Source organism: Clostridia bacterium (genome assembly GCA_016887505.1).
Taxonomy (GTDB): Bacteria; Bacillota; TC1; order TC1; family UBA5767; genus UBA5767.
This window is the reverse complement of sequence record CP069393.1, coordinates 980413-1035000: the sequence shown is the minus strand read 5'-3', so window position 1 is coordinate 1035000 and position 54588 is coordinate 980413. Positions and strand designations below refer to the sequence as shown.

57 protein-coding genes, 6 tRNA genes, 2 rRNA genes, 1 other RNA gene and 1 pseudogene (2 of these 67 cut by a window edge) are annotated in these 54588 nt (G+C 41.2%); 61 read left to right on the top strand and 6 right to left on the bottom strand.

Annotated features, from left to right (window positions below; all coding sequences use genetic code 11):
- The 18 genes from JR334_05220 to JR334_05135 form a co-directional block, all read left to right on the top strand.
- Positions 1–920, top strand: a 23S ribosomal RNA gene (locus JR334_05220) (it extends 2009 nt beyond the left edge of the window).
- 106 nt (positions 921–1026) lie between these two features.
- A 5S ribosomal RNA gene (rrf, locus tag JR334_05215) occupies positions 1027–1141 on the top strand.
- A gap of 180 nt (positions 1142–1321) precedes the next feature.
- On the top strand, positions 1322–1726 hold the full coding sequence (locus JR334_05210; GenBank protein QRN86613.1) for a RidA family protein: 405 nt from the start codon (positions 1322–1324) through the stop codon (positions 1724–1726).
- Between the two features lie 270 nt (positions 1727–1996).
- Entirely contained in the window at positions 1997–2671 is a 675-nt protein-coding gene (gene sdaAB / locus JR334_05205) for an L-serine ammonia-lyase, iron-sulfur-dependent subunit beta (protein QRN86612.1), read from the top strand.
- 8 nt (positions 2672–2679) lie between these two features.
- Complete coding sequence (gene sdaAA, locus JR334_05200) at positions 2680–3573, top strand: L-serine ammonia-lyase, iron-sulfur-dependent, subunit alpha (GenBank protein QRN86611.1); 894 nt, start codon at positions 2680–2682, stop codon at positions 3571–3573.
- Between the two features lie 90 nt (positions 3574–3663).
- Entirely contained in the window at positions 3664–4494 is an 831-nt protein-coding gene (locus JR334_05195; GenBank protein ID QRN86610.1) for a PHP domain-containing protein, read from the top strand.
- A gap of 103 nt (positions 4495–4597) precedes the next feature.
- Positions 4598–5500, top strand: coding sequence for a cysteine synthase family protein (locus JR334_05190; protein ID QRN86609.1), 903 nt, complete (start codon positions 4598–4600; stop codon positions 5498–5500).
- Between the two features lies 1 nt (position 5501).
- The gene (gene nadE, locus JR334_05185) at positions 5502–6248 is read left to right on the top strand and encodes an NAD(+) synthase (protein ID QRN86608.1); all 747 of its coding nucleotides are present in this window, start codon (positions 5502–5504) and stop codon (positions 6246–6248) included.
- 13 nt (positions 6249–6261) lie between these two features.
- Entirely contained in the window at positions 6262–7008 is a 747-nt protein-coding gene (locus JR334_05180; protein QRN86607.1) for a YebC/PmpR family DNA-binding transcriptional regulator, read from the top strand.
- A gap of 18 nt (positions 7009–7026) precedes the next feature.
- Entirely contained in the window at positions 7027–7527 is a 501-nt protein-coding gene (gene ruvC, locus JR334_05175) for a crossover junction endodeoxyribonuclease RuvC (protein QRN86606.1), read from the top strand.
- Positions 7524–8141, top strand: a complete 618-nt coding sequence (gene ruvA / locus JR334_05170) for a Holliday junction branch migration protein RuvA (GenBank protein QRN86605.1) — start codon at positions 7524–7526, stop codon at positions 8139–8141. The genes ruvC and ruvA overlap by 4 nt, the downstream gene beginning before the upstream one ends.
- A 9-nt stretch (positions 8142–8150) precedes the next feature.
- Positions 8151–9155: a Holliday junction branch migration DNA helicase RuvB gene (gene ruvB, locus JR334_05165; GenBank protein QRN86604.1), complete on the top strand. Its 1005-nt coding sequence runs from the start codon at positions 8151–8153 to the stop codon at positions 9153–9155.
- Positions 9155–9745: a molybdenum cofactor guanylyltransferase gene (locus JR334_05160; protein ID QRN86603.1), complete on the top strand. Its 591-nt coding sequence runs from the start codon at positions 9155–9157 to the stop codon at positions 9743–9745. Before ruvB ends, JR334_05160 begins: the two co-directional genes overlap by 1 nt.
- Complete coding sequence (gene mobB, locus JR334_05155) at positions 9738–10226, top strand: molybdopterin-guanine dinucleotide biosynthesis protein B (protein QRN86602.1); 489 nt, start codon at positions 9738–9740, stop codon at positions 10224–10226. The genes JR334_05160 and mobB overlap by 8 nt, the downstream gene beginning before the upstream one ends.
- Position 10227: 1 nt before the next feature.
- On the top strand, positions 10228–11145 hold the full coding sequence (locus JR334_05150; protein ID QRN86601.1) for an AEC family transporter: 918 nt from the start codon (positions 10228–10230) through the stop codon (positions 11143–11145).
- Positions 11146–11191: 46 nt separating this feature from the next.
- A complete protein-coding gene (locus JR334_05145; protein ID QRN86600.1) occupies positions 11192–11650 on the top strand; it encodes a MarR family transcriptional regulator in 459 nt (152 codons plus the stop codon).
- On the top strand, positions 11650–12252 hold the full coding sequence (locus tag JR334_05140; GenBank protein ID QRN86599.1) for a hypothetical protein: 603 nt from the start codon (positions 11650–11652) through the stop codon (positions 12250–12252). Before JR334_05145 ends, JR334_05140 begins: the two co-directional genes overlap by 1 nt.
- Positions 12253–12271: 19 nt before the next feature.
- A complete protein-coding gene (locus JR334_05135; protein ID QRN86598.1) occupies positions 12272–12766 on the top strand; it encodes a hypothetical protein in 495 nt (164 codons plus the stop codon).
- A 62-nt stretch (positions 12767–12828) separates the two neighbouring features.
- On the opposite strand, the gene JR334_05130 is transcribed toward JR334_05135, so the two are convergent.
- Complete coding sequence (locus tag JR334_05130) at positions 12829–13407, bottom strand: NUDIX hydrolase (GenBank protein QRN86597.1); 579 nt, start codon at positions 13405–13407, stop codon at positions 12829–12831.
- A 399-nt stretch (positions 13408–13806) separates the two neighbouring features.
- Here JR334_05130 and trpE point away from each other — a divergent pair.
- From trpE to JR334_05025, 21 genes and pseudogenes are all read left to right on the top strand, one after another.
- Positions 13807–15207, top strand: a pseudogene (trpE, locus tag JR334_05125) (anthranilate synthase component I).
- Positions 15208–15216: 9 nt separating this feature from the next.
- A complete protein-coding gene (locus tag JR334_05120) occupies positions 15217–15795 on the top strand; it encodes an aminodeoxychorismate/anthranilate synthase component II (protein QRN86596.1) in 579 nt (192 codons plus the stop codon).
- A complete protein-coding gene (trpD, locus tag JR334_05115) occupies positions 15785–16822 on the top strand; it encodes an anthranilate phosphoribosyltransferase (GenBank protein QRN86861.1) in 1038 nt (345 codons plus the stop codon). Before JR334_05120 ends, trpD begins: the two co-directional genes overlap by 11 nt.
- Positions 16809–17600 (top strand): indole-3-glycerol phosphate synthase TrpC, encoded by a 792-nt coding sequence (gene trpC, locus JR334_05110; protein QRN86595.1) that lies wholly within the window; start codon positions 16809–16811, stop codon positions 17598–17600. The genes trpD and trpC overlap by 14 nt, the downstream gene beginning before the upstream one ends.
- Complete coding sequence (locus tag JR334_05105; protein QRN86594.1) at positions 17584–18198, top strand: phosphoribosylanthranilate isomerase; 615 nt, start codon at positions 17584–17586, stop codon at positions 18196–18198. The genes trpC and JR334_05105 overlap by 17 nt, the downstream gene beginning before the upstream one ends.
- Entirely contained in the window at positions 18188–19348 is a 1161-nt protein-coding gene (gene trpB / locus JR334_05100; GenBank protein ID QRN86593.1) for a tryptophan synthase subunit beta, read from the top strand. Before JR334_05105 ends, trpB begins: the two co-directional genes overlap by 11 nt.
- A 9-nt stretch (positions 19349–19357) precedes the next feature.
- Positions 19358–20140, top strand: coding sequence for a tryptophan synthase subunit alpha (locus tag JR334_05095; GenBank protein QRN86592.1), 783 nt, complete (start codon positions 19358–19360; stop codon positions 20138–20140).
- Positions 20141–20384: 244 nt separating this feature from the next.
- Positions 20385–21041: a phosphate signaling complex protein PhoU gene (phoU, locus tag JR334_05090; protein ID QRN86591.1), complete on the top strand. Its 657-nt coding sequence runs from the start codon at positions 20385–20387 to the stop codon at positions 21039–21041.
- Entirely contained in the window at positions 21041–21415 is a 375-nt protein-coding gene (locus JR334_05085; protein ID QRN86590.1) for a hypothetical protein, read from the top strand. Before phoU ends, JR334_05085 begins: the two co-directional genes overlap by 1 nt.
- Before the next feature lie 45 nt (positions 21416–21460).
- Positions 21461–21808: RNase P RNA component class B (rnpB, locus tag JR334_05080), an RNA gene on the top strand.
- A gap of 119 nt (positions 21809–21927) precedes the next feature.
- The gene (locus JR334_05075; protein QRN86589.1) at positions 21928–22662 is read left to right on the top strand and encodes a GntR family transcriptional regulator; all 735 of its coding nucleotides are present in this window, start codon (positions 21928–21930) and stop codon (positions 22660–22662) included.
- An 11-nt stretch (positions 22663–22673) separates the two neighbouring features.
- Positions 22674–23276, top strand: a complete 603-nt coding sequence (locus JR334_05070; protein ID QRN86588.1) for a flavodoxin family protein — start codon at positions 22674–22676, stop codon at positions 23274–23276.
- Between the two features lie 22 nt (positions 23277–23298).
- On the top strand, positions 23299–24075 hold the full coding sequence (locus tag JR334_05065) for a deoxyribose-phosphate aldolase (GenBank protein ID QRN86587.1): 777 nt from the start codon (positions 23299–23301) through the stop codon (positions 24073–24075).
- 9 nt (positions 24076–24084) lie between these two features.
- Positions 24085–25122, top strand: a complete 1038-nt coding sequence (locus tag JR334_05060) for an alcohol dehydrogenase catalytic domain-containing protein (GenBank protein QRN86586.1) — start codon at positions 24085–24087, stop codon at positions 25120–25122.
- 102 nt (positions 25123–25224) lie between these two features.
- Positions 25225–26679: a hypothetical protein gene (locus tag JR334_05055; protein QRN86585.1), complete on the top strand. Its 1455-nt coding sequence runs from the start codon at positions 25225–25227 to the stop codon at positions 26677–26679.
- Between the two features lie 97 nt (positions 26680–26776).
- Positions 26777–26852 (top strand) — tRNA-Val (locus JR334_05050).
- A 5-nt stretch (positions 26853–26857) separates the two neighbouring features.
- Positions 26858–26933 (top strand) — tRNA-Asp (locus JR334_05045).
- A 14-nt stretch (positions 26934–26947) separates the two neighbouring features.
- Positions 26948–27023 (top strand) — tRNA-Phe (locus JR334_05040).
- 12 nt (positions 27024–27035) lie between these two features.
- Positions 27036–27110, top strand: a tRNA-Gly gene (locus JR334_05035).
- 3 nt (positions 27111–27113) lie between these two features.
- Positions 27114–27188, top strand: a tRNA-Cys gene (locus tag JR334_05030).
- Positions 27189–27201: 13 nt separating this feature from the next.
- Positions 27202–27290, top strand: a tRNA-Leu gene (locus JR334_05025).
- Between the two features lie 152 nt (positions 27291–27442).
- Here the strand turns inward: JR334_05025 and JR334_05020 are convergent.
- The 3 genes from JR334_05020 to JR334_05010 all read right to left on the bottom strand — a co-directional run bounded on the left by JR334_05020 (position 27443) and on the right by JR334_05010 (position 30643).
- Positions 27443–28291, bottom strand: a complete 849-nt coding sequence (locus JR334_05020) for a 2-oxoacid ferredoxin oxidoreductase (protein QRN86584.1) — start codon at positions 28289–28291, stop codon at positions 27443–27445.
- On the bottom strand, positions 28284–29990 hold the full coding sequence (locus tag JR334_05015) for a 2-oxoacid:acceptor oxidoreductase subunit alpha (protein ID QRN86583.1): 1707 nt from the start codon (positions 29988–29990) through the stop codon (positions 28284–28286). Before JR334_05015 ends, JR334_05020 begins: the two co-directional genes overlap by 8 nt.
- A 248-nt stretch (positions 29991–30238) precedes the next feature.
- Positions 30239–30643: a DUF4332 domain-containing protein gene (locus tag JR334_05010; GenBank protein QRN86582.1), complete on the bottom strand. Its 405-nt coding sequence runs from the start codon at positions 30641–30643 to the stop codon at positions 30239–30241.
- Positions 30644–31250: 607 nt separating this feature from the next.
- Between JR334_05010 and JR334_05005 the strand changes: the two genes are divergently transcribed.
- From JR334_05005 to JR334_04980, 6 genes are all read left to right on the top strand, one after another.
- A complete protein-coding gene (locus JR334_05005; protein QRN86581.1) occupies positions 31251–32387 on the top strand; it encodes a BMP family ABC transporter substrate-binding protein in 1137 nt (378 codons plus the stop codon).
- A gap of 60 nt (positions 32388–32447) precedes the next feature.
- A complete protein-coding gene (locus tag JR334_05000; GenBank protein ID QRN86580.1) occupies positions 32448–33962 on the top strand; it encodes an ABC transporter ATP-binding protein in 1515 nt (504 codons plus the stop codon).
- Positions 33963–35039, top strand: coding sequence for an ABC transporter permease (locus JR334_04995; protein ID QRN86579.1), 1077 nt, complete (start codon positions 33963–33965; stop codon positions 35037–35039).
- An 11-nt stretch (positions 35040–35050) separates the two neighbouring features.
- Positions 35051–35983 (top strand): ABC transporter permease, encoded by a 933-nt coding sequence (locus JR334_04990; GenBank protein QRN86578.1) that lies wholly within the window; start codon positions 35051–35053, stop codon positions 35981–35983.
- 300 nt (positions 35984–36283) lie between these two features.
- Positions 36284–36997 (top strand): purine-nucleoside phosphorylase, encoded by a 714-nt coding sequence (gene deoD / locus JR334_04985; GenBank protein ID QRN86860.1) that lies wholly within the window; start codon positions 36284–36286, stop codon positions 36995–36997.
- Between the two features lie 15 nt (positions 36998–37012).
- Positions 37013–37750, top strand: a complete 738-nt coding sequence (locus JR334_04980) for a hypothetical protein (protein ID QRN86577.1) — start codon at positions 37013–37015, stop codon at positions 37748–37750.
- A gap of 47 nt (positions 37751–37797) precedes the next feature.
- On the opposite strand, the gene metA is transcribed toward JR334_04980, so the two are convergent.
- Both metA and JR334_04970 read right to left on the bottom strand, forming a co-directional pair.
- Entirely contained in the window at positions 37798–38718 is a 921-nt protein-coding gene (gene metA / locus JR334_04975; GenBank protein QRN86576.1) for a homoserine O-succinyltransferase, read from the bottom strand.
- A complete protein-coding gene (locus JR334_04970; GenBank protein QRN86575.1) occupies positions 38706–40004 on the bottom strand; it encodes an O-acetylhomoserine aminocarboxypropyltransferase/cysteine synthase in 1299 nt (432 codons plus the stop codon). The genes metA and JR334_04970 overlap by 13 nt, the downstream gene beginning before the upstream one ends.
- Positions 40005–40248: 244 nt before the next feature.
- On the opposite strand from JR334_04970, the gene JR334_04965 reads away from it, so the two are divergent.
- From JR334_04965 to rny, 16 genes are all read left to right on the top strand, one after another.
- Positions 40249–40824 (top strand): xanthine phosphoribosyltransferase, encoded by a 576-nt coding sequence (locus tag JR334_04965; protein ID QRN86574.1) that lies wholly within the window; start codon positions 40249–40251, stop codon positions 40822–40824.
- A gap of 2 nt (positions 40825–40826) precedes the next feature.
- On the top strand, positions 40827–41252 hold the full coding sequence (locus JR334_04960) for a universal stress protein (GenBank protein ID QRN86573.1): 426 nt from the start codon (positions 40827–40829) through the stop codon (positions 41250–41252).
- Positions 41253–41481: 229 nt separating this feature from the next.
- Positions 41482–42927 carry an FGGY-family carbohydrate kinase gene (locus JR334_04955; protein ID QRN86572.1) on the top strand — a complete coding sequence of 482 codons (1446 nt, stop codon included), beginning with the start codon at positions 41482–41484 and terminating at the stop codon, positions 42925–42927.
- On the top strand, positions 42920–43702 hold the full coding sequence (locus JR334_04950; GenBank protein ID QRN86571.1) for a deoxyribose-phosphate aldolase: 783 nt from the start codon (positions 42920–42922) through the stop codon (positions 43700–43702). The genes JR334_04955 and JR334_04950 overlap by 8 nt, the downstream gene beginning before the upstream one ends.
- Positions 43668–44498, top strand: coding sequence for an HAD-IIA family hydrolase (locus tag JR334_04945; protein ID QRN86570.1), 831 nt, complete (start codon positions 43668–43670; stop codon positions 44496–44498). Before JR334_04950 ends, JR334_04945 begins: the two co-directional genes overlap by 35 nt.
- Positions 44499–44575: 77 nt before the next feature.
- Positions 44576–45616, top strand: a complete 1041-nt coding sequence (locus JR334_04940; GenBank protein ID QRN86569.1) for a LacI family DNA-binding transcriptional regulator — start codon at positions 44576–44578, stop codon at positions 45614–45616.
- Positions 45613–46758, top strand: coding sequence for an iron-containing alcohol dehydrogenase (locus JR334_04935; GenBank protein ID QRN86568.1), 1146 nt, complete (start codon positions 45613–45615; stop codon positions 46756–46758). Before JR334_04940 ends, JR334_04935 begins: the two co-directional genes overlap by 4 nt.
- 3 nt (positions 46759–46761) lie before the next feature.
- Complete coding sequence (locus tag JR334_04930) at positions 46762–48099, top strand: UbiD family decarboxylase (GenBank protein QRN86567.1); 1338 nt, start codon at positions 46762–46764, stop codon at positions 48097–48099.
- Positions 48100–48175: 76 nt separating this feature from the next.
- A complete protein-coding gene (locus JR334_04925; GenBank protein QRN86566.1) occupies positions 48176–48748 on the top strand; it encodes a polysaccharide deacetylase family protein in 573 nt (190 codons plus the stop codon).
- An 11-nt stretch (positions 48749–48759) separates the two neighbouring features.
- Positions 48760–49845: a DNA-processing protein DprA gene (locus JR334_04920; GenBank protein QRN86565.1), complete on the top strand. Its 1086-nt coding sequence runs from the start codon at positions 48760–48762 to the stop codon at positions 49843–49845.
- A gap of 10 nt (positions 49846–49855) precedes the next feature.
- Entirely contained in the window at positions 49856–50383 is a 528-nt protein-coding gene (locus JR334_04915) for a DUF308 domain-containing protein (protein ID QRN86564.1), read from the top strand.
- Positions 50384–50392: 9 nt separating this feature from the next.
- Entirely contained in the window at positions 50393–51634 is a 1242-nt protein-coding gene (locus JR334_04910; GenBank protein QRN86563.1) for an amidohydrolase family protein, read from the top strand.
- A 1-nt stretch (position 51635) separates the two neighbouring features.
- Positions 51636–52238 carry a sulfurtransferase-like selenium metabolism protein YedF gene (gene yedF, locus JR334_04905; protein ID QRN86562.1) on the top strand — a complete coding sequence of 201 codons (603 nt, stop codon included), beginning with the start codon at positions 51636–51638 and terminating at the stop codon, positions 52236–52238.
- Between the two features lie 140 nt (positions 52239–52378).
- Positions 52379–53428 carry a recombinase RecA gene (gene recA, locus JR334_04900; GenBank protein QRN86561.1) on the top strand — a complete coding sequence of 350 codons (1050 nt, stop codon included), beginning with the start codon at positions 52379–52381 and terminating at the stop codon, positions 53426–53428.
- On the top strand, positions 53370–53891 hold the full coding sequence (locus JR334_04895) for a RecX family transcriptional regulator (GenBank protein ID QRN86560.1): 522 nt from the start codon (positions 53370–53372) through the stop codon (positions 53889–53891). The genes recA and JR334_04895 overlap by 59 nt, the downstream gene beginning before the upstream one ends.
- A 198-nt stretch (positions 53892–54089) precedes the next feature.
- A protein-coding gene (rny, locus tag JR334_04890; protein QRN86559.1) for a ribonuclease Y crosses the window boundary here: on the top strand, positions 54090–54588 show its start. Its footprint extends 1040 nt past the window's final position; the window shows 499 of its 1539 coding nt (coding positions 1–499); the start codon lies at positions 54090–54092; its stop codon lies off the right edge, out of view.

Genomic DNA, 54588 nt, shown 5'->3' with positions numbered 1-54588 from the left:
ATCTGGGCACTGTCTCAACGAAGGACTCGGCGAAATTGTAGTACCAGTGAAGATGCTGGTTACCTGCGGCAGGACAGAAAGACCCCGTGGAGCTTTACTGTAGCCTGACATTGAATTTCGATACACTATGTACAGCATAGGTGGGAGACTTGGAAGCATGTACGCTAGTATGTGTGGAGTCACCGGTGGGATACCACTCTTAGTGTATTGGACTTCTAACCAGTGGCCGTGATCCGGTCATGGGACAGTGTCAGGTGGGCAGTTTGACTGGGGCGGTCGCCTCCCAAAGAGTAACGGAGGCGCCCAAAGGCTGGTTCAGGATGGTTGGAAATCATCCGCAGAGTGTAAAGGCATAAACCAGCTTGACTGCGAGACTGACGGGTCGAGCAGGGATGAAAGTCGGGCTTAGTGATCCGGTGGTTCCGAGTGGAAGGGCCATCGCTCAACGGATAAAAGCTACCCCGGGGATAACAGGCTTATCTCCCCCAAGAGTTCACATCGACGGGGAGGTTTGGCACCTCGATGTCGGCTCATCGCATCCTGGGGCTGTAGTAGGTCCCAAGGGTTGGGCTGTTCGCCCATTAAAGCGGTACGCGAGCTGGGTTCAGAACGTCGTGAGACAGTTCGGTCCCTATCCGCCGCAGGCGTAGGAAACTTGAGGAGAGCTGCTCCTAGTACGAGAGGACCGGAGTGGACGAACCGCTGGTGTACCAGTTGTCCTGCCAAGGGCATAGCTGGGTAGCTACGTTCGGAAAGGATAAGCGCTGAAAGCATCTAAGCGCGAAGCCTACTTCAAGACAAGGTTTCCCATGGAGTTAATCCAGTAAGACCCCAGAGAGAAGATCTGGTTGATAGGTTGGGAGTGGAAGTGCAGTAATGCATGCAGCTGACCAATACTAATCGGTCGAGGGCTTCACCAGAAGCCACTTAAAGGAAAGATAACTTTTAGTACTGCTTTACGAAAGCTGTGTAGTTTTCAAAGAACAAGAAAACCCAATTGCAAGGTATGTAAATAGGATAACAATTTCTGGTGATGATTGCGAAAAGGAACCACCCGTAACCATTCCGAACACGGAAGTTAAGCTTTTCAGCGCTGATGGTACTTGGGCATTGGCCCCGGGAGAGTAGGACGTTGCCAGAATTAATTTTAAAGGACGAGCTTTGGCTCGTTCCTTTTTTTTATGCGGTATGGAGCATTTCGTCAAAGGTTGATTATATATTGTAAAATCTGATTATTTATTCTATTATTGCTATATAAGATATTTCTTAAACGAGTACTGATAGTATGTAAATGAAAAGAAAATTGAAAGGATATAATATTATGAATAAACAATCATTTCATCCAGAAGGTCTATTTCCTACGAAGGATTATGGCTTTTCACATGTCGTATCTGTAAAAGCAAATAAACTAATTTTTTGCTCAGGACAGGCGGCACAAGATGCAAACGGACAAGTAATAGGAAAAGGCGATTTTGGAGTACAACTAAGAAAGAGCATGGAAAACATTAAGCTAGCGCTTGAAGAGGCTGGAAGTTGCATGGAAGATATTTGCCGTCTTAAATTGTATATTGTCAATCTTGACTCTGAAAAGATGAGTATTATTTCAGAGGAAATGACAGCAGCGTTCGAAAGAGATGCCCTACCAGCAAATACCTTGATTGGTGTTCAAGCCTTGGCTGATCCTGATCTCTTGATAGAAATAGAAGTAACTGCTGCCGTGATGTAATATTACTACTAGAGTAGGAAAAATTAGTTTTAAATACAGTAAGCATATGAAAGACAAAATGACAACAGAGAAGTGAGCCTTGGCTTGCTTCTTTTTTTTCGTGACTTATAAGGAAAAGCAGGAAGATTAGGGGTGGGGAAAGAAGCTTATGAGTAGGACTATAGTATAAATATTTTGTGAATCGACAGAAACTTGGGGAAAAATGCTAGTAAATGCTGAAATCTTTGTTAGTATAAGTGGAAAAGAATTTGAAATGGAAGGACTGAGAAAATGAAAGACTATTCTCTTTACGATATTTTGGGACCAATTATGATTGGCCCATCTAGCTCACATACGGCAGGAGCCTGTCGAATTGGATATATGACGAGGAATATGATCAAACGACCTATCGTAAGAGTACAATTTGATCTTTATGGGTCTTTTGCTAAAACGTATAGGGGCCACGGTACGGATATTGCCTTACTAGGAGGCATCTTGGGTTTTGCTCAAGATGATGAAAGAATTGTTTCCGCTTACGAGATAGCGAAGGAACAGGGCCTTGAAAACTCATTTGTTCTTATGGAGGATGATGACGAGCACCCCAATACCGTAGTAATCAAGGCGGATACGGATGTGGGCAAGCACTGGGTTGTAAAAGGTATATCTATTGGCGGTGGAAAGGTGGTCATTAAATCTATTAACGGAATAGATGTAGATTATACCGGTGAATACAATACTATCTTGACCCATCATACAGATAGTCCTGGTATGCTGGCATTAATTACGGCACTACTTGCTGAACAAAAAATAAATATTGCAAACATGCGCTTATATCGTGAAGAAAAAGGGAAAAAGGCCATTTGTATTATTGAAAATGATGAAGCCATTCCAGAAGAAACGGTAAAAAGATTGCAGATTATTCAAGGAATGCACTACGTCAATATTATTGATAGAATCTATGAGTGAGGAATAAAATGAAATTTAATAAAGCAAGTGACATTATTAGATATATGGAAGAAGAAAATCTTGACCTTGTTGAGTATGCTTTGATTCATGAATATGAATTGTCCGGAAAGACAAGAGATGAGATTGAATCATATCTTGCTAACGTTTGGACCGTGATGAAAGAGGCCATTGCGAAAGGCCTAGATCCAGAGCAGAGTACCAAAGGCAAGATTATTGGCAATGAGAGCATTAAACTCATGGTAAAAGATAATAAGAAAAAGGCGGTATCCGGAAAGACGATGCGCAAAGCAATCGCCTATGCCTTGGCTATGATGGAAGTAAACGCCTCTATGGGTAAAATTGTGGCTTCGCCAACAGCTGGGTCATGTGGCGTACTTCCTGCTGTGCTATTAACGATACAGGAACGATTTGATTTAGATGATGATACAATTATTAAAGGGCTCATGGTTGCCAATCTAACGGGAGAACTGATTGCACACTCTGCAACATTAGCTGGTGCAGAAGGCGGTTGTCAGGCTGAAGTGGGGTCAGCTTCCGCCATGGCTTCCGCTGCAGTTGCCTATATGTTAGAGGGGACAGCAAACCAGGTTTTTGATGCGGCTGCCATTTGCTTTAAAAACCTAATGGGCTTAGTTTGTGACCCTATAGCTGGATTGGTTGAATCTCCTTGCGCCAAGAGAAATACCATCGGTGCTGCAAATGCCTTAATCAGTGCAGAGATGACACTAGCAGGTATTCCTAGTATTGTTCCCTTTGATGAAGTAGTTGAAGCCATGTACCGTGTTGGTAAATCCTTGCCGGTTACGCTTAGAGAAACCTCTCGAGGCGGTGTGGCAATCACTCCGACCGGAGAAAGTTGCCAGAACCGTATTTTCGGAGGCTGTACTAGTTGTAGAAATTAAAAGTGACGTATTTGTTGTAGAAATGTGATGAAAATAAAGTATAATAGATAGTAACAAAGTGGTGCTTTGGTCCAAGAAAGAAGTGGTGATATGATTGATTTACATATTCACAGCGAACGATCCGACGGTAGCTATTCTTTAGAAGCCATTGCGATGTTGTACATTTCTATGGGATTTAAGTATATAGGAATAACGGACCACGACCGCCTTATAGATGAACATGAAATAAGGAAGGCATACAGTGGTAATGATATCCATATTATTCCAGGGGTAGAAGTGTCCTCATTTGATTATGAGACGAATCGCAAAGTACATCTCTTAGGTTATTTCATTAAGAATAAAGCTATTTTAAAAGATTTATTGGGTAAGGTAACACTTAGCCGTAGGGAAGTAGCTAAACACATTATTGAAGCATTGAAAGCGGATGGTTATGATATCTGTTTTCCTGAAGCGTTGCATATGGCTGGTACCGGTGGTGTATATAAACAGCATATCTTGCAGTGCCTGCATTCAAAAGGATATAGTAATATTTCTGAATTAGATTTTAAAGAAGGTGGAAAATACTATTATCCAGTTCATTATGCAGACTATAAAGAAGCGATAGAGGCCATTAAGGGAGCCGGTGGTATTGCGGTTCTTGCTCATCCTGGCGAAACAAAAGTATTTGATTTAATTCCAAAACTTGTGGAAAGTGGTTTAGATGGAATTCAAATTAAGCACCCCTCTCATAGTGAAGAGGACATCGAAAAGAGTATAAAGATTGCTGAACAGTATAATCTGATTAAGGTAACTGGTTCAGACAATCACGGAAAATATTCAGACAATAAGATCGATTTCTCCAATTTGAAACTTTCGGAAAATCATGAAAAAAAATTAATAGAATACTTGGAGCAAAAAATTAAGGCGGAAAATGATAGTTAATGGTCTGAAGATAACAATAGAAACAAAAGGCTAGTCTGGACTAGTCTTTTTGTTTGTCACTGTATATGGTAAAATACCACTTGGAGATGGAGGCCCTAAGAGTATGACAGACAATATTTTACAACTGATTGGGAATACCCCTTTGATAGAGACAAAAGCTTTGTTGGGGGATGGGAAAAATAGACTATTTGGTAAGCTGGAGTCTGCGAATCCTTCCGGTTCCATAAAGGACCGAGTAGCCTTAGCCATGATTGAGGCTGCTGAGCAGGAAGGTCGTATTACGAAAGATACAGTGCTAGTAGAACCGACGAGTGGAAACACAGGCATCGGATTATCTTTTGTTGCATCTAGGAAAGGGTATCGCTGTATTATCGTGATGCCTGAATCCATGAGCATGGAAAGGCGCCAGCTAATCCGGGCCTATGGGGCAGATATTATACTGACGCCTAAACATCTTGATGTTCAAGGCGCAGTGGATAAGGCCAAAGAACTTGTTGCCAGCCATGACAATTGGCTACTGTTGGATCAATTTTCCAACTCAGAGAACCCGCGGGTTCACCGGGAAAAAACGGCAGTCGAGATTGAAAAAGATATTGGCATCCCAGATGTTATCGTTGCAGGTGTGGGAACCGGTGGAACACTTAGTGGTGTAGGCAGTTATTTTAAAAAGAAAAATCCACTCATTCAAATTCTTGCTATTGAGCCTGTAAGTGGCATACCAGGTTGCACCTTGCACAGTATCCAAGGAATTGGAGATGGATTTACACCAGATAACTTAGATACGAATTTGATTGATGATTTTGTGATTGTAAATGACCAAGAAGCGTTTGACGGAATGCGGTTATTGCTAGAAAAAGAAGGTATTTTGGCTGGGATATCTACAGGAGCAGCAGTCGCAGCACTTAGAAAAATTAATGAGCATATGGAAAACAAAAAAATCGTTTATTTTATTACTGACAGAGGAGAACGCTATCTGAGCATGAATCTTTTCGGAAAGGAAGAATAAGATGGATTATAAAAAGATCAGAAAAACATTGGTTCAATGGATGAGAATGAAAGTGGAGGAAGCTGGCTCTAAAGGCATTATTATCGGACTTTCCGGTGGCATTGATTCATCTGTGGTGGCTGCGTTGGCAATGGAAGCTTTTCCAAAGAATTGTTTTGGACTGATTCTTCCGTGCCATAGCCAAGGACAGGATGAGCAAGATGCCGTATTGTTGGCAGAAGCGATTGGAATTCCCTATAAGAGAATAGAGCTGGATTCTGTTTACGATGCAATGTTGGAAGTGTCTAATCCTGAAGTAGCATACCAAGACAACCCTTTAAGTTATTCTAATATTAAACCTAGACTTAGGATGACAGCCCTATATTTTGAGGGGGGACTTAGAAACTATTTGGTTGCAGGAACTGGGAATAAGAGCGAATTTGTAACAGGCTACTTCACCAAATACGGGGATGGTGGCGTGGACATTGAACCCATAGGTGAATTACTAAAAACGGATGTGAAAGGTCTTGCTCGAGAACTAGGCATACCGGAAAAGTTAATAACCAAAGCACCAACTGCCGGATTGTGGCAGAACCAAACAGATGAAGATGAAATGGGATTCACCTACGAAGAATTGGATGATTTTATTCGTACGGGAAAAGGAAGACCTGAGGTAGTTGAGAGAGTTACAGCACTAAACAATAAAAGTAAGCACAAAAAATCTTTGCCCCCAGTTTGTAAACTTGGGCTTGAATATGAAATTGATTAAAGGAGAACAATAGATGTCAGGACATTCAAAGTGGTCAACAATAAAGCATAAAAAAGGAAAATTGGATGCAAAACGCGCTAAAATTTTCACTAAAATAGGACGAGAAATTATGGTCGCAGTGAAGTTGGGGGGACCAGATCCAGATGCTAATCCCCGTTTGAAATTGGTTATGCAGAAGGCCAAGGGGGCCAACATGCCCAATGACAATGTTAAGCGAATCATCCAAAAAGCTAGTGGTGAAGGAAATACTGCAAACTATGAGGAATTAAGCTATGAGGGTTATGGCGTGGGTGGTGCTGCAGTCATCGTAGATGTGTTGACGGATAACCGCAACCGTACTGCTGGAGATGTTCGTCATGCTTTTGATAAATACGGCGGTAAAATGGGAGAAACTGGTTGCGTATCCTATATGTTTAATACGATGGGTGTAATCCAGGTGGACTGTTCAGAAGACGAAGTTGACGATTATACCTTGATGGCGATTGAAGCTGGTGCTGAAGATATGGATTTCGATGAGGGCACACTGAGTATTTATACAGCCATGGGTGATATGGATTCAGTGCGTTCATCGTTGGAAGAGCAGGGGCTTTCCATCAAGTCTAGTGAATTTGAAAAGATTCCAGAAAATACAGTGCTAATTGAAGATTTGGAACAAGCAAAACAGCTTTTGGCAATGATGGATGTTTTGGAAGACAATGATGATGTCCAAGAAACCTGGAGCAATTTCGATATTGCTGAGGAATTGGAAGCTGCGCTTTAGGCGTTGATGAGGTGAATCGTGCGCATATTGGGTATTGATCCTGGTACAGCAATATTGGGGTATGGAGTATTAGATTATCAAGGAAATCAGTTTAAACTGGTAGACTACGGTTGTATCCGCACGGCAGCAGGGACACCACTACCGGAGCGTTTGCATATCATATACCAAGAACTCGACCAAATTATGAAGACATACAGACCAGATACGATGGCTGTTGAAGAACTATTTTTTTGCAACAATGTTACCACTGCAATATCAGTAGGACATGCTCGTGGGGTGGTTTTACTTTTGGGTAAAATGTATGATTTACCATTAGGTGAATATACACCACTTCAGATAAAGCAGGGTGTAACTGGCTATGGCAAAGCCGTTAAGAAGCAGGTACAAGAAATGGTCAAAATTATCCTTTCAATGAAGGAGATACCAAGGCCGGATGATGCTGCAGATGCTTTAGCCGTGGCCATTTGCCATGGACATTCTTCTGGATTGCTAGGTGATATTATGCGAGGTGAAAAATGATAGCATTTATTCGAGGAAACGTACACCGAATTCAAGAGGATTCCATTCTCCTAGATACAGGAGCAATCGGTTACAAGATATATATCGGCAGTGGTCTTTTGAATAGTCTAGAACCCGAAGAAGATATAATGCTTTGGACTCACCAACATATAAAAGAAGACGCTCATACCTTGTTTGGTTTTGCTAAGGAAAAGGAACTGCATCTGTTTGAGAAATTACTTACGGTAAGTGGCGTTGGTCCGAAACTGGCTATAACCATGTTGTCGGCAAAATCACCAAGGGAAATAGTCCTCGCGATAACCCAAGAACGTTCAGATATTCTTTCAGAAATACCAGGGATCGGAGCTAAGACTGCTAAAAGAATGATTCTTGAATTAAAGGAAAAGCTCATGGGCGAAGTAGAAGGACTGGAACCACTATTGTCTGCAGGAGAATACGAACCAACTGCTGCAAATTATGAAAATGATGCTGTAACGGAAACGTTGATGGCTTTGGAATCCTTGGGATATACCAAGAAAGAAGTGGAACGCACGGTACTTAGGTTGGCAGAACAACATAAGGATGCCGATGCTGGATCGTTGGTGAAAATGGCCTTACGAACGATTGGCAGATAGGAGTAATCAATGGAAGAACGTTTGTTGCAAGGGGCTCCAATCATAGAAGATGGGGAAGTTGAAAAATCACTCAGGCCCAGGAGCTTGGCAGAATATATTGGACAGGAAAAACTGAAACGAAATCTGTCTGTATTCATAGAAGCTGCTAGGATCAGAAACGAACCGATTGATCATATCTTGCTGTATGGATCTCCAGGATTAGGCAAAACTACCATGGCTGGTATCGTAGCCAACGAGCTAGGAGTACAGTTTAAGGTGACATCAGGACCGGCAATTGAAAGAGCAGGTGATTTAGCGGCCCTGCTTACTAATCTGCAAGAAGGAGATATCCTATTTATAGACGAGATTCACCGGTTGAACCGTTCAGTGGAGGAGGTGTTATACCCTGCACTTGAAGATTATTCATTGGATATCATGATTGGGAAGGGACCTTCCGCACGATCTCTACGAATTGACTTACCACATTTCACCATGATAGGTGCTACCACGAGGGTAGGACAACTCAGCGCACCGTTGCGGGATCGTTTTGGCGTTATCGCAAGGCTGGAGTTTTATCAACCGGAGGAACTGTGTGATATTATCAAGCGGGCAGCAAGTATTTTAGGCGTAATCATTGATGAAGAAGGTGCTATGTCGATAGCCTCTAGGTCGAGAGGAACTCCTAGAATTGCCAACAGACTTTTGAAGCGGGTTCGTGATGTGGCGCAGGTCCGAGGAGATGGACATATTGATGCTAAACTTGCTAGTCAAGCATTGGACATGCTGGAAGTGGATGGGTGTGGCCTAGATGATATCGATAGACGTCTTTTGACTACATTGATTCAATCTTTTGCAGGAGGACCAGCTGGTCTAGATACCATAGCAGCTATGATTGGGGAGGAATCTGTAACCGTGGAAGACGTCTACGAACCTTTTTTGATGCAACAGGGATTTCTTGCTAGAACCCCTAAAGGACGGGTAGCGACCCAGAAGGCCGCAGATCATCTGGGATTATCGTTACCTGAAAAAATGTGATGCAAAAGGTCGCGGGAATCGTATTGGCTGGAGGCAAAAGCAGCCGCATGGGACGAGATAAGGCTCGTTTGAATTATGGAAACAAGGATTTTATTGAACGTTCCATTATGACGCTTACTCCTGTTAGTGATGTTGTGTATGTGAGCTGTGGACCAATCTACCAATATCAAGAGTATGGCGCTCCCGTAATCGTGGATGACATACAAGATACAGGACCGCTAGGAGGCATGGTAACGGTAATGCGCGAGGTGCAGGCAGACATATTCTTATTTTTACCGGTCGATACGCCATTAATTCCGACAGCTCTTTATGAATGTTTGCTGCAAAATATGGAAGGGTACGATGCTGTCATACCAGAATTGCATGACTTTTACGAACCGCTTTGTGCTCTATACCGAAAAAGCTGCTTACCCTATATGGAAAAGGCGATCAAAGCAGGTAAACGAAAAATAAAATCCTTCTATCCAGACATTCATATTAAAGCGCTTAAAGAAGAAGAATTAGAGCATATTGGAAATCTGGATGTTTTGTTTTTGAATGTCAATGAGCATAAACACTATCTTCACATGAAAAGGTTAAAGAATGAATAAAATATATTCCTTTGTTGGATATGCCAATACGGGTAAAACCACATATCTAGAAAAATTGATAAGCCTGTTGAGTGGCAGAGGCTATAAGATTGCAGTATTAAAGCATACTAGCCATGAAGAGGCTTTTTTCCTTGGAAAGCAGGGTAAGAAAGACACAGATAAACATTTTTTAGCCGGAGCCAACTATGTAGCCTTGGTAGGCCCGTCAGGCTATTCACTTGTAGCGAGACAATCCGAGCCAGAGCCGGAAGAGATAATGGCACTTTTTCCAGATGCTGATTTTATTTTTACGGAGGGGTATAAACGTGGACCGTATCGTAAGATAGAGATCAACAAAGAGTATTTGCCAGACGATACCATGTATAAACCCTCGGAACGTTTTGCTTTGGTTACAGATGCATCCAATCCGGAAGCTGCAATATTTTCCATTCAAAGACCGGAAGAATTGGCAGAATATTTGATTAAAACAAGGATGGGCTGATATGGAAATAGTCTCTAATTTGTTTATACTTTTTATAATTATTCTACTCGGATACGGTTGCCGTAGATATGAGATTCTTCCTAAAGAAGCTGCACAGGTAATCGTGCAACTAATTTTGCGTGTGACCCTACCGGCGTTGATTCTGGTTTCGATGAATCTTGAATATAGTCGTGAATTGGCGACATCTATGCTGCAAATTGCAGCAGTAGCAGTCGCCTTTACCGCCTTGGTCATAGTGCTTGCCAAGGTAATTAGCAAGAGGTTGACGCTTGATGAAAGCCAGAAACGTCAATGGTCTTTTGCTTTGATATTCGGAAATGTGACTTTTATAGGCTATCCAGTAGCCTATTTAGTTTTGGGACAACACGGCATTTTTTTAAGTGCAATTTTTGATTTCGTACAGTCTGTTCTTATGTTTACCTACGGTATCTATCTACTTTCTGCTGATAAGAGCCTACTTTCATCCGCCAAAAAGTTAGGTAAGGACCCTGTCATTCTTTCCCTAATTCTGGGAATTGTGCTCTTCTTACTTGGTATTCCCCTGCCTGAAGTATTGCAAACTGCTTTACATAAAATTGGTTCAATTACTTCAGTACTTAGCATGTTAGCAGTGGGACTTCTCTTGCAGTTTAGAGGTTTCAAGGATAAGACAGTTCGATACACCCAGGTCATAGTGGTGTTTCTGAAATTATTAATTTTACCACTACTTTTTTTATTGATAGCGCCTATGCTTCATTTATCTACAGAAACGTACACTGTGGCCGTCATCATGATTGCTTGTCCTACCGCAATTCTATCGACAGTACTTAGCGAAAAATATGCACAAGATGGTAAATTTGCTGCGGGATCAGTATTTTTAACACATTTATTCTGTCTTATAACCCTTCCTTTTATTCTTAAGATAAGCGGTATAATATGATGAAAAGGTTAATCCTTTTTGATATACTGTGTTGTGAGGTGAAAAAATGACTGATTCGAAAAAAGTTATAAATAAGATTCTAGTTGAGCTGTTTAAAGATATATTGGGTATCGAGGCAGCTGCATTAAAGAATAGCGAGTTTGGGGAGCTTACGGTTACGGAATTTCATATTATTGAATCCATAGGGCTTGACGGAGGCAAAACAATGTCTGAGACAGCCTTATTGGCTGGTGTTACCATCGGAACATTGACAACTTCGATTAACCGATTAATTAGAAAAGGTGCTGTTCAGCGTAAACGTGATGATAATGATCGACGAGTGGTGCTTGTTTCACTGACCGAATTAGGGCGCAATGCATATTTACATCATGAAGAATTTCATCAGGAAATGACGAATAGTGTAATTGAATTTTTGGATACTGAAGATGATGGTGTGTTGATCCAGGCATTGTCCTCTCTTCAGGAGTTCTTTTCGAGAAAAGCGAAAGAATATGGACGCAAATAATGATGCTTAAAAACATAAAGTTAGATTTACAAGCGGTTGAGAACATGCTTTTTTTCTGGAATATGATTGGAGAAAAAGAAAAGGTCAGCGAGATTTATATTTTAACGGTAGCGGAGATGGAACAGTATCGTGGGATTTACGATGCTGAATTTGACAATATTTCTGTGCGCAAGGTTATGAGTGCACTTTCCAACCGTGAAGTATTCCGAGGAGACAACCGAAAAGAGAGCCGCTTTTGGGTGGACAACTTATGGATGCTTGAGGATATGAATTATACCATGGACATTGTAGCGCCTATTAAACGTTTGCATCTAGATGATTTAGTGCCCGCTATTAATGAAAAAGTGAAGGGCAAGTCTATTTATGAGACAGTAAAAGTAGTATTCGTGCCTTTTTATAATCAGCCAAGTTTGGTACGAAACAATACATTATATATAAATTTTTTCAAAGCATTGCCTGAAAGGGGAAAGCAGGAACTTTTGCTAGATGACCTCCCCATAAAGGAATATATTTTTAAACAATTAGTCGAGTTGGTTAATCAAGCCAACCAAAGTGGAAAAGGGGCTCAGATGGTGAACCCTTTGCGAAATGTGTTTTACTAGAAAGAGGAAGGTAAGTAACATGAGTGTTAAAACCAATTTAAAAGCAGTAGAGAGTATGCTGGTTTTTTGGAGCATGGTTAGTGAAAAAGAAAAGGTCAGCGATCTTTTCATTCAAGATTTGGCGGATATGGATGAATTTAAGGCATCTTTTGATTCTGAATTTACAAAAGACAGTTTCACTAAGATTTTGAGTGCTGTTAGTAATAAAGAACTTCTGAACGGGATGAGTAAGAAGGAAGGTCGCTTCTGGAACTACAATTTATGGATGCTTGAAGATATGGAATTTGTGGCTCAGATGGTAGACCCATTGAAGAAGCTCAATCTAGATAGCTTAGAGGCGAGTGGAGATGTGGAAGTGGTATTTGTTCCGATGAATATGCAGGAGTCTTTTATAAATGATGGAAAACTGTATATAAACTTCTTCAAGACCATGTACAATGAGTTTGAGGAAACTACAAACATTGATGGCAAGGAAATATCTGCCTACATACAGGAAAAAATTGCTGAGATGTAAATAAGAAATCCTAAAAGAGACTGTGGTGTTGGCCACAGTCTCTTTTTAGATTAGAAAATAGATTAAAATGAGCTATTTAGAATGAATGAGTTCAATTTGTGGTTTAATTTGGGATAAATATGTTTTTTAAACCAAGGTTCACTGGATGCTTCAATGGCCGCATTTAGATCAAACCAAGCGACATCGCTATTTTCATCCGGCTTACAAGTTACTGCTGCTTGGTCATTTGCTTTAAACAGGTAGGTCACATTTAAATGTAAGTGAGAAGCTACATAGTTGCCGCTTTTGATATGCCCATCTACGGTAAGGATTTCGAGTGAGAAAATCTCTTTCGATAAACTGCATATCTGTGTAAGTCCACTTTCTTCAAGAACTTCAGATTCGGCAACGGCATGTAAATTGGTTTCCCCGTCAGCATGTCCGCCAAGCCAAGACCAAGAATCGAAAATATTGTGATATACCATTAAGACTTTCGTAAAATCTTGATTTACTACCCAAGCGGAAGCGGTCATGTGTGCAGTAAGGTTGCTACGATGAAACAAATCTGAATTTTTGTTTAACAAATCTAAGATTACCATTTGGTCTTGCTCTTCTTGTTTGTTATATGGCTGATAAGTCAATATCTGTTCAACGATATTCATTACAATTCCTCCAATTATAATACTAGTATAATTCAAAAATCTGCAGAAGGTTGGAAAATAATAATTAAATTTCTTTACAAATGAGTTTAACACGGATATAATAACCACAAATAATATATTTGAATATCGATGAAAAAAGAAGAGTACTGTAATTGATTGGCATAGCGAACTGGCGTTAGGTGAAAGGTCCAGGACAATGAGTTATAGGAAGTGGGCTTTTTGAGATGCTAAGGCCGGGGTCTCCCGTTATAGAGATAGGATATGTTTGTATCTGAAAATAAAGTCATGGTGGCTAAGAATGTTTACATTCATCCAATGGGGTGGGTGTATTTTTTTTGGTAGTGGCTTCAGTATTGGGTGGCAAAACCATCGTCCCAAGGGGACGGTGGTTTTTTATTTATAGAAGAGATGAGTTGAGAGGAGAATGAGATGAGAAAGAGACAGTTGACGAGGATGATAAAAGAAGCGAATGGGGATTTATTGACCCCAGTATCCGTTTATCTTTCCTACGTAGGAGAAAAGAGAGGCTTTCTTCTAGAAAGCAAAGAGAATGGAAAAGGCAGATACAGCTTTATTGGAAAAGCAGATACGGTTGTATCTTGCCAGCCACAAGGTGTTTATGTTAATCGGGAGCTTTACTATGGAGATAATCTTTTCGAAAGTATGCAGCAGATAATTGATGGATTCGAATTAATTGGAGAATCTAGATTTCCCTTTGAAGGCGGTTTAGTCGGTTCTATGGGTTATGACGCTGTTAGATTGATTGAAAATCTACCGGAAAAAAATCCAGATGAAATTGGCATTCCCGTCGCAGAATTTATGTTGTGCCGCGAGTTTATTGCCTTTGATCACTACCACAATCGTATTTACTTTGTAGTATTGCATGAAGAGGAAGAAAAAGAGCAGGCAAAACTGAGAATCCAGCAAATGGAAGAAGAATTAGGCGAAACGATTCCAGCTGTGCAAAAGGGACCTTATACAAGAGAAGTTTTGGGTTCGTCACTTGCTCAAGATCAGTTTAAGGAAAAGGTGGAACGGGTCAAAGAATATGTAAAAGAAGGAGATACCTTTCAAACTGTACTATCGAGACGGTACAATGTGAAAACGAATAAACCTCCGTTTGAAATCTATCGGAGTTTACGTAATATTAATCCTTCACCCTACCTGTTTTACCTGAATTTTGTAGACTACCAAATTCTGGGGAGTTCACCCGAAATGTTGGTAGAAAAAAGAGGTGAAAAAGTTCAAACCTGTCCCATTGCCGGTACTAGAAAAAGAGGTACTAGTGAAGAAGAGGATACGATTTTAGGTCAAGACCTACGGACGGACGAAAAAGAGATTTCAGAGCACATGATGTTGGTAGACCTAGGACGTAACGATATGGGGAAAATTGCCCAGATTGATAGTGTTGAGGTCAATCGTTTGATGGAAGTTCATAATTATTCTCATGTGATGCATATGGTGTCTTTTGTAGACGGATTGGCAAAACCAGGCATAAGCACGATGGATATTTTTTCCGCATTTTTCCCGGCCGGCACTCTTTCTGGGGCTCCTAAGATTCGAGCAATGGAAATAATTGATGAATTGGAACCAATTGCTAGAAGCTTTTACGGTGGAAGCGTGGGCTATTTTTCCTTTAACGGGGATTTTGATATGTGCATTACGATTCGGGCGATGGCCGTGAAAAATCAGATTGCCTATCTTCAAGCCGGTGCAGGAATTGTTTTGGATTCTGACCCGGATAAAGAATTTGAGGAAACGGAAAATAAGTTGGGTGCAGCACTGAAAGCGCTGGATTAGGAGGTAGCTATGATTCTATTAATCGATAATTATGATTCATTTACATATAATCTTTACCAAATGCTTAGTCTTTATGGTGATGAGGTTTTGGTCAAAAGAAATGACGAGATAAGTTTGGACGAGATTGAGGCTATGGTTCCCAAGGCCATCGTGATTTCTCCTGGACCTGGACGACCAGAACAAGCAGGTCTAACTATGCAAATCATTGAGCACTTTGGAAAAAAAATCCCTATGCTGGGTGTATGCTTGGGCCATCAAGCTATTGGAGCTGTGCATGGTGCAAAGGTGACCTATGCACCCAAAATTTATCACGGTAAGACATCTAGTATTCTAACCCAAGGAGAGTCCATATTTTCGAAACTACCTAGGGTTATTACCGTGGGAAGATATCATTCTTTGATACTTGAGAAGAAATCTTTACCGGAATGCTTTACGGTATTAGCCCACACGGAGGATGGTGAAGTTATGGCTATCCAGCATAAGGAATATCCTTTGTATGGATTGCAATTCCATCCTGAATCTATACTCACGCAATATGGGAAAGAAATGGTAGAAGCATTTTTGGAGGTAGCTAATGATGAAAAGTAATGAGTTGATGAAATTGATGAATAAGGTAAATCTTAGTAGCGATGAGACCTATAAGATGATTCATGCCATGATGAATGATGAATTGAGCCCGGCACTGACCGCTTCTTTTTTGACAGCCTTATCCTTAAAAGGAGAATCTGATCAAGAAATTATCGGTGGTGCGAAAGCGTTGAGAAAGCATATGCATAGAATTGATGGTATTGCTGATGAAGCGCTAGATATTGTGGGAACCGGTGGCGATCAGTTAAATACGATCAATGTATCTACAGCCTCAGCCTTTGTGGCGGCTGCGGCCGGGGTAAAGGTGATGAAGCACGGAAATCGCTCTGCCAGCAGCAAATGTGGTAGTGCGGATGTTTTGGAAGAATTGGGGATTAATATTAGTCTGAATCCAAATCAAGCCTTGGCTTTGTATCGTGAAACGGGTATGGGATTTATGTTTGCCCAGGTTTATCATCCTGCGATGAAATATGTAGGACCCATTCGTAAAGAATTAGGGTTTAGGACGATCTTCAATCTGTTGGGACCACTTTCGAATCCAGCACAAGTACAAAAACAGGTTCTTGGTGTTAGCAGTGCTCATTTAGTGCCCGTAATGGCAGAAGCTTTAAAGACACTGGGCGTGACCCGGGGCTTAGTAGTTCATGGTGTCGATGGCCTGGATGAGATTAGTGTGACCGGTGAAACAATCGTATGTGAAATCGAGGGAAATACGATTCATAATTACCGAATACATCCCCGCGATTTTGGAATCAGCAGCTGCCGGATGGAGGATTTAGAGGGAAATGAGAAAAAAGACAACAAAGAGATTTTACAAGAAATTCTTTCTGGAAGAATAACAGGAGCCAAGAGAGATTTTGTGGCCATGAATGCAGGGGCAGCGATTTACGTTAGTGGCCTAGCAGACAATCTGTCTGAAGGAATAGAAAAAGCTTTGGCTGTGTTGGAAAAAGGTGAAGCCTATGGCTTTTTGGAAAACTTCCGCGAAGCATCCACTAGGATTGGAGAACAACATGATACTCAATGACATCGCAGATAAAAAACGCAATAGATTAGAACGAACGAAAAAAGAGTATCCTTTATCTGATTTCATGCTCCAATCTTTGGAGATGCCCCCAAAGACTAGTTTCAGGGGGGCATTGGAACAAAGAGGCCTGTCCATTATTGGAGAAATCAAGAAGGCCTCTCCTTCTAAAGGACTCATAAAAGACCCTTTCCATCCTGTGCAGCTTGCATTACAGTACGCTGGAAATGTGGAAGGAATCTCTGTGCTCACAGAAGAAGACTATTTTTTGGGCTCTAACAGTTATTTGGCTCGGGTAGTGGAACATTTGCCAATGCTGCCATTTCTAAGAAAGGATTTCATCATAGATGAGTATCAAATTTATGAAAGTAAAATCTTAGGGGCCTCTGCTTTTCTCTTAATTTCTGAACTGTTGGATTTGGAAACACTTAAGAAATTTATTGGACTAGGAAATATGCTGGGCATGGATGCGCTGGTAGAGGCACACGATGCAGAAAATCTATATAAGGCACAAGAGGCAGGTGCGAACATTATTGGCATCAACAACAGAAATCTAAAAACGTTTCAGGTTTCTTTAAAGACCACAATTGACCTAGCAAAAGAAGTCGATAAAAAAACCTTGTTGGTGAGCGAGAGTGGCATCAATACAAAGGAAGATATTGAATTTCTTTCTCAAGTAAGAATGGATGCAATCTTGGTAGGTGAAACGTTTATGAGGGCTAAAAGTATTGAAGAAAAAGCAGCGGAATTGAGGTCAGGCTACCATGAATACAAAGATTAAAATCTGTGGCATTAGCTCACTTGAGACAATTGAAGTGCTCAATCATATGAAAGCAGATTATGTGGGATTTGTGTTTGCGAATAGTAGGCGTAGAGTGAGCTTAGAAAAAGCAATGGAAATTGCAAGAAGGTTAGATCCGAACATTCAAAGAGTAGGAGTATTCGTCGATGAAACAGTTGAGAATATAAACCTAATTCGTAGTAAGGTGGGCTTGGACATTGTTCAGTTGCATGGCAACGAGTCACTAGAATATATTGGTAAATTGGGCGGATCCATTTGGAAGGCCCTTCCTGGAAATACAGATAGTGCGAAAAAGTGTATATCCTATTTGGAAAAGGTAGAAAAAGTACTATTGGATGCAATGACCCAAACTAGCCCGGGCGGCAACAATCAAACACTAAATTGGAACAAGATAAATGGATTTGTACCGAAGGAACGCTTGGTATTGGCTGGCGGATTGAACACCTCAAACGTTAGAGAGGCTATTTGTGCCCTCAGCCCGTCTGTGATAGATGTAAGTAGTGGTGTAGAAACAGAAGGTAAGAAAGACGATATGAAGATTAGGAAGTTTATGGAGGAGGTACGAAATGCGCGTTAAGGATAAGCCGTTTGGAGTATTTGGGGGTAGCTATCTACCAGAATCACTCATGCCCACGGTATTAAAGCTGAAGAAGGCTTACTATGAAGCTAAGGATGATCCCGAATTCAATTATGAACTTAAGACGCTTCTTCAAAAATATAGTGGAAGACAAACACCACTATACCTAGCAAAAAATCTGACAGAAATTGTTGGCGGAGCAAAAATATATTTAAAGCGAGAAGACCTGAATCATACGGGCTCGCATAAGATTAACAATGTGCTTGGACAGCTCTTATTAGCCAAACGTATGGGATTTACCAAGGTTATGGCGGAGACTGGAGCAGGCCAACACGGCGTTGCAACGGCAACGGGTGCAGCCTTATTTTCAATGGAATGCACTGTCTTCATGGGTAAGGAAGATATTGAAAGACAACGACTGAATGTGAAAAGAATGCGCTTATTGGGAGCCAAGGTGGTGGAGGTTACGAGCGGAAGTATGACCTTAAAGGATGCGACCAACGAGGCGATTCGTTCGTGGAGTGCTTGTGCGCAAGACACCTTTTATTGTATAGGCTCAGTCGTAGGTCCTTCCCCGTACCCTGAAATGGTGCAGCATTTTCAGTCGGTTATTGGCAGGGAATGTAAAGCGCAATACTTAGAAGAAGAAGGTAAACACCCCAAAGCCATTGTGGCTTGTGTAGGAGGGGGGAGCAATGCAGCGGGCATCTTTGATTCATATATTATAGAGGAGGATGTAGAACTATTCGGTGCAGAGGCTGGTGGAGAAGGATTGAATACAAGTTTTCATGGTGCCGCGATAAATAAAGGTCGTATCGGAGTTATCCAAGGAATGAAAACATATGTTTTACAAGATGAAGCGGGAAACATTCAACCTGCCTACTCGATTTCAGCAGGATTAGATTATCCCGGCGTTGGACCATTGCATGCTAAACTGCATGAAAGTGGTAGGGCTTGCTATGAGGCTATTACTGACGATGAAGCAAAAAATGCCTTTTTGGTTTTAACCAAGGCAGAAGGCATTATCCCTGCCTTAGAAAGCGCGCATGCCCTTGCTTTAGGGATGAAGGTTGCCAAACGCTACGAGCGAGAAGATGGCATCGTGGTATTGTTATCGGGTCGGGGCGATAAGGATGTAGATAGGATTTAGGAGGGTATGATGGACCGTATAGCAAACGCATTTGCAAGAAGCAAAAAAGAAAATAAACATTTACTGATTGGTTACGTAACCGCTGGAGACCCAGCAATCGGTGATACAGTAGCACTGGCTAGTAAGATGATGGAATCAGGTGTAGGTCTGCTTGAATTTGGCCTTCCCTACTCGGATCCTTTGGCTGATGGGCCCTTGTTACAGGAGGCAGCAACAAGGTCCCTTAAAAACGGTACCACACCAGATACTGTATTTTCTATGGTTAAATCCCTGAGGGAAGACAGCGACAAGCCAATTGTGTTGCTGGTTTACTACAATACCATCTTGAACTATGGGGAGAAGCAGTTTGCCAATCAGTGCAAAAAATGCGGGGTGGACGGATTGGTCGTTCCAGATCTTCCAATGGAACATAGGGAGGGACTAGTGAGAGCCATTCACAATACTAACAAAGAAGGACCGGTCTTATCGTTAGTTCCATTGGTTTCTGAGCACAGTCATGAGCGGATTGAAACAATAGTGAAGGGTATGAGTGGATTTGTCTATTGTGTTTCTTATTCTGGTGTAACGGGAAAACAAGGGTGCTTTGACCAAAAGGTGGTAGATTTTCTACAAGAAGTTAGAAGCTATACAGACCTACCGTTGGCTGTAGGTTTTGGCATAAGAACTAAAAAAGATGTGGACTATCTATCTCAGTATGCCAATGGCATCATTGTAGGAACGGGAATCATGCGAAAGGCGGTAGATGAAGGAACTGAAAAAGTAGTTGAGTATATTCGTACTGAATTGGTTTAATTTAACAAAATCTTAATGCAATGAACATCCTAGAACAATAATTTCCAGCTATAATTAGTGTATCGATTTGTACTTTCAAATAAGATAAGGTGTGTAATGCTGTCTATTATGCAAAAGGCATGTATAATAGTGAAGGGAAAATTGAATTTTTGGAGAAAGTTACTAAGTATCATTGAAGCGTTTTATATGGATAATTATGCGTTAGCAATGATAATTGGTAGAGTAAAAGCTGGGGGTTACTAACATGGATACAAGGCAAGGATATTTACAGGAACTAGAACGCTTGCAAAATGAGATATTGAGCATGGGTGCAATGACCAAGGAAGCCATCATTAAGGCTACAGAGTCACTGAAAACGAAAAATGTATCTCTTGCAGAGGAGGTTAGGAAGGCAGATGACCAAATCGACAATAAGATGCAGGAAATAGAAACGGCATGCATCCGTATGATTGCAACACAACAGCCTGTGGCTACTGATCTTCGGAAGATAGAAGCGGGTATCAAAACGGTGTTGGATTTGGAAAGAATTGCAGACTATGCAGAAGATATTGCAAAGATTACCATAAAATTGCAAGATGAAGAACTTATCAAACCATTGACAGATATACCTAAGATGGCTCAGATCGCGCAACTAATGTTAGATAAAGCTTTGGATGCGTATGTCTTAGGAGATTCAGGCAAGGCTGAAAAAATCGGCGAGTGGGATGACCAAATTGATGAGTTATATGGGGCCATTGGTTCAGAACTAGTCAACGTAATTCAACAAGACCCCAGTACTGCAAAACAGGCATTACAGCTTATGCTTGCAGCAAAATTCATGGAAAGAATCGGAGACCATATAACCAATATTGCAGAAAATGCAGTCTATATTGCAACCGGGAAGAGAGTATCTATCAGCTGATGAAACAATACATACATAAAAAAAGTACAGATTTAGTGAAGCTTGAGGCGCATATCACGAGAATGAATAGAGGTGTGGTAGTGGCGATTGGTGGAGGGGATTCGCATATTGGGACCCTAATTCTAGCTGAGCCAAGAACCAGCTTGACAGGTGATGGCAGTATAAGTGCTACTTCATCGGTATTCAATCGCATCGGACATTTGGATGAGGCACCACTTAGGAAGAATGCTGAAATATTAGCTGCAACGTTAAATCAACCAGTTGTAGTGACCGGGGGCATTCATTTGGAAAGAATTGATAAGGATTCTATCGTAAAAATCATAGATACATGTGATTTATTTTTTAAAGAAATATTGCAAATTCTTGGGAACTGATGTTTCGGTTCCCTTTTTTATTGAACTAGATTATAATGTTGTAGGAAGCATAAGATAATCGCGCAACAATAGTTGTGAGGAAAGTCCTGGCTAGCGTAAGCTGAGAGGTGATTTACACCGGGTGTGGAGCCTGCTTACAGGAAAGGTGCGTGGTGCAAACCACGGGAGGGTAACCTTACGGCAGAGAAATCATCCCTCGTGGATGAGAATATCTTTAAAGTGCCATAGTGACGATGCCCATCGGCGACGATGGGAGTGAGACGACGTAAACCCCACCTTGCTAGAAACCCTCTGAGAGGGGAACCCGGTTTAGGAAAATGAACCGAACCCGGGTGCTTTGTTAAGAACAAAGTAAGAAAGATGATTATCCTAGACAGAATCAGGCTTACAGTGCTTCCCACTTTATTGCTTATAGATAAAACGTCAGTGACGTTTTATTTTTTATTGATATTTTCTCATGTATATACTATAATACTTGTGTAGTCGTATATACGTGTGTGAAGGAGAAAACAATGCCAATTGATACCAGTACACCGATACCCATTTACTACCAAATCAAACAGGAAATTCTAGAAAGAATCAACAAGGGAGATTTGAAACCAGGCGATCGCATTGAGTCGGAAGAAAAACTAGCCAAACGCTATGAGATTAGTCGCATGACGGCTAGACATGCAGTAACGCAGCTGGTAACGGATGGTCAACTATACAGGGTTCATGGTAAAGGAACCTTTGTCTGCAAACCAAGAGTAGAAAAATCTGTAGCCACCCTAACAAGTTTTGCAGATGATATGAAGAAAAAGGGCTATGAAACGCATTCTGATGTAATTTCCATGACGAAGATGTATCCAGATGAGGATGTACAGGAGATACTCAATTTGAAGGCAGAAGAAGAAGTATTCTGCTTGGTGCGGGTACGGTATGCTAACAAAGAGGCTATGTCTTATCAAAAAAGCTACTTACCAGTAAAGATGTTTCCGAATTTAGATCATCATGACTTTATTAATCATGGACTCTATGAAACGGCAAGCAAAGAATATGGGATTGACCCCATACAAGCTAAGCAGAGAATGGAAGCGCGAACTACGAGTGGTGCAATTGCGAAGCATCTCCAACTTGATGAAGGAAGCCCTATTTTTTTTGTTGAGAGAATTACCTATAGTGATAACAATAGACCTATGGAGTTGGCTTATTCCTGGCACAGAGGAGATAAGTATATATTTGAAATGAAACTTTATAGGGAGTCCTAGGAGGATACTGGATGAATTTATTGGCAGTAGTATGTTCACCCAAGAAACATAGAAATACGGACACACTGATTGATGCTGTACTTGAGGGTGCCAAAGAATCAGGTATTACACTTAACATAGACAAAGTCTACGTTAATAGTTTGAAATTTAGACCATGTCAAGACTGTGGCTATTGCCGTAAGGTGAATGGATGCTCTTTAAGAGATGACATGGATGATATTTATCCTTTGATTGAGCATGCCCATGGTGTAATTGTGGGAGCGCCGACCTATTATGGCGGTATGAATGCTCAGTGCAAGATGTTCATTGATCGCCAATTCCGTTATAACGAAATGGTGGAAAACGACGATGAATCGTGGACATTCCAAAGTAGAATTGCTTTGCGAAAGAAACTGATATTCGCTGGAACGAATGGTAGCTTTGGCGATGAATGCTGCAATAGGCAAGAAGCCATTATAGATCATTTATGCAACGACATTAATGCGGAGCATTATGAGAATATATATGCACATAAGACAGATTATTACCCTGTCAAAGAAAATGAATCATTGTTAGATACGGCAAAAAAACTGGGAAAAAGATGGGTACAAGACATCGAACAGAGCTTGCTGTAGTAAATAGAAATGGGAGGTTATTATGGGAAAAGAACGTAGACTGAGCAATATTTTGAAGAGTGATGGTAAGGCATTTATTGTAGCGATGGATCATGGTACGTTTAGTGCACCTGCTGGTTTGGAAAACATGGGTGAGATTATCGAACTGATCAAAGAAGGCGGAGCGGACGGCGTGTTGTTGAATCCGGGTGCTGCAAAAAAATATGCTGATCAGATGATAGGTTTGGGCTTAATTATGCGCACCGACTTGCCACCAACACTAATGTCCAAAGATGCTCATGAGAGTAGAAAAACGTTTGGTGTAGAACAAGCGTTATCCTTGGCTGCTGATGCAGTTATCGTAAATGGTGGTACTGGTACTGGCGTTGAAGAAATTACGTTAGATGCAATTGCAGCTACTGTTAATGAATGCGAACCTTGGAATATGCCAGTGATAGGTGAGATGGTTCCAGGTGGTTTCGATAGTCCTAAAGAATTAAAGAATGTAACCAATCTAGCTGCAAATGCTAGAATCGCTAGTGAAATCGGCGTTGATATGATAAAAATGCCCTATTGTGAGGGATTTGCGGATGTTGTAAAGCATTCTTTTGTACCCATTTTAGTATTGGGTGGTGCAAAGACTGACAACGATGTAGACTTTGTTTGTTCCATCAAAGATGCCATTGATGCAGGAGCAAGCGGTGTAGCAATCGGCCGTAATGTATGGGGACATGAGAATCCCAAACTGATGGCGAAAGCTCTTGCTGAAGTAATTCATGGCAATGCCAGCAAAATGGATATTGAGAAGATTCTCAGATAGGGGTTAATGATGAAAAAAGCAATAATTGTAGCAAAAGAAACATTTGAAATACAAGATGCACCAATTCCGGAACCCGGATATGGGCAGGTTTTAGTAAAAGTAAAAGCAGTTGGTTTGTGTACCATGGAGCAACGCTACTATAACGGTGGTGTGGAAGATTATCCGTTTCATGGCGGCCATGAAATCTGTGGCGAAGTTGTCAAATGTGGCGAGGGTGTAGCTCAAAATCTAGTTCCTGGCCAAAAAATTGTTGTGGCTTCCTTGACACGTTGTGGGGAATGCTATTTCTGCCGTAGAGGATTGGACCATCTGTGCGAAAATGCAGACGAAACACATGAGCCAGGCGAAATGTGGGGACCTGGTGGACTTGCTGAGTATATGCTAGTCAAAGGTTATGAAGTGTTCCCAATATCTGAAAGCGTAGATGAGACGTATGCAACCTTGGCTGAGCCCGTGGCTTGTGTGGTCAGAAGTGTAGAAAAAGGCCATCTTGCTTATGGAGACGTGGCAATTGTGCAGGGTGCCGGCGTAATGGGAATTCTTCATGTCAAATTGGCTAAACTAAAAGGCGCAATCGTTGTGGTAAGCGAGCCGGATGCTGCTAGAAGAGAAATGGCACTAAAGGCTGGTGCAGATTATGCAATTAACCCGCTAGAAGAAGATTTACGTACTTTTGTTAAGAGTATTACGGAAGGACGGGGTGCAGAAGCCTGCTACTTCACAGCAGGAGGCAATAAGGCAATCGAAGAAGGCCTTAAATGCATAGTTAAATGTGGCACCATGGTCATCTATGGTTCAGTTCGCCCTGCAAAACCGGTGGGCTTTATTCCAAACGATGTTCACTATGATGAGATTGTAATTACAGGCTCTATCAAAACAACCAAAGACAGCTTCCAAAAGTCTGCAAGGATTTTAGGAGAGAAACTGATTGATGTATCTGATTTGGTTTCTGAAACATATTCTCTAAAGGATATTGACAGGGCCTTTGAAAGAGCGCAAGCTATGGAAACATATAGAGTGGTACTTTTATTTAACGAAGAAAACTAGACACTACTCCTTGAAACAATCTCCAAAAGGTTTCAGGTCAATAAGAAAATAGTTAGGATATAGGATATGCTTAGCATATCCTATATGTGTATAGGAGAAATTATGAGTGACTATCTACTAGGTTTCGATATCGGAACTCAAAGTGCAAAAGGCATGATTTTAGACTGTTCAGGTCGTATTATGGCTGAAGCAACTAAACCACATGAGATTCTGCGCCCACATGCTGGATGGGCGGAACATGATCCGGAAACAAATTATTGGGAGTCTTTTAAAGAACTCTCTAAATCTATGCTTGAAAAATCAGGTATAGACGCGACAGACATTAAAGCGATTGGGGTAGATGCTTTAGTGCCTACCATGATGGCAGTGGATGAAAATGATACAGCTCTTAGGAATTCCATTCTGTTTATCGACAACAGAGCTGTGAAACAATTAGATGAGGCTAATGAAAAGCTCGAAACAAAGATATCTTTGGAAAAGGTGGTGCCTAAGATTCTTTGGTTTAAGGAGAATGAGCCTGATCTCTATGAAAAGACCAAGTATTTTACTTTGCCGCATAGTTATTTGGTAGCCAAACTGACGGGTAAAACGATGGTTGATGTTGATACCGCAAATGTATATGGCGAAATATTTGATGTTGAAAAAAATGATTGGGATCAAAAGCAGTGTGATTTGCTGGGGATTGATAAAAACAAGCTACCTCCGGCAGGTCCCATGAACCAAATTGTAGGTACAACCAATACGCGTGCTGCAGAGGCTGGTTTGCCAGAAGGCATTCCTGTTATCGTTGGTACTGGGGATAGCTATGCTAGTCTTGTGGGCTATGGGGCTGTGCATAAGGGAGACATGATGATTTATTTGGGTACTGCCGGCACCCAAATTATGTGTAAGCGAGAATTATTTGATGTGATAGATTCAATCCATATTTCGGATACGGGTAGGACGGTAGAATGGAAAGCCAATATGATTGCTTGCGGTCAAGGGCTAGAATGGCTTAGAACAAAAATAGCTGGTGAAGGCTATAGCTATGACCGGCTAAACGAGGAGGCTACTAAGTTACCCATTGGGTCGGATAAGTTGATTACATTACCGCATTATATGGGCATTAGAACACCTGAACCGGATGCTGTAGCCAAGGGCTCAATATTTGGGTTGGGACTTACCCATACACCTGTGCATATGTACCGCTCATTATTGGAAGGCTTAACCTTTGGAATGAAACAGGGTATGGATGCAATAGAAGATACCGTAAATCGTATTGTAGTCACTGGAGGTGGCTCTAACTCCGATTTGTGGTGTCAAATACTTAGCGATGCTTTAGGCCGTCCAGTTGAGGTTCCTGAAAGTGGTGGCGCTGCAATGGGGATTGCTTATATCGCTGGTCTATCTGTGGGCCTATTCTCGGATTATTCAGAGTTAGAGCAAGGCTGGATTAAACTTAAGAAAAGTATGGAACCGATTGAAAAGAATACCCAAGAGTACCAAGAGTATTACCAGATTTATCTGAAACTGAACGAGGCGATGGCACCGCTATATAGGCCTCTATACGATTTATAAAAAGCATTTTTGAATAATTGGCGTAAGTAAAAAATGATGTTAAAAGTGTTGACATTCACGTCTATCATCAGTATAATCATACTTGCGTCAAAGATGCGGGCGATTAGCTCAGCTGGGAGAGCGCCTGCCTTACAAGCAGGATGTCGGCGGTTCGATCCCGTCATCGCCCACCAAAAATGGCCCCGTGGTGTAGTGGTTAACACGTCGGCCTGTCACGCCGAAGATCGTCGGTTCAAATCCGATCGGGGTCGCCATTTTTGATATCTTTGCCTCGATAGCTCAGTTGGTAGAGCAGAGGACTGAAAATCCTCGTGTCCGTGGTTCAATTCCGCGTCGAGGCACCACATAAATAAAACGCGGAAGTGGCTCAGTGGTAGAGCATCGCCTTGCCAAGGCGAGGGTCGCGAGTTCGAATCTCGTCTTCCGCTCCAGATGGCGACGTAGCCAAGAGGCTAAGGCACAGGACTGCAACTCCTTGATCCCCGGTTCAAATCCGGGCGTCGCCTCCACTATTTGTCTTGGGCCCGAGTGGCGGAACTGGCAGACGCACAGGACTTAAAATCCTGCGAGGGTTAAACCTCGTACCGGTTCAATTCCGGTCTCGGGCACCACTTATAGTAATTCATTTTCAGAATATAAAGGCTTTAGAAATTCCATTTAGAATTTCTAAAGCCTTTTTTAGTATTTCATATCTTTTTACAAACCGTACTGTATACTCTAAATTTACTCCCTGCCAACTGGTCATTGAATAGGTTATAAAGCACTATTTGTGGTCGATTAGTTTTTGAACTGCAGATAGGTCTCTTTTTCTTGTGATGATTGGTTGGTCGCTAATCTTGTAGACAGCACAGTTTTCTTCATACGTTTTTTTACCCTTCTTTTGGTATAGGATTCCCAAAGGAAAAGGCGAGCTTTCTTGTGCTTTATTAAAGGCCATCTCAATTGAATCAGTTGGATCCTTCTCATCTAGGTAATAGGTGTTTTCCTTATACCAAGCAAATGTATTAACCTTATTGAAACTGACGCAAGGCTGAAAGATATCAACGAGGGCATACCCTTTATGCAGAATTGCTTGCTCGATGATTTTAGCACAGTGCTCTTCGTTGCTGGAAAAACAACGGGCGACAAAGGTTGCACCCATCGATAGGGCTATCAATAGTGGATTGAAAGGCTCGCTAATTACCCCGTCAACTTGAAGAGGTGTCTTATACCCCAATTGAGAGGTAGGCGAAGCCTGTCCCTTAGTGAGACCATATACCATATTGTTATGCACGATATGTGTTATATCGATGTTTCTTCGAATGTTATGCAGAAAATGATTACCACCTTCGCCATACATATCACCATCACCACCCTCAGCAATAACCGTTAACCGAGGATTTACAGATTTAATGGCAGCAGCTAGCGGAAGAGCCCGGCCATGCAAGCCATTAAAATAATTGGTCTGGATATATTGGGGCATTTTGGCAGCCTGTCCTATGCCTGAAGTTATCACTAATTGGTGGGGATCAAGGTCCAAGGACTCAAGTGCTTTTATAAGGGCATTGCGAATACCGAAGTCACCGCATCCGGGGCACCAAGCAATATTTTCATCATAATGATATTTACCCATGATTCACCTCATTCCACCTTTCTTCAATATATTCCAATGAAAAAGGAGCGCCGTCATATTTATGGATACGGTAGTCTACGTGGGCATCCAATTCCGTTGTTAGCAAGTTGGACAACTGACCAGTTGCGTTTCCTTCGATGCAGTAAATCGTTTTATTTCTTAGCAAATCGCCTAGATATTGTGGGAGCGGATAGAGTTGCTTTAAATGTAAGTAGGCAATATCTGGATCATTTTTTCGCTCAATCCATTCTTTTACAGCACTGTGGGTTGAGCCCCATGCAATAATTAGTTGAGAGGCGTCTTTTTTACCATACCATTCTTCTTGTATATAGTTTTTTAGAATACTTTTTTGTTTGCTTAGGCGCTTATCAGTCATGGAAACTCGAATATCGAAATCTTCTGTAATAATTCCACCTTCTGTATGCTCATCACTGTCCACTTTGATGAAACCATTTCCATACCCTGGAATGCCCCTTGGAGATATCCCGTTTTCTGTAAGAAGATAACGTTTATAATCTTGTTCTGTTTTCTGAATATGTGGTTTATCTAGCTGGTTTTCTAATGTAAAATGTTTCATCATTCCTAAAGAATCGACAAAGAATTGATCCGTTAGAACAAATACAGGGACCTGATAGGCATCTGCCAAATAGAATGCCTTTTGGGTTAATTCGATACCTTCTTTTAAGGTGCCTGGTGCTAGGATGATTCTAGGAAACTCACCGTGTCCTGCATAGAGTGTAAGGTTTAAATCAGCTTGTTCTGTGCGTGTAGGTAAGCCAGTGGCTGGTCCCGGCCGTTGTGCTAGGTGGATAACACAAGGCGTTTCAGTTATACCAGCAAGTGAAATGGCTTCTTGCATCAAGGCAAGGCCACCGCCGGAAGTGGTTGCTAAGCCACGAGCTCCTGCGTACCAGGCGCCAAGAACCATGTTAAGGGCAGCAATTTCATCTTCGGCTTGTTCTACCAAGACATCGAAAGCCACACCGTTTTGCGCTAAATTAATCAGTACACCAGTTGAAGGAGACATAGGATAGGAAGAAATATAATTACATCCTCCTGCTAGTGCCCCAATGGAGATTGCTTCAGAGCCATCGAGAATGCTGTAATTTGTTGGTTCCGGAATGTTCGAGATGTTTTTAATCTCGCGACATTCGTACTGGGTGCTAGTGCCTGCTTCATACCCTAGTTTAAAGGCTTCAATATTTTGGTCGATAATGGTTTGATCTTTCTTTGAAAATTTATCAGCAATCAATTCTTGCGCAGTTTCTTTGTTCAAATCCAGAATGGCCACTATATAACCGACTAGAATGGTGTTGGTGTAAAGCTTACCACCCGCTTTTTTTGCTAAACTAGATAGGGGGATAGAATATAACTGATTGGTTGGAACTTGAAGATGGCCTTTATCTATAAAACCCTCTTCAGAAAAAATAGTGCTTTCACTATTGATCCGTGGTAGTAGACGAGTTAGAGCGTGATCGTTTAGGAGAAACAGTAGATTGATAGTTTCTTTGTAAGCAAATACGTTTTGGCTGCTGATCCGAATTTCTGTACTGTTATTGCCACCTCGTACTCGGCTCATGATGTCTTTGGATGAACATACAAAATACTCCTTAGATATGGTGCGGACGAGCAAATCCTCAATAGTTTGAATCCCTTGCCCTGCTTCACCGGAGATGACTAAACACAGGTCTTGATTCATAATATACCTCCTAACCTATTCTACGATAATTATAACATGCCATCTTGCGTTATCATATTTTTGAGCTTCCATAGAGAGGATGTAGGTAAAAGATGATTTTATAAAGATGGAGGGGTAAAGGGTGTTCATCGACAGAAGTATGGAATCTGCAGTTAGTAAATTAATATTTGCATAAATAAAAGCCCATGGAATTGGTTGTGTTCCATGGGCTGATTCTATCAAAAGGTTCCATTTTCTTAATTGGATTATTAGTATTCCAACACTCTTGGCAAGGTTTTGGATTCTTCGATCCAATCAGAAATCATTTCTTCAGTTGGGATTCTTCGAACTAATGATTTTTCATCATTGACCTCTTGCATTTTCGTGGCGAGATTGCCCGGATTTCTATGCGCTAGTTCAGGAACTGTATCCACACCGGAAGCTTCTAAAAGTTCAGCATATTCTCCGCCGATCCCGTTAATGCGCATCAAATCAGCGTGGTTGACCCATGTTAGAATCAGTTTATGGGAGATTCCGCTTTCTTCAGCAAGCTTTTTGCGACCTGATGGGGTTTTTCCAGATTCTAACAATTTCGCAGTTGAAGTGACGCCGATAGATTTCAACGTTTCCTCATACTTCGGGCCTATTCCTTCGATTAAAGTTAGTTTTGACATTAAAAATCTCCTTTCGCAAATCAGTGCAATGTGTTACATTTAGCTTTATAATAAATATAATATCAAAAAAACGTTAAATATAGAAATATCTAGCAATTGAAAGCTAAAAGTGATAACAATTTAAAAATGACCCCAAGTATCTACATTATGTTTAAAGAGTTTTGAAAGAACAGTAAGATATATTGGAGGTGATGATGAAAGGGGGGAGGATTGCGTTTTAGCCTGAAGTAATGAACAAACCATACCGGAAGAGGGAAACGAAAGTAGTTATGGTCTTGAATAAACAATGAACCCAATTATACTGTTTCTTTTTTCTAATCCTTGGTAAAATAGTGGATGTGCTTATCCATGGACAAAGTTGTATTAGCTACTGGTGATGTATTTGTGTATGGACTAGATTGTTAAGGGAGTCAGTTTTACCAGATACCCTTAAGAATAGTAGTTCCTCTAGACAAGGAAAACAAATCAGGTTAAAATTGCGTTTGCTTGAAGGAAAAATCGCATAACTAGCGAATATCTATATAGTGTAGATGTCTGACAAGTTGTGAGGGTCAATTAGTCAGAACGCTATGTTGCATATTTTGTATTAACAAAATGGGAGGAAGACATGAAAAAATTTAGGAAGTATCTCGTAGTTTTAGTAGTGCTGTCTATGGCATTTGCCATGTTCGGTTGTAGTAATGCAGAGGAAGAGCCAGCGGTTGAAGAACCTGGTGAAGAGCCAGCAGTTGAAGAACCTGGTATGGAACCAATTAAAGTTGGTATGATTTACATTGGCCCTCCAGGAGACGCTGGTTGGACCTATGCGCATGATCAAGGAAGAAAATACCTTGAAGAAGAAATGCCGAATGTTGAAGTAGTGTATGTTGAGTCTGTTGCTGAGTCTTCTGATTCTGAACGGGTTATGACTGAGCTAGTTGAACAGGGATGTAGTGTAATATTCGCAACAAGCTTCGGCTATATGGATTTTGCGCTAAACGTGGCCAACAAATATCCTGACGTAACTTTTTACCATTGCTCAGGCTATAAAACAGCTGCTAACATGAGTACTTACTTTGGTAGAATATACGAAAGTAGATATCTGACTGGTTTGGTAGCTGGTAGAATGACAGAAGTAAATGAAATCGGATATGTAGCTGCTCATCCAATTCCTGAAGTTATTCGTGGAATCAATGCCTTTACGATTGGTGTGCGCGATGCTAACCCGGATGCTATGGTTAACGTAGTTTGGACGAATACATGGTACGATCCTGCAAAAGAAAAAGATGCAGCACAAGGTCTCTTGGACTCTGGGGTTGATGTAATTGCACAACACCAAGATACTCCTGGACCACAGCAGGCAGCGGAAGAAGCAGGCGTTTATTCCGTCGGTTATAACACAGATATGAGCTCATTTGCACCGAATGCAAATCTGACCTCAGCTGTATGGAACTGGGGCCCTTACTATGTATCCGCAGTTAAAGCTGCAGTAGATGGTACTTTTGTAGAAGGTCAGTATTGGGGCGGTTTAGAGGATGGTATCGTTGATATTGCTCCGATGAATGCTATTGTTCCTGAAGATGTAGTTGCAGAAGTTGAAGCGCAAAAAGCAGCAATAATTGATGGAACTTTCCATGTTTTTGAAGGACCTTTGAATGACCAAGATGGCAATGAAATGGTTGCTGATGGTGTAATCTTGGATGATGGAGAACTATTATCCATGACATGGTTTGTTGAAGGCGTAAATGGAGTAATTCCTGAGTAGGTCATGGTAATCAATAGAGGCTGGCTTTAGCCAGCCTCTATTTTTAAAAGGAGGGGTGTTATGTCGCAATTGGCTGTTAAAATGGTGGATATCCGTAAAACATTTCCAGGGGTAGTCGCCAATGACCAAGTCAATCTGGAGATTTATCGAGGAGAAATTCATGCTTTGCTTGGAGAAAATGGAGCAGGGAAGAGTACCTTAATGAATATCCTGACTGGCTTATACCAACAAGATAAAGGGGATGTCTATATCAATGGCGAGATTAGAGATTTCAAGTCACCTAAAGAAGCGATAGAAGCTGGTATTGGCATGGTCCACCAGAACTTTCGCCTGGTCAAGCCCTTTACAGTAACTGAAAATGTGATGCTAGGACAAAAGAAGTCTGCTATTCTGAAGATGGATAAGACTGAGAAAAAGATTAAGGCCATTTCAGAGAAATTTAAGCTTGAGGTTAATCCTACTTCGAGAATTTGGCAACTATCTGTTGGAGAACAACAGCGTGTGGAAATAATAAAAATGCTTTATAAAGGGGCGGATATACTTATTTTAGATGAACCTACTGCAGTATTGACCCCGCAAGAAGTTAATGACTTATTCGGAATATTACGAGGAATGGCTGATGATGGAAAGGCCATTGTATTCATAACACACAAGATGCACGAAGTTATGGACTTTGCAGACCGTATTACTGTATTACGGAATGGGATTAGTATCAACACCTTGATGAAGAAAGAAACTAGTGCGGCAGAATTAGGCAAACTAATGGTAGGTAAGGAATTGACGACGGGTCGTAAGAACACCACCAATACTTGTGGTCTAAAATCCTTATACATCAAAAATGTATCAGCAACGAATGATAAAGGTTTGCCCGCTCTTCAAGATTTTTCCCTCCATGTTTGTAGTGGCGAAATCGTAGGGATTGCCGGGGTAGCTGGTAACGGGCAACGTGAACTATCTGAAGTCATCACAGGTCTCAGGCCAATTACGGAAGGTTCTATTGAACTGGATGGCGAAGATCTTTCCAAAAAATCTATTCAGGAAATCATCGATAAAGGTGTGGCCTTTATTCCTGAAGACCGACATGGTATGGGATTGGCAGCCAATCTGACTGTTATCGATAATGCTTTGCTTAAAGAATACCGCTCTAACAAATATGGATCTGTTTTGCTGAACAAAAAGGCGTTACGGGAAAAAGCGCAGTGCTTGGTGGATGATTTTGATGTTAAAATCCCCAACATTGATTGCCCGGTAAAATTAATGTCAGGTGGTAATTTACAGAAACTTCTTTTGGCACGTGAGACGAGTATTGAACCTAAATTGGTCGTTGCCGTTTATCCAATCCGAGGCTTAGACATTGGGGCTACTGACTTTGTTCATGATGTGCTCATTAAACAAAAAAATTCTGGGGCTGCAGTCTTATTGATTTCTGAAGATCTTGATGAAATTTATAAAATGGCAGACCGCATAGCTGTCATGTACGAGGGGCAATTGATGGGAGAACTTCCTATCGAAGAAGCAGAAATCGGCGAAATAGGTATGATGATGGCCGGAGCTCAGAAAAAGGGGGATGCGTAAATGTCAGACAAGAATGAAGCCAAATCTAAAATCGTAATGGAAAAGCGACTTCAGATTCCGGTTTGGATAAATATTGTCGTCCCAATATTCTCCATGTTTTTGGCACTAGTATTTAGTGGGATATTCTTAAAACTAACAGGACAAAGTCCAATAGAAGTTTATTCTGTCATGTTTAAAAGTGCTTTTGGTAGCGCATACGGATTTTCAGAAACACTAGTGAAAGCGATTCCACTCATGCTTTGTAGCTTCGGCGTGGCAATGGCTTTTAAAATGGTAATCTGGAATATCGGTGCTGAAGGACAACTTCTCCTAGGCGCCTTGGCAGCAACTGGTATAGCACTAGCTTTTCCAGATTTGCCACGCGTTCTTCTAATTATTGCAATGATGTTGGCTGCTATGGCAGCTGGTGGCTTTTGGGCTCTTATTCCCGGGTTCGCCAAATCTCAGTGGAATGTGAATGAGGTAATAACATCGTTACTGTTGAATTATGTTGCAATCAATGTGTTGGATTATTTTGTTTATGGACCATGGAAAGATAAAGGCGGATTTGGATTTCCACAGACAGAGACATTTTCAGCCAACGCTTGGCTACCAACCTATGGAACTACTCGTGTCCACTTGGGGTTGGTAATTGCTTTATTAATTGCTGTAGCGCTGTTCTTTATATTGAATCGTACACGGTGGGGCTATGAAGTGAAAATTATTGGTGAAAGCCGTAACGTAGCTCGTTATGCTGGAATGAACATAAGAAAGAATATTATCCTTGTGATGCTCTTATCTGGAGCTTTAGCAGGTTTGGGCGGCATGATGGAAGTTTCTGGTGTAGTTCACAAATTGGATCCACACTTATCTATTGGTTTGGGCTACTCGGCCATTATTGTGGCTTGGCTATCTAGACTAAATCCATTCGTGATTGTACTCGTTTCCATGTTATTCGGTGGTCTGATTAACGGTGGATTTTCAATTCAGATGTTTGGCATACCAGCAGCTACTGCTACTATGTTACAAGGTGCAATCTTGTTCTTCGTGTTAGGTGGGGATATATTAGCTCGCTACCGCATAAAGATTATTAAGTAGGGGAGGAAATTATGAATTTAAGTTTAGTAATTGCCATATTGGCAGCAGCAATTTCCACGGGTACACCCATACTTTTCGTAGCGCTGGGGGAGATTATTGCAGAAAAATCAGGCGTGCAGAATTTGGGCTTAGAAGGCATGATGCTAGTAGGTGCAGTAACCGGATTTATCGTAGCCTTTACCACCTTGAATTTATTTGCAGCGGTTATTGCTGCTGCTGTGGGTGGTGGCCTGTTGGCCTTGTTGCACAGTTTCATTACGATTAATCTTAAGGCCAATCAAGTTGTAAGTGGATTGGCATTGACTATATTTGGAACTGGGCTTTCTGGTTACCTAGGCAAACCATACGTTGGTATGCCAGCTCCAGTTACCTTTGTTAAAATTCCCATCCCATTGTTGTCAAAGATCCCAATAATTGGTACCATCTTTTTCGACCACAACATCTTGGTTTATTTTTCATACTTGCTGGTGTTTTTACTGTGGTTTTTTGTATATAGAACCAATTTTGGTCTCAACCTACGCGCGACCGGTGAAAATCCAGGCGCTGCTGACTCACTGGGCGTAAATGTGTTTAGACTTCGTTATGCCTATACAATCTTCGGTGGAATGCTAGCTGGTTTAGGTGGGGCTTACTTATCCTTGGCATCGGCTCCTAGTTGGGTTGAGAACATGTCTGGGGGCCGTGGCTGGATAGCCATTGCCTTGGTAATTTTTGCTGTTTGGAACCCATCTAGAGCGATTCTAGGCGCATATCTCTTTGGAGGCGTAGAAGCATTGGGGTACAGATTGCAAGCAGTCGGTGTTACCATATCTCCATTCTTTTTAAATGCTATGCCATATCTTTTAACGATTGCTGTGTTAATTATTGTTACGATCAGTAGCGGTAAAAACAGCGAAGGTGAGCCGGAATCATTGGGTAAACCGTATGATCGTGAAGAACGGTGATACAGGATTAGCAGCTTAAGTTAACGGTTTGAGATAGGCGACTAAGTCGCCTATCTTTTTGTAGTTAGGTTACGAAACAAAAGAAGTAGCTACATAGAAGCATAGAAATATTCTATCCAAATCAATGCGGATATTCTTCTTAGATTAACTACAATTGTACGAATAATTGTTTGTGATAAGAAAAGAAGATTAGGAGTAGTATATTTTTTAGCAGGTATTTAAGATTAATGAATAGAATAAGGTATAATAAAGATAGATTGAATGATGAAGGAGATGCCTATGAGCAAAGAAATTAGAAATATCCCAACTCCTCATATTGAAGCTGCAATGGGGGACATAGCCAAGACTGTACTAATGCCGGGAGATCCTTTGCGGGCCAAATATATCGCGGAAAATTATCTCGAGGACGTCGTGCAGTTTAATCAAGTGCGCAATATGCTCGGTTTTACTGGAAACTATAAAGGAAAGAGAGTTTCGGTCATGGGTTCTGGAATGGGGATGCCATCGATCGGCATCTATTCCTATGAACTATTCGAATTTTATGGCGTAGAAAATATTATTAGAATCGGTTCCTGCGGTGCCTATGCTGAGGATCTTGATATTTTTGAAACTGTTATAGTACGTGCAGCTTACAGTGATTCCACCTATGCCAAGGTGCAAAGCGGTTACGAAGACCAGCTAATATTTCCTTCCCAAAAAATTAATGGGGTAATTGCTCAAGCTGCTTCGGATGAAAACATTGAAGTTAAGGAAATTAACATTAATTCTTCAGACGTTTTTTACGTGGAAGATGGAGAAAAGCTGAATGCTAAAATGAGAGAAATGAACATTAAGGCTGTGGAAATGGAAGCTTTTGCCTTGTTTGCTAATAGCAATCTCTTGGGTAAGAACGCAGCTTGTATTTTGACGGTCTCTGATTCCATAGCCAAGGGCGAAGCGACGACAGCAAAACAGAGGGAAACTGCATTTACAAATATGATAACTTTAGGGTTGGAAACGGCATTCAGGCTGTAGAAATAGGAGGTAGAAATGAAAAAAATCGTATTTATCCTGTTTTCAGTCATCGTGGTTATTGGTGCATGGCTTTATTCTGATTTGTGGATTGCCTTCCAAGATGAACAAGAACAAATTGGATTGCTTCAGCAAGACATACTCGCTCTTGAGACAGAACATGAAGAGATATTGGCAAAACTGGTGACAGAGGAAAAAAATGTAGCTGAATTAAAACAGGAAAAAAGTGCTCTGGAGGATGAGCTGACAGAAGCCTTGAAACCAGAAATGATGACATTGACTCATATGGATCCTGACGCTGGACGTCGCTTTGTTGTACGCGATACAACATTTTGGTTTTTACCTGGTGCCGATCAAGCTAGTATGGGAACAATAAAAGCTGGTACCTTAGTGCGCGTTATTGAACAAACCCGAAACAAGGTAGACAACTTAGATTATCTTTATGTGGAAATTGTTAACTACGCTGAACCGGAGAATACTAGAGGGTATATCAATAAAGAAGATACGACTTACTTTACACCAGATTTAGAAATCCAAGTGATTAACCCATTAACCATTCCTGCCGGTAGTGTAGTATTTGAGTCTTCAGCGGAGGGAGAAAAAGAAACGGTTCTTACTGAGGACATGAAGGTATTTAAGATTGGTGAAGAGGAAGAAATGATGTTGGTTGGATCATTTGGAGGCCAAACATTTCGAACGGATATGAAGAATATTGTGTATCCTAAGTCCGATATCACCTATCAAGCTGAACAGTAGTATTTAAATGAGAGAAAATAAGAAAGTGGGGGCCGAAGCCTCCACTTTTATTTTTTTTCGATAAAATCATAATCTGTCATTTGATAAACATAGTAGTTTAGCCAATTGGAAAACAATAAATGCGCATGGCCCTTCCAAGTCATGTTGATAGGGCTCTTGGGATCATCATTTATGAAATAGGAAGTGGGCACATCAATATCCAGACCTTTTTTTCGGTCTCGAAAATACTCTTTTGATAATGTGTTCCGGTCGTATTCTGGATGCCCAGTCACATAAAAGTGTTTTCTTGCTTTATCTGAAACGATGTATATTCCTGCCTGCTTTGATGTGGAGAGGATATCTAGGTCCTCTTGTGCTTTAACAGCGTTAGAATCCACTTCGGTATGACGTGAATGCGGCGCTTTGAAGTAATCATCAAACCCACGGAAAAGAGGTTCATTAATTATGTGTATCTGGTGCTCGAAAATACCAAACAGTTTTTCAGATAGAGGCTTTTTGTCAATGCCATAATTTGCATACAAGCCAGCCTGGGCAGCCCAACATATATACATGGTTGAAAACACATTTATCTTTGCCCATTCAAGGATATCTAGAAATTCTTTCCAATAGGTTACTTCTTCGAAGGGAAGTGTTTCAACGGGGGCCCCTGTGATAATCATGGCATCATAGCGATGCGATTTAACATCTTCCAAAGTATGGTAAAAGGCTTTTAGATGATGCTTGCTGGTATTCTTTGAATTATGGGTTGCCATATGAAGCAAGGTTATTTCTACTTGCAACAATGTATTTCCTAAAAGACGAAGCAATTGTGCCTCCGCAACTTCCTTTAAGGGCATTAGGTTAACGATTAAAATTTGTAGTGGCCGGATATCTTGTTGCATTGCCCGTTCTTGGTTCATAACGAAAATATTTTCACTTTTAAGAATTTGGTTTGCTGGGAGGCATTTCGGAATTACTACTGGTGACATCGCTCCTCCTTACATTTACACAGTGCTTGATCGAAATCTTCTTTCAAGTCTTCAATATCTTCAATACCCACTGACACGCGAATCATATCTGGCTGTACGCCTGCCTGTATCTGTTCTTCTTCGTTTAATTGCCTGTGCGTCGTGCTAGCTGGGTGAGTAACAATAGTTCTGGTATCGCCAAGATTGGCTACAAGATTGGCTAACTCAACATGATTGATAAAGCATTTTCCTGCCTTGCTACCACCTTTTACACCGAACGCAAGCATACCAGAAGCTCCACTTGGCAAATAGGTTTTTGCCAGCTCATAAGAAGGACTACTTGCAAGTCCAGGATATAGAACATAACGAACCTGTGGATGATTTTCTAAGAATTTAGCGAGTTCCAAAGCATTTTCGCTGTGCTTTTTCATCCGAAGCGGTAACGTTTCCAATCCCATGGCAATAATCCAAGCGTTGAAGGGACTAATCGTTGATCCCAAATCTCGAAGGACTCCAACCCGAGCTTTTACGATGAAGGCTGCTTCCTTGAAGGAATCCCAATAACTGATGCCGTGATAACTTGGATCAGGGGTTACGAGCCTTTCGAATTTACCGTTATTCCAAGGGAAATTACCTAAATCAACGATAATGCCACCTAGTGCGTTACCGTGACCACCTAAATATTTTGTTGCAGAATAAAGTACAATGTTGGCACCATGATCTTTAGCCCTAAATAAAATGGGACTGGCAAACGTGTTGTCCAACACAAAAGGAATACCGGCTTCTTTGGAGACGGCAGCAATCTTTTCTACATCGAGTACGTTCATTCTTGGATTGCCAATCGTTTCTGCAAAGATGGCTTTGGTATTAGATTTAACCAAACTCCGTATTTGCTCAAAGGATGCTTCCGGATCAACAAAGTCCACTTGGATGCCATATTTTTTAAAAGTATGGGTGAGTAGACTATGTGTGCCTCCATATAGGGCGCTCATTGCCAAAATATGGTCTCCATTTTCAGCGATATTGGTTAGAGCAATGGTGACGGCTGCCTGACCGCTGGAAACAGCCAAAGCACCAACACCGCCATCTAGAAGGTTAACTCTTTCAGATAACGCATCCATGGTTGGGTTATTGATACGTGAATAAATATTGCCTGTAGCTTTTAGGTCAAACAAGTCTGCTGCATGGTCTGCATTATCAAAGTGGAAGGCAGTGGAAGGATGGATTGGCATGTTGGCAGCACCTGTGCCATCTGGACTATATCCGCCTCGAACCGCAAGTGTTGCTAGCCTATAATTATTTTTCATCGTGAACCTCCTCACATTCTTTTTTTAATACCCTACTTAAACAGTAGGCATTTAGAAAATAATAACAGCATTAGGCAAGCTTGTAAAGAAAGAAATCCCTTGAGAGATAATTAAATTGAGTTAATTGAGACTCTCAGATTTCAATTTGCACATAAATGTCAATTTTTGCATTGGTATTTTTGGCTACGGGCTGTATACTGTTGATAATATAAATTGATTAGATTGTTTTGGAAGGGGAGTATGAATGGAAGAACTGAAGAAAAAAATTGTCGACGAAGGGGAAGTAATCGGCACAGAAATATTGAAGGTGGACTGTTTTTTAAATCACCAGTTGGACGTAGCATTTTTAGATAAGGTTGCCAAGGAATTTTATGAAAGATATAAAGACCATAAAATTGATAAAATCTTGACAGTTGAGGTATCGGGCATTGCAATCGCAGTTCTTACTGCTAGATATTTTGACGTCCCGGTATTGTTTGCTAAAAAACTCCAGTCAAAAACATTGAATGAAGATATGTATGAAGCACATGTTCATTCTTTTACAAAGAAAATAGATTATAATATAAGGGTATCTAAAAAGTATTTACATGAAGGAGACCACGTGCTGTTAATTGATGATTTCTTGGCCAAAGGACAGGCTGCAATGGGCCTTGCAGAGATTTGTGATCAAGCAGGAGCCATTGTGGAAGGAATCGGCATTGTGATTGAAAAAGATTTTCAAGAAGGTGGTGTTCTCCTGAGAGAGCGCGGATATAAGGTGGATTCACTTGCACGCATTATTGGTATGAATGAGGAAGAAATTGTATTTGGAGAGGAATAGAAATGTTTAAGAAAATTTTGTTGGCAGTCGATGATTCGGAATTCGCAAAGAATGCAGCGGCAAAAATATTGGAACTTTCTAAACTGAACGATGCAGAAGTGGATATTGTTAATGTGGTAGTACCTATTGGAGGTGTTGCCCACTATGAACGGATTTTCACTATGGTACCTCAAGCAAATGAGGTTTATGATGATATTGGTAAAGCCGTATTGGAGGATATGAAGGAAATATTCGAGGGGTATGAAAAGGCAGACTATATACTACTTCACGGTGACCCTGCCACAGAAATTATTGAGGCCTCAAAAAATGGGTATGATCTTTTGGTATTGGGGGCTCATGGAAGTAGCCATAGAGGAATATTTTCCATGGGAAGTGTAGTATCCAAGGTGATTTACAATACTGATATATCTGTAATGGTTGTAAAATAAGAGGCTAGCCTCTTATTTTTTTTTGACCTTTTCTTGTTGCTAGCTTATAATGAAACAGTCGTATATACAACTTTGGAAAGGGGGGGGTCTGCATGTCAACAATGTATGTAGGTTTAGGCTTTGTGATCTATCTTTCACAAACAATAACCTTGTTTGTGCTAATCCTTTACCTGAAACTTGCCAAAGTAGATGGATTGAGTCTCCGCTAGATAAAAAGAAAGGGGACGAAATGAAAACGATAATTAGCTTAGATATTGGAACGACAGTAGTTAAAACGGTGGCTTTTTCTCTATTGGGGGAAGAGCTATCTGTATTTGAACAACCACTGTCCTTACTTTACCCGCAAGATGGCTATGTGGAACAAAATCCACAAGAGCTTCTTAGGGCTTGTGAAGTGGTGCTTAAGAACGCTTTTGATAGCGTAGATAAAGATGAAATCTCTGCCTTGAGTATGTCTACGCAAGGTGGTAGCTTGGTGCCAGCTGATGTAAATGGAATTGCAACAGGAAATCTTGTTACTTGGATGGATGCTCGAGCTGAGGACCTTGTTGAAACATGGGATAAGACCGGAGTATCTGAACAGTTGAGACAGGATTGCGGTTGGAAACCGCAAGCAGGTCTTCCCCTACCACTAATACATTGGTTTAAAAAGTATGATCAAGAATTATATAAAAGAACGATACGTTGGATGAGTGTGAATGATTTTGTAGTGCACCATTTGACGGGAGAATTTGTAAGCAATCTATCCTGCGCAAGTGAGATGCTTCTAGTTGACCTGGCAACAGACAACTGGAGTGATGCGATTTCTAGTATGGCTGGAATTGATAAGAGCTTTTTATCGGATATTCGTGAGTCTACATGTATTGTAGGTCCATTATGCGATGAGATGATGACATATTTAGGAATTCGAAAGATGTTACCAGTCATAAATGGAGGTCAAGACCACAGTTGTGAAGCCTTAGCATTAGGCGTGAAAGAAAAAGGAATGGGTATGTTGGCCTGTGGTACTGCGTGGGTCCTCAATGTGGCCTTGCATGATAAAAATATGGATTTAGTGCCCGACACGATGGATCTCAACTACCATGTGATTCCTGATACATATATAGCATCAGAATTCTTGGGGTGTTATGGAAAACATATAGAGTGGTGGGTTTCAGAAATTGCTGGTGGTCTAGTAGCTGGATGCGATAGAGACGCTTTGTATAAAAAATTCAACAACCGGATTAAAAAAGCAAAATTGGGTTCTGCAGGAGCCATATATGATGCAAGAGGTGGAAGATTCTTAGGAATTGGTCCAGCGCAGGATTTCGGCGATCTTTCGCGAGCGCTGATAGAAGGCTTGGTATACCAAGTTTACTATTCTGTAAACCGGCTAGCCAATATGGGTGTGCCCCTGAAAGAACTTTGGCTTATTGGCGGAGCAAGCCGGAATGCACTCCTGCCACAGATGATTGCAGACAGCCTAGGCATTACAGTCCGAATGACATCCTATACACATGGGCCGGCTCTAGGTGCTGCCATGCTCGCGATGCTTGCAACGGGCGAAGCGACAAGTTTTGAGGAAGCAAGGATGCGATTCAAGCGTGATGATTTATGCTTGTATCCTGCTGCAACAAAATACGGAATGTATCAAAGACTGTATGAAAAACACAAGGAGATTAATAAAGATGAGTGATGTACGTAGAAGAATGAATAGAATCTTTAACAATGGGAAGTCCTTTGTAGTGGCATGCGACCATGGAATGATCAGTGGCCCCATTAAGGGTGTAAAGGATATGGGTTGGTGCCTAGATCAAGTGATTGCTGGTGGTGCTGATGGAGTCATGGCAACCTATGGTACTGCTGTTCGTTTTCCAGAAAAATTGTCCAAAGTGGGACTAGTGCTTCGAATAGATGGTACATCAAGTATTTTGGCGCCGTCGCCTGGGGCAGGCTCAGCCTGGTATTCAATTGAAGATGCATTGAGAGTTGGTGCGGAGGCGCTGTGTGTGACTTCCTTCACTGCGACAGAGTATGAAGAGGAACATTTAAAGACACTAGCAAAAGTGATTCGTAAAGGACATGAGTGGGGTATCCCTGTTATGGCTGAGATGATGCCAGGTGGATTTGAAGCTGGTCCGGAAAAAAGAACGCTACACCATATGAAGACCACAGCAAGAGTTGCTGCAGAACTGGGTGCTGACTGGGTGAAAATTCCTTACTGTGATGATTTTGAAGAAGTGGTGGACAGTTGCTATGTTCCAGTAGTAGTTCTGGGCGGAGTAAATAATCCAGACAAACTTGCTGTACTTACGATGATTGAGCAAGGATTAAAATCCGGTAGTAGTGGGGCAACTGTGGGTAGAAACGTATGGCAATCGGATAACCCGCAAGCCATGACTAGAGCAATTCATAACATCATACATGAGGGCTGGAGTGCTGAACAGGCCGTGGCATTACTCGATGATTGAGGCACTAAAAAAAACCAAGGGCATAATCTTGGATATTGATGGGACTCTTTTCAAAGGGGAACACCCATTGTTGGACTTGAAAGAGTTGTTTACGCTTCTGGAAACCTTGGGTTGGGGCTTTATTGTGGCCACAAATAATACCAAATCAGCTAAGGACTATCAAGAACGATTCCGAAAACAGGGCATTAGTATTAAGGAGGAGCATATTCTAACTTGTGCAGAAGCCACAGCGGAGTATTTGGCATTGAATCACTCCAAACGTCATACTGTTTACGTAATTGGTAAAGAAGCCTTGAAGAATGAAATTAGACAAAGAGGGTATGAGGTTCTAGAAGGCAGAGAGAAGCAAGCGGATATAGTCGTAGTCGGTGGAGATTTCAATCTGAATTATGAAAAACTAAAGAATGCTATTCTTCATATTCAAGATGGGGCGAGACTAATTGGAACCAACCCAGATATTTTGATTCCGACAGAAGAAGGTCTGTTGCCAGAGGCAGGTACGACTTTAGCTGCTATTGAAGCAGCGACTGGCATGCATCCGATTATCATTGGAAAACCAGAACCAATTTTGTTTCAGCTGGCGGTAAAAAAAATGGGATTGACAGCAAAACAAGTTATGATGATTGGAGACCGACTAGACACTGATATTAAGGGAGCGAGACAAGCAGGAATCTATTCAGTGCTTGTAGAGACTGGCGTAGATTCAAGGGAGAGTGTGGAATCCAAGGGAATTCATCCAGATTTTATCGTACCAGATATGAAACAGTTTATGAGAATTATTGAAGAGAGCTTATAAGCTCTCTTTTTTATAGCAAAGTATGGCTAAATATGATAAAATAGAACCGGTTCCAAACACGAAAGGTGTGAAGTATATTGATTAAGAAGGTAACCATTAATGATGTGGCACGTAAAGCTGGTGTGGCAAAATCGACGGTATCAAGAACCTTTGCTGAAGGAGAATCCGTTTCGGAAGCTACTAGAAAAAGGGTATTACGGGTTGCTGAAGAATTAGGATATGAACCCAATCCATTGGCGAAAGCTTTATCGGTTTCATCAACTAAAATTATAGCCATTGTGGTTCCGAACACTGAATCAATACATATAAGTCAAGTTACTCGGGGCGTAATAAGTACTTTGAGTAAAGCTGGTTATTCAGTGGTGACGGTGGACTCCTCCGAAAATTTCGGAGAACAAACAAATATTCATAAGCCGTTGTCCAATCAACTGGTTGATGGAATTATTAACTGTTATTCTTCGGCAGCTGAAGAAATCAAAATATTGAGTAGTAAAAAGCCAGTGGTGTGTGTTGGAGATAGACCTGAGGGATACGATGCAGACTTTGTAGGGGTGGATTATTTGCAAGGGTATCGTATGCTTTGCGACTATATAAAAAACCAAGGATATAAACACCTTTGTCTGGTGAATGGACAAGAGGATGAAAATGCAAGACGAATGTCTGGCTTGTTCAAAAAAGCTGCTAGCGCCTATGGCTTGGTGATAAGTGACGAAGACATTTTTTATGCGAACTGGACGCCAAATTCTGGGTATCAAGCTATGCAAAAGATCCTGAAGAAGAATAGGCCTGACGTTGTAGTATGTGCCTCAGATATGGTTGCATTCGGCGCCATCAAGGCTGCTCATAATAATGGTTTGGATGTTCCAAAAGATATTGCAATCTGCGGGATGGATGACTCGATGATTAGTAAATATACGATTCCATCACTGACGACTCTCAAGTTTTCACCGTTTAAACTGGGCGCCCAAGCGGCAAAAATGATATTGAATCGCCTGGAAAATGGGGGAGAACCCAAGGAAATGATTTTACCGGTAAATGTCGCGAAAAGGAATTCTATCACTAAGGAACATGATCTTAGTGAGGATCCTTTTGATTATAGTAAGGGGGAAGAGAAATGAGTAAAAAATTCTTTATGCCGACCAGAGTATACCATGGTCTTGGAAGTCTTAATGAACTAAGCAATCTGTTTGGTGAAAAAGACAATGTGTTTCTTGTGACTGATAAGGTGTTAGTAAGTATTGGTGTTGCTAAAAAAGTAATGGACATACTAGAGGCAAACAAGGTTAAATACACTGTGTTTGATGATGTCCCTGTTAACCCGCACGAAGAGGCAGTAGTGAGTGCTTTAGCCTTAGCTAAAAAAAATAATTGCAACGCTGTCATCTCGTTAGGTGGCGGTTCTCCACTTGATGTAGGTAAGATGGTTGCATTTCTGCTTACAAATTCAGGCACCTTGTCTGAATATCAATGGGACAATAAGGCAACAGAAGCTCCAATGGCTAAATTGGTTAATATCCCAACTACGGCTGGAACCGGTAGTGAGGTAACTGCGACTGCAGTAATTATCAGCAGAAACACCAAAAAAGGTATCAAGCGTGACGACTTGTTCGCTCATGCTGCTATCATTGATCCAGCTTTGATGGTTACTATGCCTCCACATATCACATCCACGACAGGCATTGATGCATTTACCCATGCCTATGAAGCTTATGTGGGTCTGGGATCCAACCCAATGACGGATGCATGGGCGGTTGAGGCTATGCAACTAATCATTGAATACTTACCTAGAGCTTTCTCGAATGGGGAAGATATTGAAGCAAGAGAAAAAGTGGCATTGGCAGCAGTTCTTGCTGGCGTAGCTATGGACCAAGCTGGTTTAGGCTTCATCCACAGTTGTTCAGGACCAGTAGCTAGTTACTATAATGTTCCTCATGGTCTATCGAATGCCGTATTTTTACCATACGCACTGCGCTTCAATATGCTAGCTAAATTGGACAAGCATGTTGAGTTGGCAGAAATGTTTGGTATAGATGTTACTGGTCTTAGCAAGCGTGAAGCAGCCGAATTGGCTATTGATGCTGTTTGCCAGTTCCTGAGTGACCTGAATATCCCTGAAGGTTTGTTTAATTACTTCGAAAAAGAAGAAGATATTCCCGTATTTGCCCAGGCAGCCTGTGATATGTTCCTAATGCGGAACAATCCTAGAAAACCTAGACCCGAGGAATTGATTCCGATTTTTGAAGCTATTTTGAAGGAGTAGAATATGTCTAGAATCAAGGATCTACGTTCTTTCATGGAAATTATGGAAGAAAACAAACAACTGGCTCGTATTAAAAAAGAAGTTACATTGGAACATGAAATTGGCAATGTGATTCGAGCGTGTGAAAATGAGAATACAGGTGCACCTTATTTTGAAAATGTGAAAGAAAATCCTTCTTTTACATTAATAGGTGGCGTGCTCGCAAGTATGGATCGTATCGCCCTAGCCATGGAATGCACCAAAGAGGAAATCATTGGAAAATTGATGTATGCTTTGGAGAATCCTATTGCACCGGTTAAAGTGGAAGATGGACCGTGCCATGAAAATATCCTTACTGGTGATGATATCAATTTGGATATACTGCCGATTCCGACGCATGCACCAAAGGATGGAGGCCCTTTCATAACAGGTGGGGTAATCGTGTCTAAAGGTTTGAATGACACGAGACAGAATCTTTCCTTTCAAAGGATGCAGAAAAAAGGAAAAGATAAGCTGGGCATCATGATCAATGAGTGGCGACATCTGAAGGAATTCTATGATGAAGCGGAAAAAGAAGGAAAGTCTCTTCCTATTTCCATCGTCATTGGAGCAGACCCCATGGTTTATATGGGTGCAGGCTTGCGTTACGATGGTGATGAAATGGAAGTCGTTGGGGCAATTAGAGGCGAAGCAATTGAAGTCGTAAAATCTATCACCAACGATATTTATGTTCCGGCTACAGCTGAAATTGTTGTAGAGGCTGAAATTCTAGCAAATGTTCGTGAGAAGGAAGGTCCACTAGGCGAATTCACAGGACACTATAGTGAACCATGGTCTTCACCGGTTCTAAAAGTGACTGCCATTACGTACCGAAATGGAGCGATATACCAGACGATAGCTGGTGCGGGTATGGAACATGTGAACCTAGGAGGCGTTGTGCCCCGGGAACCGCTCGTGATGAAGAATTGCAAGTATGTTTCTGATGGTGTGACGGATGTGCATCTAGCTCCTTATGGAAGTGGGTTCTTAGCTTTAGTCAAAATGAAGAAATCCAATCCAGGCGAGCCGAAAAATGTAGCCATGGCTGCTATGATTAGCTATGTAAACATCAAGAATGTTATTGTAGTTGATGAGGATATTGACATCTACAATCCAGCCGATATTCTTTGGGCGATGAGCAACCGAGTTGTTCCTGAAAAGGATATCTTCTATGTTCCGAACTCTCAAGGTCACGAACTGGATCCTACATCAGATAGTCGAGGTGTTCAGACTAAGATGGGTATCGATGCTACTCTCAATGAGGATAGCAAGGGTCTGGAACGGGTTGTGTACGATTACGTAGATTTAACCCAATATTTATAAAAAGATTAGGGCTTAATGTAGCGTAATGCTACAAAAGGCCCTTTTTTTCGTTATAATAAAAGAAAAGGAGAAAGTCATGAAATATTTTCTAACCTTTGATGGAGCACCACATCCACCGTTTACAAATCGCATTCTTGATATTTTAAAAGAACAGCAGGTACATGCCACCTTTTTTGTAGAAGGCCACAGGATTCAGGGGAATGAGACGTTACTAAAACGCATCATAGATGAGGGACATGGCTTAGGTAATCATACATATTCTCACAAGGTGCTTACGGAAATGGATTCTGATGAAGCTATCTATGAGGTGGAACGTTGCAATCAAGAACTGGATAAAGCTTGCGGACAAGTGGTAAGAGCTTTTAGGCCACCATGGGGCAAGATCGACGCGGAAGTTTCTGAGAAATTGGCTGCTAAGGGTTATGTTTTATGCTGCTGGAATGCATCCGTTAAGGATTTTGAGGCTCCGTCCGCAGAAGTACTTGCAGAACGGATGTTTCATTGCCTTGCCAACTACAGGGTAGTGGTACTGCATGACCATGTTTCCATTGTGCCGGAGGCATTGAAAATGGTTATACCTAGACTTAAAACAGCTGGGGTTAGTTTTGAAAGGGTTGAGGATTATTTGCCAAAAATGAATGGCAGATAGGAGAATATGTGATGCTCTATAGCTTGAGAGATGCCATGAAATTAAGTGTGTTGTATTGCACTTCGGAATTTGGGAGCACTTGGTTTGAGCAAATAATTTACAAGAATTTATTTGCGAAGGCCATAGATACATCAGTCCAGATGCAAATCTCCTTATGGGATAATCCTAGGTATATTGTTAACTATTTTGATACACTAGAAAGGCTCTTTACGGCGAAAAAGTATAGGGAAGAACAGATAAAAAAATATAAGGATAAATTGGTTGAAGTGCTTGAAAAGTCTCGTGACAACCGAGTGATAGAGGAACGAGTGGAAAACGAAATGATTCTATGTGGTGAGCACGATATACAGATTATACCGTTGGAAGACCACAATTATCCGAGCAAGGCAAGACAGATTGAGTCACCGGCACCGACGCTATTTTGTAAAGGCTTGCTTCCTAATTTTCAGGGACTGGAACAATCGGTTGCTGTTATTGGTATGCATGAGCCAGACTTAGAACTGACACCTCAGATGGCACAGTACGTTGCCTTGGCGCTTAAAGAAAAAGGCTGGTGGAATATCTCCGGTCTATCCTCTGGATGTGACACCTACGCTCATATTGCTTCATTAGAACTAGGCGGAAAGACGGGGGCTGTAGTTCCCTACGGCCTAGCTTCACTGGTTCATCCACTGGAAAACACTTTGCTTGCGGATGCTATTGTTGAGCGAGGTGGTTTTCTGCTGTCGGAGATGATACCTTCCATGGAAGCGAATCGCATCAGTATAATTTTAAGAGATAGATTGCAAAGCGCGCTTACTACGGCATTGTTTATTTTGGAAACGGACTTGGAAAGCAACACTTTGATTACAGTGGATCATAGTTTGAAAAGTAAAAAGACCATATTTGTTTTCGATCCAACCGGTTCACCATTGGAAAACCAAAGCACGGTTTTAGGAAATGAACTCTTGCTTTCGTTGAAATCCAATGATGGCTTAAACAGTGCATTTTCTTATGACACGTATCGCGATTCTCATATTATTGGCGTTACAGATGGGACTGTCTTTAAAAATTGGTTGGATTATATGAATGGTGATAGCGATAGCATGATATGTTGAGGGGGAAATGATGGATATTCGACATAATTGGTGGTTTGATGTAATCACAGGCTTTCTGGTACTAGCCCTTGGATGGTATTTTTTCACTCGACCTGAAATGGCGATTTTGACTATTGGCAAGGTATTTGGGCTATACTTGTTGATTTTTGGAACATTGTACGCTTGGGGGGCTTTTAGTGATAGAATAGTTGATGTTTACTGGTATATTCCACTAGGTGAAGGTGTGTTTTATATTCTGCTATCAGCGATTATTCTGACAAGCCCAGCTACGGTATTACTATTAAACCGCATACTTGGAGTATGGCTATTATCCATAGGCGTTTTTAGATTATTGGGGAATCGATTTCGGAGCACCGTATCAAGCAGTACCATGACTGGAAATAGTTTATTAATACTTTTTGGGCTATTTTTGCTAGTATACCCCTTGGTGTTTGCTTCACTTACGATTATGATATTAGGCATAATACTAATTCTAGTAGGTGGTATTATGATTGCGAATGGTATTAGCGTTTGGAAAATTAAAAAAGGATTTTATTAAGGAGAAAAGATGAGTAGAAAGACATTAATTCAGAACGTACATCTATTTGAGAAGGAAGGGCTCTATGATGTACTGATTGGTGGGGGCCTAATTGAAAAGATTGTTCCATTTGGTTCCTTGAAAGATACGACGACTGAGACTTACTGCATTGATGGAGAAAAAGGATTTCTCTCGGCTGGCTTCATTGACTTACATATGCATCTGGAAAAGACACACACCATTGGCGATAATGAATATCCAGGGTTGATGGATGCAATTATGGGATTCAATCGATACGTTGAGGAAAAAATTGGTCCCGAGGAAACAGAAAATCGGATTCGAAAGACTTTGGATAACTTGATTTGTCATGGAACGACTTCGCTGCGCACCCATATCTCTGTAGATGAAACACTTGGTACCATGGCCATAGAAGCCATGGTGAAAATTAAGGAAGAATATAAAGATAAATTGGACATTCAAATTATAGCCATGTTATCTGCTCTGACTTTTTCAGATACTGCCTATGCGTATTTTGACCAGGTAGGCACGATGGATATAGATGGCTATGGGTCAGCACCTGCTTTATGTGATGCCCCCAAATTAATTATTGATAAAATGTTTGATTTAGCACAAAAACATGGCAAGTTTGTTGATATCCATTCTGATGAACACGATATGCCAAATGTGGATGTGACAAATTATTTTGCTGAGCAGATTATTGCGAGAAATATGATTGGGGAGTGCAGTGCAGGTCATCTTTGCTCTTTATCTGCTGTAGATGAAAAAACTGCAGCGGAAACCATCGAAAAGATCGTTGAATCTGGTATGAATATAATTACCTTGCCATCGTGTAATCTTTATCTGATGGGAAGAAATGACATAGGAACAGTTCGTAGAGGTACTACTAGAATAAAACAGCTATATGAGGCGGGTGCTAATATTTCTTTAGCTTCAGACAATATTAGAGACCCATTTAGACCTTTTGGAAATGGTGATATGTTGGAAGAGGCCCTTTTGACTGCTCAAGTAGCCCAAATGGGTACCTATTCCGATTTAAGGGCCGTTTACCGTATGGCGACGATGAACCCGGCCAAAGCAATGGGAAAAGAAAAATATGGAACCGTAGAAGGTGCACCAGCTGATTTGGTATTGCTAGAAGCAAATTCAGCAGAGGAAGCCATTCTTAGCCAAAGCAACAAAAGGTATGTTTTCAAGCGCGGGGAAATTATCTGCGAGAATAGACGTTGGACCAAAATGATTGAGGAGGATTAAGATGCAAAAATCTATTGATGCAAGAGGTATGTCATGCCCAATGCCAGTAGTGGCAACGAAGAAAGCTTTAGAAGCATTGCAAGAAGGCGTGTTAGAGGTATTGGTTGATAATGAAGTTGCGAGAGACAATGTGATTCGCTATGCTAATTCATCTGGCTATGAAGCTGCAAGCCAAGAAAAGTCTGCTGGATATGCGGTTAGCATAACCAAGAAAATTAGTGCTACGACCAGTGCAGCTCAAGGCATATTTGCACAGAACCAAGAAAAGCCATTGGTATTTTTGATTAAGAGCAAAGACTTTGGAGAGGGCGATCCAGAACTTGGCCGCGTTCTTATGCGCTCGTTTTTGTTTACCTTGCAGGAATGTGATGAGCCTATCAAGGCCATTGTGTTCATGAACAGCGCTGTCTATTTAACCTTGGACGATTCTGAAGTATTGGGAACGATATCCAATTTGGAAAAAAAGGGAGCAGAAATTCTCAGCTGTGGGACCTGCCTCGACTTCTACAATGTAAAGGAAAGACTAGCTGTTGGCAGTATCACGAATATGTATAGCGCTGTTGACCATCTCCTAAAACAGGGTGTAAAGACGATTACAATCTGATATCAAAATATAGTGAAATTTTCGAAAGAATTCCTTGTCATGCAGGGAATTCTTTCTACTAGTTGAATAAAAGATAGTGTTTGACAGAAAGTAATTTCTACCGTACAATAAAAGCGAACAAACGTTCTAAGGAGGCGGGCATGGCAGAAAAAGACAAAGCTCTTGATATTGCACTATCGCAGATCAAGAAACAATATGGTAATGGAGCAATCATGAAGTTGGGTGAAGGCCCTCTGAATAAAGGGATTGATGTAATTCCAACAGGAGCGTTATCCTTGGATATTGCACTCGGTATTGGTGGCTTGCCCAAGGGGCGAATTGTAGAAATTTATGGCCCTGAATCTTCTGGTAAGACAACAGTAGCTCTACATGTGGTTGCTGAGGCACAAAAAACGGGTGGAACTGCGGCATTTATTGATGCAGAACATGCATTGGACCCAAATTATGCTGAAAAACTAGGGGTGGACATTGAAAACTTATTGGTCTCACAACCGGATACTGGAGAGCAGGGTCTAGAAATTGCCGAAGCTTTAATCCGAAGTGGAGCAGTTGAAATCATAGTTGTTGACTCAGTAGCAGCCTTGGTACCTCGAGCAGAAATTGAAGGAGAAATGGGTGATTCCTTTGTTGGATTGCATGCTAGATTAATGTCTCAAGCCATGCGTAAAATTGCTGGAGCAGTAAGCAAATCTAATTGTCTAATTATTTTTATCAATCAGTTGAGGGAAAAAGTAGGTGTGATGTTTGGAAGCCCGGAAGTAACTACCGGCGGACGTGCGCTTAAGTTTTACTCATCAGTACGGATAGATGTTCGTAGGATTGAAACACTGAAAAAAGGTCAAGATATGATTGGCTCGAGAACAAGAGCAAAGGTAGCTAAAAACAAAGTAGCGCCTCCTTTTAAATTGGCTGAATTTGATATCATGTATGGTGAAGGCGTATCTAGGGAAGGTTGTCTGGTGGACCTAGGAGCTGAGTTAGGGATTATACAAAAAAGTGGTGCATGGTATTCCTACCAGGAAGAACGATTGGGACAGGGACGAGAAAATGTGAAGATATTTATGGCAGAGCACCCAGATATCGCAGCAGAGGTGGAAAATAAAATTCGAATAGAAACTGGTGTTTTAAAACATGAAGAACCCAAAGAAGAACCCAAAGAAAAAGCCAAGAAAGAAACGTCAGCCTGCTGATATTAGTGCCTTACATAAAGCCGTAAGTTTACTAGCCCGAAGAAGTTATGGAATTCAAGAAATGCGCCGTAAACTTACCGGCGCATCTTATCCTCAAGAGGAAATTGAAGAAGTCGTGAATAGACTTGTCGAGGCTGGCTATCTAGATGATCGTTCTTATGCTAGAGCGTATGTACGTGATCAGATGAATTTGAGGAGGAAGGGGCCACGCTTGATTCAGGCGGAGCTTGCTGCCAAAAAGGTGGATAGCGAGATTATAATGGAGATTCTTTCGGAACAGTATACGGAAGCTGTTCAGCAGAAAAATATTTCATGTTTGATTGACAAGTGGCGTTCTAGTAGTTCAAAGTATACTGATCAGCAGATGATGCGAAAACTGATTCAAAAAGGTTATTATCCTGGACTGGCTATCAGAGCTGTGAAGGAAAGCTTTGGCGAGCAAGGTTTTCTTGACACCCCTTAAACCATTACTTATAATATAGGAAGGACATTTAGGTTATTTCCAAGTGGGTTTGTTATATATTGCTCGTTATTAGACGTAGAATAAATATATACTGAAGGGTGAAATATGCCTTAGACCATTTGTAAATAAACCGAGCGTTGCTCGGTTTTTCTTTTTTTAGAAATCTGTTCTTTAAAAAAAATAATAAGGGGGATGGATATGGACATATATACTTATGCAGTTATAGGCGCAACAGCAGTCGTGGCTATAATACTTGGATACATGATTCGAAAATATCTGGCGGAAGGAAAGCTTAAGAATGCAGAAACCTTAGCCACAGATATCTTGAACGATGCAAATAAGGAAGCTGAAGCGAAAAAACGCGAGGCTATTCTGGAAGCAAAAGAAGAAGTGCACTCCATGCGTCAAGAACTAGACCGAGAAATTAAGTCACGTCGTGGAGAACTGGCTCAGTCAGAAAAGAGACTGGTACAGAAAGAAGAAAATTTAGACAAAAAGCAAAATGGTATTGAGAAGAAAGAAGAAAAGATTCAACGCCGAATGGAAGAAATAGATAATATTCGTCGCAAGACAGATGAAGCCCATGACCGGCAGATTGTCGAATTGGAAAGAATATCTAGTCTATCCTTTGAAGAGGCTAGGACCATGCTTCTACAAAATGTAGAAGATGAGATTAAGCACGAAACGGCAATGATGA

Coding starts and splice junctions, on each gene's coding strand:
- JR334_05210 (QRN86613.1), top strand. CDS start 1,322: ATGAATAAACAATCATTTCATCCAGAAGGTCTATTTCCTACGAAGGAT.
- sdaAB (QRN86612.1), top strand. CDS start 1,997: ATGAAAGACTATTCTCTTTACGATATTTTGGGACCAATTATGATTGGC.
- sdaAA (QRN86611.1), top strand. CDS start 2,680: ATGAAATTTAATAAAGCAAGTGACATTATTAGATATATGGAAGAAGAA.
- JR334_05195 (QRN86610.1), top strand. CDS start 3,664: ATGATTGATTTACATATTCACAGCGAACGATCCGACGGTAGCTATTCT.
- JR334_05190 (QRN86609.1), top strand. CDS start 4,598: ATGACAGACAATATTTTACAACTGATTGGGAATACCCCTTTGATAGAG.
- nadE (QRN86608.1), top strand. CDS start 5,502: ATGGATTATAAAAAGATCAGAAAAACATTGGTTCAATGGATGAGAATG.
- JR334_05180 (QRN86607.1), top strand. CDS start 6,262: ATGTCAGGACATTCAAAGTGGTCAACAATAAAGCATAAAAAAGGAAAA.
- ruvA (QRN86605.1), top strand. CDS start 7,524: ATGATAGCATTTATTCGAGGAAACGTACACCGAATTCAAGAGGATTCC.
- ruvB (QRN86604.1), top strand. CDS start 8,151: ATGGAAGAACGTTTGTTGCAAGGGGCTCCAATCATAGAAGATGGGGAA.
- JR334_05160 (QRN86603.1), top strand. CDS start 9,155: ATGCAAAAGGTCGCGGGAATCGTATTGGCTGGAGGCAAAAGCAGCCGC.
- mobB (QRN86602.1), top strand. CDS start 9,738: ATGAATAAAATATATTCCTTTGTTGGATATGCCAATACGGGTAAAACC.
- JR334_05150 (QRN86601.1), top strand. CDS start 10,228: ATGGAAATAGTCTCTAATTTGTTTATACTTTTTATAATTATTCTACTC.
- JR334_05145 (QRN86600.1), top strand. CDS start 11,192: ATGACTGATTCGAAAAAAGTTATAAATAAGATTCTAGTTGAGCTGTTT.
- JR334_05140 (QRN86599.1), top strand. CDS start 11,650: ATGATGCTTAAAAACATAAAGTTAGATTTACAAGCGGTTGAGAACATG.
- JR334_05135 (QRN86598.1), top strand. CDS start 12,272: ATGAGTGTTAAAACCAATTTAAAAGCAGTAGAGAGTATGCTGGTTTTT.
- JR334_05130 (QRN86597.1), bottom strand. CDS start 13,407: ATGAATATCGTTGAACAGATATTGACTTATCAGCCATATAACAAACAA.
- JR334_05120 (QRN86596.1), top strand. CDS start 15,217: ATGATTCTATTAATCGATAATTATGATTCATTTACATATAATCTTTAC.
- trpD (QRN86861.1), top strand. CDS start 15,785: ATGAAAAGTAATGAGTTGATGAAATTGATGAATAAGGTAAATCTTAGT.
- trpC (QRN86595.1), top strand. CDS start 16,809: ATGATACTCAATGACATCGCAGATAAAAAACGCAATAGATTAGAACGA.
- JR334_05105 (QRN86594.1), top strand. CDS start 17,584: ATGAATACAAAGATTAAAATCTGTGGCATTAGCTCACTTGAGACAATT.
- trpB (QRN86593.1), top strand. CDS start 18,188: ATGCGCGTTAAGGATAAGCCGTTTGGAGTATTTGGGGGTAGCTATCTA.
- JR334_05095 (QRN86592.1), top strand. CDS start 19,358: ATGGACCGTATAGCAAACGCATTTGCAAGAAGCAAAAAAGAAAATAAA.
- phoU (QRN86591.1), top strand. CDS start 20,385: ATGGATACAAGGCAAGGATATTTACAGGAACTAGAACGCTTGCAAAAT.
- JR334_05085 (QRN86590.1), top strand. CDS start 21,041: ATGAAACAATACATACATAAAAAAAGTACAGATTTAGTGAAGCTTGAG.
- JR334_05075 (QRN86589.1), top strand. CDS start 21,928: ATGCCAATTGATACCAGTACACCGATACCCATTTACTACCAAATCAAA.
- JR334_05070 (QRN86588.1), top strand. CDS start 22,674: ATGAATTTATTGGCAGTAGTATGTTCACCCAAGAAACATAGAAATACG.
- JR334_05065 (QRN86587.1), top strand. CDS start 23,299: ATGGGAAAAGAACGTAGACTGAGCAATATTTTGAAGAGTGATGGTAAG.
- JR334_05060 (QRN86586.1), top strand. CDS start 24,085: ATGAAAAAAGCAATAATTGTAGCAAAAGAAACATTTGAAATACAAGAT.
- JR334_05055 (QRN86585.1), top strand. CDS start 25,225: ATGAGTGACTATCTACTAGGTTTCGATATCGGAACTCAAAGTGCAAAA.
- JR334_05020 (QRN86584.1), bottom strand. CDS start 28,291: ATGGGTAAATATCATTATGATGAAAATATTGCTTGGTGCCCCGGATGC.
- JR334_05015 (QRN86583.1), bottom strand. CDS start 29,990: ATGAATCAAGACCTGTGTTTAGTCATCTCCGGTGAAGCAGGGCAAGGG.
- JR334_05010 (QRN86582.1), bottom strand. CDS start 30,643: ATGTCAAAACTAACTTTAATCGAAGGAATAGGCCCGAAGTATGAGGAA.
- JR334_05005 (QRN86581.1), top strand. CDS start 31,251: ATGAAAAAATTTAGGAAGTATCTCGTAGTTTTAGTAGTGCTGTCTATG.
- JR334_05000 (QRN86580.1), top strand. CDS start 32,448: ATGTCGCAATTGGCTGTTAAAATGGTGGATATCCGTAAAACATTTCCA.
- JR334_04995 (QRN86579.1), top strand. CDS start 33,963: ATGTCAGACAAGAATGAAGCCAAATCTAAAATCGTAATGGAAAAGCGA.
- JR334_04990 (QRN86578.1), top strand. CDS start 35,051: ATGAATTTAAGTTTAGTAATTGCCATATTGGCAGCAGCAATTTCCACG.
- JR334_04980 (QRN86577.1), top strand. CDS start 37,013: ATGAAAAAAATCGTATTTATCCTGTTTTCAGTCATCGTGGTTATTGGT.
- metA (QRN86576.1), bottom strand. CDS start 38,718: ATGTCACCAGTAGTAATTCCGAAATGCCTCCCAGCAAACCAAATTCTT.
- JR334_04970 (QRN86575.1), bottom strand. CDS start 40,004: ATGAAAAATAATTATAGGCTAGCAACACTTGCGGTTCGAGGCGGATAT.
- JR334_04965 (QRN86574.1), top strand. CDS start 40,249: ATGGAAGAACTGAAGAAAAAAATTGTCGACGAAGGGGAAGTAATCGGC.
- JR334_04960 (QRN86573.1), top strand. CDS start 40,827: ATGTTTAAGAAAATTTTGTTGGCAGTCGATGATTCGGAATTCGCAAAG.
- JR334_04955 (QRN86572.1), top strand. CDS start 41,482: ATGAAAACGATAATTAGCTTAGATATTGGAACGACAGTAGTTAAAACG.
- JR334_04950 (QRN86571.1), top strand. CDS start 42,920: ATGAGTGATGTACGTAGAAGAATGAATAGAATCTTTAACAATGGGAAG.
- JR334_04935 (QRN86568.1), top strand. CDS start 45,613: ATGAGTAAAAAATTCTTTATGCCGACCAGAGTATACCATGGTCTTGGA.
- JR334_04930 (QRN86567.1), top strand. CDS start 46,762: ATGTCTAGAATCAAGGATCTACGTTCTTTCATGGAAATTATGGAAGAA.
- JR334_04925 (QRN86566.1), top strand. CDS start 48,176: ATGAAATATTTTCTAACCTTTGATGGAGCACCACATCCACCGTTTACA.
- JR334_04920 (QRN86565.1), top strand. CDS start 48,760: ATGCTCTATAGCTTGAGAGATGCCATGAAATTAAGTGTGTTGTATTGC.
- JR334_04915 (QRN86564.1), top strand. CDS start 49,856: ATGGATATTCGACATAATTGGTGGTTTGATGTAATCACAGGCTTTCTG.
- JR334_04910 (QRN86563.1), top strand. CDS start 50,393: ATGAGTAGAAAGACATTAATTCAGAACGTACATCTATTTGAGAAGGAA.
- yedF (QRN86562.1), top strand. CDS start 51,636: ATGCAAAAATCTATTGATGCAAGAGGTATGTCATGCCCAATGCCAGTA.
- recA (QRN86561.1), top strand. CDS start 52,379: ATGGCAGAAAAAGACAAAGCTCTTGATATTGCACTATCGCAGATCAAG.
- JR334_04895 (QRN86560.1), top strand. CDS start 53,370: ATGAAGAACCCAAAGAAGAACCCAAAGAAAAAGCCAAGAAAGAAACGT.